The sequence below is a fragment of the Anabaena sp. CCY 9910 genome, assembly GCF_963920875.1.
Classification (GTDB): Bacteria; Cyanobacteriota; Cyanobacteriia; order Cyanobacteriales; family Nostocaceae; genus Trichormus; species Trichormus variabilis.
Window position 1 is genome coordinate 57,672 of sequence record NZ_CAWUDJ010000024.1, and the last position, 47,168, is coordinate 104,839.

Annotated in this window: 39 protein-coding genes and 1 riboswitch (1 of these 40 only partly in view); of the genes, 15 read left to right on the forward strand and 24 right to left on the reverse strand. The window is 38.8% G+C overall.

The genetic code is table 11. From position 1 onward, the window contains the following. The 6 genes from ACM5QX_RS17835 to ACM5QX_RS17860 all read right to left on the reverse strand — a co-directional run. Positions 1–95: the 5' end (the start) of an Npun_R2821/Npun_R2822 family protein gene (locus tag ACM5QX_RS17835; RefSeq protein WP_414754747.1), read on the reverse strand. The gene continues 901 nt to the left of window position 1, outside the view; only the first 95 of its 996 coding nucleotides appear in the window; its start codon is at positions 93–95; the stop codon falls past the left edge of the window. A gap of 41 nt (positions 96–136) precedes the next feature. Beyond that, positions 137–1,111 (reverse strand): glycosyltransferase family 10 domain-containing protein, encoded by a 975-nt coding sequence (locus ACM5QX_RS17840; protein ID WP_414754748.1) that lies wholly within the window; start codon positions 1,109–1,111, stop codon positions 137–139. 23 nt (positions 1,112–1,134) lie between these two features. Then, on the reverse strand, positions 1,135–2,337 hold the full coding sequence (locus ACM5QX_RS17845; protein ID WP_414754749.1) for a glycosyltransferase family 4 protein: 1,203 nt from the start codon (positions 2,335–2,337) through the stop codon (positions 1,135–1,137). A gap of 34 nt (positions 2,338–2,371) precedes the next feature. After that, entirely contained in the window at positions 2,372–4,612 is a 2,241-nt protein-coding gene (locus ACM5QX_RS17850; RefSeq protein ID WP_414754750.1) for an ATP-binding cassette domain-containing protein, read from the reverse strand. 96 nt (positions 4,613–4,708) lie between these two features. After that, complete coding sequence (locus ACM5QX_RS17855) at positions 4,709–5,905, reverse strand: glycosyltransferase family 4 protein (RefSeq protein WP_414754751.1); 1,197 nt, start codon at positions 5,903–5,905, stop codon at positions 4,709–4,711. 172 nt (positions 5,906–6,077) lie between these two features. Continuing rightward, complete coding sequence (locus ACM5QX_RS17860) at positions 6,078–6,308, reverse strand: hypothetical protein (RefSeq protein WP_414754752.1); 231 nt, start codon at positions 6,306–6,308, stop codon at positions 6,078–6,080. A 414-nt stretch (positions 6,309–6,722) separates the two neighbouring features. On the opposite strand from ACM5QX_RS17860, the gene gloB reads away from it, so the two are divergent. The 3 genes from gloB to ACM5QX_RS17875 all read left to right on the forward strand — a co-directional run bounded on the left by gloB (position 6,723) and on the right by ACM5QX_RS17875 (position 10,931). Then, positions 6,723–7,496: a hydroxyacylglutathione hydrolase gene (gene gloB / locus ACM5QX_RS17865; RefSeq protein WP_414754753.1), complete on the forward strand. Its 774-nt coding sequence runs from the start codon at positions 6,723–6,725 to the stop codon at positions 7,494–7,496. A gap of 218 nt (positions 7,497–7,714) precedes the next feature. Continuing rightward, positions 7,715–8,173: a 50S ribosomal protein L9 gene (rplI, locus tag ACM5QX_RS17870; protein WP_011317215.1), complete on the forward strand. Its 459-nt coding sequence runs from the start codon at positions 7,715–7,717 to the stop codon at positions 8,171–8,173. Positions 8,174–8,291: 118 nt separating this feature from the next. After that, positions 8,292–10,931: a replicative DNA helicase gene (locus ACM5QX_RS17875; protein ID WP_414754754.1), complete on the forward strand. Its 2,640-nt coding sequence runs from the start codon at positions 8,292–8,294 to the stop codon at positions 10,929–10,931. Between the two features lie 79 nt (positions 10,932–11,010). Here the strand turns inward: ACM5QX_RS17875 and ACM5QX_RS17880 are convergent, their stop codons facing one another. Together ACM5QX_RS17880 and ACM5QX_RS17885 are read right to left on the reverse strand one after the other, a co-directional pair. After that, complete coding sequence (locus tag ACM5QX_RS17880) at positions 11,011–11,508, reverse strand: FKBP-type peptidyl-prolyl cis-trans isomerase (RefSeq protein WP_011317217.1); 498 nt, start codon at positions 11,506–11,508, stop codon at positions 11,011–11,013. A gap of 108 nt (positions 11,509–11,616) precedes the next feature. Next, complete coding sequence (locus ACM5QX_RS17885; RefSeq protein ID WP_010994752.1) at positions 11,617–11,940, reverse strand: phasin family protein; 324 nt, start codon at positions 11,938–11,940, stop codon at positions 11,617–11,619. A gap of 130 nt (positions 11,941–12,070) precedes the next feature. Between ACM5QX_RS17885 and ACM5QX_RS17890 the strand changes: the two genes are divergently transcribed. Continuing rightward, complete coding sequence (locus tag ACM5QX_RS17890; protein ID WP_414754755.1) at positions 12,071–12,385, forward strand: TIGR03792 family protein; 315 nt, start codon at positions 12,071–12,073, stop codon at positions 12,383–12,385. 166 nt (positions 12,386–12,551) lie between these two features. After that, positions 12,552–13,595 (forward strand): 3-deoxy-7-phosphoheptulonate synthase, encoded by a 1,044-nt coding sequence (locus ACM5QX_RS17895; RefSeq protein WP_414754756.1) that lies wholly within the window; start codon positions 12,552–12,554, stop codon positions 13,593–13,595. A 184-nt stretch (positions 13,596–13,779) separates the two neighbouring features. On the opposite strand, the gene ACM5QX_RS17900 is transcribed toward ACM5QX_RS17895, so the two are convergent. Further along, the gene (locus tag ACM5QX_RS17900) at positions 13,780–15,690 is read right to left on the reverse strand and encodes an acetate--CoA ligase family protein (protein ID WP_414754758.1); all 1,911 of its coding nucleotides are present in this window, start codon (positions 15,688–15,690) and stop codon (positions 13,780–13,782) included. Positions 15,691–16,211: 521 nt separating this feature from the next. On the opposite strand from ACM5QX_RS17900, the gene ACM5QX_RS17905 reads away from it, so the two are divergent. Both ACM5QX_RS17905 and ACM5QX_RS17910 read left to right on the forward strand, forming a co-directional pair. After that, the gene (locus ACM5QX_RS17905) at positions 16,212–16,415 is read left to right on the forward strand and encodes a hypothetical protein (protein ID WP_041456586.1); all 204 of its coding nucleotides are present in this window, start codon (positions 16,212–16,214) and stop codon (positions 16,413–16,415) included. Positions 16,416–16,756: 341 nt separating this feature from the next. After that, on the forward strand, positions 16,757–17,620 hold the full coding sequence (locus ACM5QX_RS17910; RefSeq protein ID WP_414754760.1) for a cyanophycinase: 864 nt from the start codon (positions 16,757–16,759) through the stop codon (positions 17,618–17,620). 188 nt (positions 17,621–17,808) lie between these two features. On the opposite strand, the gene ACM5QX_RS17915 is transcribed toward ACM5QX_RS17910, so the two are convergent. Continuing rightward, positions 17,809–18,387 carry a thioredoxin family protein gene (locus ACM5QX_RS17915; RefSeq protein ID WP_414754761.1) on the reverse strand — a complete coding sequence of 193 codons (579 nt, stop codon included), beginning with the start codon at positions 18,385–18,387 and terminating at the stop codon, positions 17,809–17,811. A gap of 139 nt (positions 18,388–18,526) precedes the next feature. Between ACM5QX_RS17915 and ACM5QX_RS17920 the strand changes: the two genes are divergently transcribed. Next, a complete protein-coding gene (locus ACM5QX_RS17920; RefSeq protein ID WP_011317224.1) occupies positions 18,527–18,931 on the forward strand; it encodes an NIL domain-containing protein in 405 nt (134 codons plus the stop codon). Here ACM5QX_RS17920 and ACM5QX_RS17925 read toward each other — a convergent pair. Further along, positions 18,928–19,995 carry a DUF3616 domain-containing protein gene (locus ACM5QX_RS17925; RefSeq protein ID WP_414754762.1) on the reverse strand — a complete coding sequence of 356 codons (1,068 nt, stop codon included), beginning with the start codon at positions 19,993–19,995 and terminating at the stop codon, positions 18,928–18,930. The genes ACM5QX_RS17920 and ACM5QX_RS17925 overlap by 4 nt on opposite strands. A gap of 363 nt (positions 19,996–20,358) precedes the next feature. Here ACM5QX_RS17925 and ACM5QX_RS17930 point away from each other — a divergent pair, with 363 nt between their 5' ends. After that, a complete protein-coding gene (locus ACM5QX_RS17930; protein ID WP_011317226.1) occupies positions 20,359–21,327 on the forward strand; it encodes a CHAD domain-containing protein in 969 nt (322 codons plus the stop codon). A gap of 24 nt (positions 21,328–21,351) precedes the next feature. On the opposite strand, the gene ACM5QX_RS17935 is transcribed toward ACM5QX_RS17930, so the two are convergent. Beyond that, complete coding sequence (locus tag ACM5QX_RS17935) at positions 21,352–21,990, reverse strand: hypothetical protein (RefSeq protein ID WP_414754763.1); 639 nt, start codon at positions 21,988–21,990, stop codon at positions 21,352–21,354. A 592-nt stretch (positions 21,991–22,582) separates the two neighbouring features. Between ACM5QX_RS17935 and ACM5QX_RS17940 the strand changes: the two genes are divergently transcribed. Beyond that, positions 22,583–23,023 carry a hypothetical protein gene (locus tag ACM5QX_RS17940; RefSeq protein ID WP_010994741.1) on the forward strand — a complete coding sequence of 147 codons (441 nt, stop codon included), beginning with the start codon at positions 22,583–22,585 and terminating at the stop codon, positions 23,021–23,023. Between the two features lie 211 nt (positions 23,024–23,234). Here the strand turns inward: ACM5QX_RS17940 and ACM5QX_RS17945 are convergent, their stop codons facing one another. After that, entirely contained in the window at positions 23,235–24,428 is a 1,194-nt protein-coding gene (locus ACM5QX_RS17945; RefSeq protein ID WP_414754764.1) for a murein transglycosylase A, read from the reverse strand. A gap of 360 nt (positions 24,429–24,788) precedes the next feature. On the opposite strand from ACM5QX_RS17945, the gene ACM5QX_RS17950 reads away from it, so the two are divergent. Both ACM5QX_RS17950 and ACM5QX_RS17955 read left to right on the forward strand, forming a co-directional pair. Then, a complete protein-coding gene (locus ACM5QX_RS17950; protein WP_414754765.1) occupies positions 24,789–25,325 on the forward strand; it encodes a type IV pilin-like G/H family protein in 537 nt (178 codons plus the stop codon). Positions 25,326–25,488: 163 nt separating this feature from the next. Further along, complete coding sequence (locus ACM5QX_RS17955; protein ID WP_414754766.1) at positions 25,489–27,711, forward strand: O-linked N-acetylglucosamine transferase, SPINDLY family protein; 2,223 nt, start codon at positions 25,489–25,491, stop codon at positions 27,709–27,711. A gap of 124 nt (positions 27,712–27,835) precedes the next feature. On the opposite strand, the gene ACM5QX_RS17960 is transcribed toward ACM5QX_RS17955, so the two are convergent. From ACM5QX_RS17960 to ACM5QX_RS17980, 5 genes are all read right to left on the reverse strand, one after another. Next, the gene (locus tag ACM5QX_RS17960) at positions 27,836–31,867 is read right to left on the reverse strand and encodes a glycosyltransferase (protein ID WP_414754767.1); all 4,032 of its coding nucleotides are present in this window, start codon (positions 31,865–31,867) and stop codon (positions 27,836–27,838) included. A 79-nt stretch (positions 31,868–31,946) separates the two neighbouring features. After that, positions 31,947–32,648 (reverse strand): class I SAM-dependent methyltransferase, encoded by a 702-nt coding sequence (locus ACM5QX_RS17965; RefSeq protein WP_414754768.1) that lies wholly within the window; start codon positions 32,646–32,648, stop codon positions 31,947–31,949. Positions 32,649–32,675: 27 nt separating this feature from the next. Further along, positions 32,676–33,617, reverse strand: coding sequence for an ATP-grasp domain-containing protein (locus ACM5QX_RS17970; protein WP_414754769.1), 942 nt, complete (start codon positions 33,615–33,617; stop codon positions 32,676–32,678). A 41-nt stretch (positions 33,618–33,658) separates the two neighbouring features. Further along, positions 33,659–34,855, reverse strand: coding sequence for a DegT/DnrJ/EryC1/StrS family aminotransferase (locus tag ACM5QX_RS17975; protein WP_414754770.1), 1,197 nt, complete (start codon positions 34,853–34,855; stop codon positions 33,659–33,661). An 80-nt stretch (positions 34,856–34,935) separates the two neighbouring features. Continuing rightward, a complete protein-coding gene (locus ACM5QX_RS17980; protein WP_414754771.1) occupies positions 34,936–35,331 on the reverse strand; it encodes a tetratricopeptide repeat protein in 396 nt (131 codons plus the stop codon). 760 nt (positions 35,332–36,091) lie between these two features. On the opposite strand from ACM5QX_RS17980, the gene ACM5QX_RS17985 reads away from it, so the two are divergent. Then, positions 36,092–36,310, forward strand: a complete 219-nt coding sequence (locus ACM5QX_RS17985; RefSeq protein WP_010994726.1) for a DUF4327 family protein — start codon at positions 36,092–36,094, stop codon at positions 36,308–36,310. 120 nt (positions 36,311–36,430) lie between these two features. Here the strand turns inward: ACM5QX_RS17985 and ACM5QX_RS17990 are convergent, their stop codons facing one another. The 6 genes from ACM5QX_RS17990 to ACM5QX_RS18015 form a co-directional block, all read right to left on the reverse strand. Further along, entirely contained in the window at positions 36,431–36,832 is a 402-nt protein-coding gene (locus ACM5QX_RS17990) for a four helix bundle protein (protein WP_414754772.1), read from the reverse strand. Between the two features lie 129 nt (positions 36,833–36,961). Continuing rightward, the gene (locus tag ACM5QX_RS17995; protein ID WP_414754773.1) at positions 36,962–38,245 is read right to left on the reverse strand and encodes a protein kinase domain-containing protein; all 1,284 of its coding nucleotides are present in this window, start codon (positions 38,243–38,245) and stop codon (positions 36,962–36,964) included. A gap of 137 nt (positions 38,246–38,382) precedes the next feature. Next, on the reverse strand, positions 38,383–40,425 hold the full coding sequence (locus ACM5QX_RS18000) for a serine/threonine phosphatase (protein WP_414754774.1): 2,043 nt from the start codon (positions 40,423–40,425) through the stop codon (positions 38,383–38,385). A 306-nt stretch (positions 40,426–40,731) separates the two neighbouring features. Continuing rightward, positions 40,732–42,111, reverse strand: coding sequence for an ATP-binding protein (locus ACM5QX_RS18005; protein WP_414754775.1), 1,380 nt, complete (start codon positions 42,109–42,111; stop codon positions 40,732–40,734). A 140-nt stretch (positions 42,112–42,251) separates the two neighbouring features. Further along, complete coding sequence (locus ACM5QX_RS18010) at positions 42,252–42,866, reverse strand: rRNA large subunit pseudouridine synthase E (RefSeq protein ID WP_414754777.1); 615 nt, start codon at positions 42,864–42,866, stop codon at positions 42,252–42,254. Further along, positions 42,863–43,474: a Uma2 family endonuclease gene (locus ACM5QX_RS18015; RefSeq protein WP_414754778.1), complete on the reverse strand. Its 612-nt coding sequence runs from the start codon at positions 43,472–43,474 to the stop codon at positions 42,863–42,865. The genes ACM5QX_RS18010 and ACM5QX_RS18015 overlap by 4 nt, the downstream gene beginning before the upstream one ends. Before the next feature lie 190 nt (positions 43,475–43,664). After that, a riboswitch (TPP riboswitch) is annotated at positions 43,665–43,761 on the forward strand. Positions 43,762–43,768: 7 nt separating this feature from the next. On the opposite strand from ACM5QX_RS18015, the gene thiC reads away from it, so the two are divergent. Continuing rightward, a complete protein-coding gene (thiC, locus tag ACM5QX_RS18020) occupies positions 43,769–45,142 on the forward strand; it encodes a phosphomethylpyrimidine synthase (protein WP_414754779.1) in 1,374 nt (457 codons plus the stop codon). Between the two features lie 254 nt (positions 45,143–45,396). Then, positions 45,397–47,142, forward strand: a complete 1,746-nt coding sequence (locus ACM5QX_RS18025; protein ID WP_414754780.1) for a hypothetical protein — start codon at positions 45,397–45,399, stop codon at positions 47,140–47,142. The last annotated feature ends 26 nt before the right edge of the window (positions 47,143–47,168 follow it).

A 47,168-nucleotide genomic window follows, 5' to 3' on the forward strand; every position in this document is an offset into this window, starting at 1 on the left:
GGCATTTGTGCCCCGTAAATTGCTTCAATACTATTTAGTAGAGCAATTAACTGGTCGTAAACTCGATCATTTGCAAGGGTACAAATACCATCCATATATTAGTCACCATTGATTAATAAGATTTATCAAACACTGTCTAGGAAAATTGAGTAACGAATTCTGACAGCCAGTTGAGTAAGTTTAACTTGTGTAAGATAATTTGTCTGGCTTCGGCGATCGCATCCTTGGCAGCATACCAAGCATCAGGGGTAGCCGTCACTTCTTGAATGTAAGCAATACCTTTTTCATCCAAACTGGGTAAGCGTAAAAAACTGCCTGGTGGTAATAGCTTATCTGCGGCTGGCCCACCATAATAAATCGGCAAACACCACGCCAACAGAGCATCCCATAATTTTTCACTCACATACCAATCATTGTCAGCATAATTTTCAATTGATAAGTTGTAATAATATGGAGCCATTCCATACCACTTGTTACCCAATTCTCCTAATGATTTTGCCCATATAGGTAAATCACGTCCATATAAATTACACTTAACTTCGCTAGCTTGTAGTAATTCCAAAAATTTTAATCGGCGACGATGGTTAACAGTCCGACTAATACCAGAAGTTATCCAACTGCAAGGAAAGACTTTTTCGGGGACAGGCATTTCATTTAGTTCCCGAAATGAGTTGTTATGATACCAAATTGCCGGCATATAATCAGGCTTAGGAGCAAAATCATCAGGGCCAGAAATATAACCGCAATACTTTTGTGCTTCTTGATAATAGCGTTTATTTTTCTCTACAATCTCATCTAGGGGAGGTTCGCGTAATAGATAAATAATTTTTTCTTTGGGAACATTCCTGAGTAGAGATTCAACATTAATTTGTGGATTCTGTAGTTTGTGCTTTAGTTTATCTATCAAAGATGTTTGCTGATTATTTTTAGGAAAATCAAACTGATACATTAACAGAAAATCTGGCTTTCCTGACAGTGCTTGTATTTGAATATTCTGCCAAATACCAAATTGTTGGGGTGTTTGTTGCCACAGCCAATCTGCTCTTTTTGCCAGATTGCGGTAGCTGGTAATCATGCCAATTTTCTTTATATCCATAGAGCCAATATTCATTAATTTATAATTTAATTTTGAATTTAAGCTATGAGTGGGGGACGCAAAGATTCATCAACGTAACTGAGAATTTTTTCGGCTCTATTTTCCCAGGAAAATGGTTTAGCTAATGCAATATTATTTGTATAACCTTCTATTTTTCTTGGATAAATTTCTAATGCTTGTTTCAGTGCTTTAGCCAGTTGGTAAGGATTATCAGGTTCACACCACACAGCAGCTAAAGGCATATCTTTAAAAAGCATTAACGGAGGAATTTCTGTAATTACTATGGGAGTTCCAGAAGCCATGTATTGGAAGAATTTCACAGGATTAGTGAAATTAGCAGACTTGCCAGAGCAGTGGGGATGAACCAAAATATCAGCAGCTTGAAATAAGCTGACTAAGCGTTGGCGAGGCAATATCCAACCTAGAAACTTGACATTTTCTACTTGTTTATCTTGAGCCAATTGTTGATAAGCTGTCACTTGTTCTGTCTTACCGCCTGTAATAGCAAACTGAACTTGTGGTAATTCTTTGGCTGCATCAATTAAAACATCAATACCTTTAAAAGGGTATAAAGCGCCAGAATAAACCACTAGAGACTGATGTTCATCTTTGAGTAATTCTTTGCGCCATGCGGTGGCTTGTTCCGATTGTCTTAATAAGAATGATTGATCAAATCCGTTATGTACCCAAACAACTTTCTCTGGGGGAAATCCCTGTTCAATCAAACTTTGTCTAATAATTTCTGATTGGGTGACAGCAACTTGTAGAAATGGACTTTCAGCAATGGCTTTGGGAACCTTTTCCTTTTGAAAATAGTGGCGTTCGTAGATAGTGGGAATGCGGTTTTTTATTGCTGCTTGGACAAAGTTCCAGTCTCTAGTGTGAACGATTTTTGTATATTTTAGGAGATGAAATGGTAAATAATATCGCGTTACCACTGTACTAGATGCTGTAAATTTACCCCCTACACAATCAATCGGCCAGGGCATTGGTAAAGATGCCACTTTTAGCTTATCTTGCACATCGTAAAAATCTACAAAACTTTGATCTGGCTGTTTTGGTTGGAAAGGATTAAGTAAATCTAATGTATTCCCGGAACCTCGGCTAGGTTCTGGATATACTAAAACAGAGGAATATCCTAAATTAGCTGCGCCATTAGCACAAAGAACGTCATGAATTTCGTGAGCCGTATCTGGTTTCTGGGAGATTATTCTACTATAGAAAATATATTTATTTTTCATTGTTTACTTTAGGGCAAATAATTCTGTAAGCGTTTTAGAAAATGCCTGTTTCAACATTTTCCAAACAATCGAGTAAATTCATCGACACATTTAGAGACTCTTTTAACAATAAATACTCACTTTGTTCTAACTCTCCTGTGCTATCAGTTAATGACCGCAAAGAAACTAATATATTGTTAAACTGTATCCGAAATTCATTGATATTTTTCAGGTGTTCGAGCAGGGTATTATTATTCTGATTATCCTCTGATAGTGACGTAGATAAATAATGGACTTGCTGCTGTAGACTATCTTCAAAAATGTCTAGAGTATTGATGATTTTAAATGCTGACTTGTATGAGTCTGCAATCAGTTCTTGGTGTTCTTGGTTATTGTCTGTAACATCATCTAATAACAAGCGTAAGACACCAATCATGGAGTGGAGGCGTGTACGGATTTCATGGGAAATTCGCAATAAGCTTTGATTGGTTCTATTGGTGGTTTCAGAATTATTGCTAAACTGCATTCCATAAAGGCGTGAGTAGTAACCACCCTTTTGTAGTAGCTCTTCGTGGGTTCCCACCTCTACGACTTTTCCTTGCTCTAAGACGGCGATTTGGTCGGCTTTGCGGACTGTAGACAGGCGGTGAGCAATAACTAGAGTTGTCCTGTCGCGGCTGAGTTCTTCTAGCGCTCCTTGTACCAAACGTTCCGAAACGGTGTCTAAAGCGCTAGTTGCTTCGTCAAGAATGAGAATATCAGGGTTTTGTAAAAGAGCGCGAGCGATCGCCAATCTTTGTCTTTGTCCTCCCGATAACATGACACCGCGATCGCCAATCATCGTATCAAATTGTTGGGGCAGTTTACTAATAAATTCGTAGGCATTTGCCCGTTTAGCAGCTGCTACAACCTCTTCTTCTGTTGCTTCTTGTTTACCATAGGCAATATTATTTCGCACTGAATTATTAAATAGAAAGGTATCTTGGCTGACAACTCCCATACACTTACGTATAGAATTGATATCAAATTCACGCAGGTCTACATCATCTAAAGTAATACAACCACCAGTTGGGTCATAAAATCTGGGTAACAAGTCTGCCAATGTAGATTTCCCTGCGCCTGATCCTCCTACTAGTGCCAATGTTGTGCCACGGGGTAGTTTTAAAGTTACATCTTTAAGTACCTGCTTATCATGACCAGGGTAAGCGAAGGAAACAGATTTAAAATTGATCCCTGTTTGTAAGCCGTTGTAGGCAATTTTTCCATTGGTTAAAAATGGTTTATCATCTAATCTGAGTAGGTCATTTACTGAGTCCACACTAGCATTCATGCTAGCGAAGCTACTCCGGAGACTATTGAGTTGGGAAACTAGGGGTAGCAGACGTAATAATATTAGTAAATATGTTAAGAGAACAGCCGAAAGCGTACTAATTTGATCAGCAAAAAAAGTTTTACTTAACAGCACAATTATCAGCAAAGATGTAACTCCCAAAAACTCACTTAAGGGAGTGATAGCGTTGGAGTTCATCTGAGCTTTAAAATCTGCTAATTCGCGCTCACGGATTAGCCGTTTAATTCTATTAAATTCTTTTCTTTCATTCGCTGTGGTCTTGACAAGACGAATGCCATTGAGAGTTTCTAGCACAGCAATGGAGTAGGCTTTCGACATTTCACTTAATATCTTGCCAAACTTGCGAGAACGGCTAATTGCAAATTGATTAACTAAGGTTACGAGCGACAGCAAGATTGCCGCCATGATAGTTAATTGCCAAGATATTGATAGTAATAGACAGATAAAAACAGAAATTGTAATACTGAGAATAACTAATTTGATGATATTGCCTACATAACTAGCGGCACGGCCAATTTCACCTCCCAAACGATTGATTAAGTCACCAACTTTGGTTTTGGCATAATAATCTATGTCAATATTGAGTAGTAAATCTATACCTGCCTCTCGCATATCCGCAGTCAGCCTGCGTGTTAGAGAACTTGATGATAGTGTGCTGGTATAGGTGGCTAAATTTTTTAAGGCAATTGTCAAGATGATTGCTCCCGCCATTGCTGCAATCCGATAATTTTCTGGCACATTATCGAATGGGGTCATAATGGCTTTGAGCAACCCCGGAGCGCCTTTCAAGTCTACTGGTTGTCCTACTATTCGTAAAATTACTGGTACAATCAGTGCTGTACTAATCCCATTAAATAAAGCTCCAGAAAATCCTAATATTATCGTCAGTAGAATTAATCCTGGGTAGGGTTTCGCAAATTTTAGTAAGATGCGTCTGGTAAGCATTTAGTTTATGAGGGTAACACTAGAGTCATTTTTAACATAAAGTATCCAGGCATTCATTAATTTCTCCTTTTATTTGCCAGCAATATCTATTTATACTTACAAATTAGCAATAACCGACTGTAGAGTAGTTGCCATAGCAGATATACTGTACTTTTCTATACATCTTATTCTAGCTTGGCGACCGCGCTCGCTCGCTCCATCCAAATCTGCAAATATCAACTTAATTTGCGTTGCTATTTCCTCAGGACAAGCCGGTTCAACTAAATAAGCCGTTTCCCCAACGATTTCGGGAATATCCCCCACTCTTGTGGCTAGAATTGGCTTGGCCATCGCCATCCCATCAGTTAGTTTCAAGGGAAACTGTGCTAAAGCTGCTGGTGTATTCCTTTGGGGAACAACAATAATGTGAGCAGCAGCCACAATTTTGGGCATTTCCGTTGGTGGAGATTTTGGTAACTGGATAATCCAACGTCCCCACTTTTCCCTCAGTTGAGCATCATAGTCATCATAAGGGCTACCACCAACAATCACTAGTCTCAAATCAGGCTCATTGAGAATGTCTAACGCCATTAAGACATCTTCCACACCTTTATATGGTCTGGGTGCGCCAGGAAACATTAAAATTCTGTAGTCGGATAACCCATAACAAGCTCGGCTTTCTTCTGCGTTGTAGTGAATAGGATTAAATAAATCAGTATCTTTACCATTAGGTATATATACACCACCGAAGCGTTCTTGTAAAAATTTAGTATGAATAGTAACTACATTAGCTTTTGGTGCAATTCCTTCCACAAACTTTAAATACAAAGGATGATCAGGATTGCGTAATGCTCCATCCGGCTTAAAAATATCTCGATAAAGTTGTTTTAACGAAGGGCGATATTGCCAGTTTTCTCCACCGTGCCAACCTAATTCCCAATCATCTATATCTAAAATTACTGGCTGACGAGTACTGATTTTTTTCCATAAAGATAGACCTAATGTTGTAGGTTTAGGTCGCATCGCATAAATAATATCACCATCAATTCTCTTCAAGAGTTGATTGGCTGAAACTAAAAATTTTGGATAGTTATAACCTATGAATTGATTAATCTGAATTTCTGATTGAGGAAACACTGCTGCTTCGCCAAAGACAAATCCTAAAATTTCGACTTGATAGTTTAGCTTTTGTAGGGCTTGAGCTAAAAGAAAAGAACGTACAGAACCGCCTCCCCATCTTCCTGCTCCAGCACTGGATAAGTCGCTGACAACTATGGAAACTTTTAGCTTGGATTTGTTAGCCTGTAGATTCACGATGCAATTTTGTTGTGATAATTTAACTAAGTCCTGATACTAATGATAAATCTTGATCTGGGATTTATACTTTAATGTTTGAAATATATCTAGGGTAGGCAATATCCATCAAGATAATCATATAGGGAAACATTGCCTACCCTTATGAAGATACTACTAATAAATTTTTATACTACCAGTTAATTAGCTTTAACTGCCCTGTCTGAATATGGTCAAAAATCCGATTAATTTGGCGGCGTTCTTGTTCATCAATATCAAGATGATTAAAAACGGCAGATGTTAGCAAAGCATGGTCTTGGGGACTCATTTTACCGGAACGTAAGATTCTATCTACGATTTGCTTAACTGTAGTTTCTGTTTGACTATAAACACTGGTGTAAGTGTATCTGTAGTCAGTAGTCATATATTCTCCTATAGTGGTGAATTTATCTGGAAATGAGACTCTACTCCTCTGGCTAAAAAGTAGATACGTAGACAATATTGCAACTTCATCAAAACTTATAATTAAAGATAGAAGTTAATATCTGTATATTTATAGATTTTCGGCATTTTGGGAGCAAAAAAGAACACATTTAATCTAACTTTACATTTATACTCTCTCCCAGAGAATTATCACTGATAAATAATGAGTATATTTATAATTTCTGATTACACTTCCAGTGTAATTACGGTTGTATAATATCATGGTTTATAAAAAGTGAAACAGCAAAAATAAAATCCTGGTATTTTATATGGCTTGTCTCAAGCTTAAGTTAATGACCAGAATTAGCGATCGCTAATAGACTAAAAATATTGACTGGCTACGGAGATAAAAATTATGCAGGTGATTCGTTTGGCCGCACTTTCAGACAATTACATCTTCTTATTACACGACAGCCAAAAAAATATCGCCGCCGTTGTTGACCCAGCAGAAGCCGAGCCAGTACTTAAGCAACTTGCACAGCTAAACGCAGAATTAGTAGCAATTTTTAACACACACCACCACAATGATCATGTAGGTGGCAATCAGCAATTAATCCAAAACTTTCCCCAACTAAAAGTTTATGGTGGCGCTGAAGATAAAGGCAGAATCCCAGGACAACAGGTATTTTTACAACCAGGCGATCGCGTCCAATTTGCTGATAGAGTAGCTGAAGTTATCTTTGTACCAGGACATACCCGCGCTCACATCGCTTACTACTTCCCTCCTCAAACAGCCGATACACCAGGAGAATTATTCTGCGGTGATACTCTGTTTGCTGGTGGTTGCGGTCGTTTATTTGAAGGTACACCAGCGCAAATGGTGGAATCTTTAACTAAGCTGCGTTTCTTACCAGAAAATACCCGTGTCTGGTGCGCTCATGAATACACCTTAAAAAATTTACAATTTGCACTCAGTGTAGATGGTGAGAACACTGAATTACAAAAACGCCTTGACGAAGTTAAGACAAAGCGTAGTCAAGGAATAGCCACAGTCCCTTCCTTATTGGGAGTAGAAAAGCTGACCAATCCCTTTTTACGTTGGGAACAACCATCCTTACAGTCAGCAGTTAATAGTAATGACCCCGTGCAAACCTTTGCCCGCATTCGCGGATTGAAAGATAAGTTTTAGTGATTGGTAATTGGTTAAAAGTTGTTCTCTTCTGCTCCTCTGCTTCCTCAATCCCTAGTCCGGCTAAAAAATTTATAGCAAAGAGTTGCGATCGCCCCCGGCAGTTCGCTAGGATCTGTAAGCTTTAGGGTATAGAAATGCTGGGAATAAGGCTACACTAACGTGAGCGCTCCTGCTGCAACCCAAGTTAATGAGATTTTACAGGAAAAATAGAAAACATGGTGAAACGCGTACAATTAGTTTTAACTAAGGATGTCAGCAAGCTAGGCAGATCCGGCGACTTAGTAGACGTAGCTCCTGGTTATGCTCGGAATTATTTAATTCCTCAGAGTTTAGCAACTCATGCTACCCCTGGTATTCTCAAGCAAGTAGAACGCCGCCGCGAACAAGAACGGCAACGTCAATTAGAACTCAGACAACAAGCATTAGAGCAGAAAGAAGCTTTAGAAAAAGTTGGCAGCTTGAAAATTGCCAAGCAAGTTGGTGAAAATGAAGCGATTTTTGGTACAGTTACCAGCCAAGATGTTGCAGACGCTATCCAAGCAGCTACCAGTCAAGAAGTAGACCGCCGTGGTATTACCATTCCCGACATCGGCAAACTGGGTACTTACAAAGCTGAAATTAAGCTGTTCTCAGACGTTACAGCACAAATTGATATTGAAGTTGTAGCTAGCTAAAGGGGGCAGGGGAGCAGGGGAGCAGGGGAGCAGAAGAGACTTAAACTTACTACACCCCTACACCCCTACACCCTTACACCCTTACACCCCTACACCCCTACACCCTGAGACTCCCCCTATGTCTGAAGAATTGAGTTTTCAAGGCGACGGCAGTAATCGCCTTCCACCCCAAAACATCGAGGCAGAGGAAGCAATTTTAGGGGGCATTTTACTAGATCCAGAAGCGATTGGTCGAGTAAGCGAAGTTCTGATTACCGAAGCTTTTTATATTAGCGCCCACAGGGATATCTATCAAGCCGCGCTGCGTCTCCACGGTCAAGGTAAACCCACAGATTTGCTGTCAGTCACAAGTTGGCTCACTGATAATGACTTACTGACCCGCATAGGTGGTAGAAACAAATTAGCCACCTTGGTAGACCGCACAGTCTCAGCTGTGAATATCGATGCCTTAGCAGGGTTAGTGATGGAAAAATACCTGCGACGGCAATTAATTAAAGCTGGCAATGAAATTGTCCATCTCGGTTACGAGACAGAAAAAGAATTACCCATAGTACTAGACCAAGCAGAACAGAAAGTTTTTGGCGTTACTCAAGAACGACCCCAATCAGGTTTAGTTCACATTGCAGACACCCTAATTAACAACTTCCAAGAAATTGAGGAGCGCAATCAAGGCATTGCTTTACCGGGTATTCCCTGCGGCTTTTATGATTTAGATGCGATGACTAGTGGCTTTCAGCGTTCTGATTTAATCATCGTCGCTGGGAGACCGTCAATGGGAAAAACAGCATTTTGCTTGAACCTAGCTCATAATATCGCCGCTTCCATGAAGCTACCTGTTGCTGTTTTCAGTTTAGAAATGTCCAAAGAGCAACTAGTACAACGTCTACTGGCTAGTGAAGCCCAAATCGAAAGTGGCTATCTGCGGAGTGGTCGCCTCAGTCAAACACAATGGGAACCATTAAGCCGGGCGATTAGTATGCTGTCTGAAATGCCCATTTTTATTGATGACACGCCGAATATTACCGTCACCCAAATGCGCTCTCAAGCTAGAAGACTACAAGCCGAACAGGGTGTAGAACTAGGTTTGATAGTGATAGATTACCTGCAATTAATGGAAGGAGGCGGAGATAATCGCGTCCAAGAATTATCGAAAATTACCCGTTCTCTCAAAGGTTTAGCTAGAGAATTATCCGTACCTGTAATAGCTCTATCTCAGCTGAGTCGTGGCGTAGAAGCACGCACCAACAAGCGTCCTATGTTGTCTGACTTGAGAGAATCAGGTTGTCTGACTGGTGATAGTTTAGTAACTTTAGCTCCGGACGGTTTACAAATACCAATTAAGGAATTAGTAGGTAGGTCTGGTTTTGCTATTTGGGCTTTAAATCAATCAACATTAAAATTAGAAAAAGCAATAGTTAGCCATGCCTTTTCTACAGGTGTAAAGCCCGTATTTACATTAACAACTCGTAAGGGGTGCAAAATTCGTGCTACAGCTAATCACAAATTCCTGACAATTCATGGCTGGCGTAGATTAGATGAGTTAAGTATTAGACAACATCTATGTTTACCACGGCATATACCCAGTTTTGGTAAACAAACCATGACTTATGCTGAAGTGGCATTATTAGGGCATTTAATTGGCGATGGTTGTACATTGCCACGTCATGCCATACAGTACACTACCAGAGAGATAGATTTAGCTGAGAATGTTGTTTTCTTAGCAAAAGAAGTTTTTGGGGATGAAATTACTCCAAGAATTTCCCCTGAACGCAGCTGGTATCAAGTTTATTTGTCTGCAACACAACGCTTAACTCGTAATCTCAGAAATCCTGTAGCAAAATGGCTAGACTCTCTTGGTGTTTTTGGTTTAAGGTCTTACGAAAAATTTGTCCCTCAAGAATTGTTCTCACAACCAATAGAGTTAATATCTTGCTTTCTTAGACATCTGTGGAGTACAGATGGTTCAATTAAATTAGTCGGAGGGAAAAAACCAAGACCTATTGCATATTATGCAACTAGTAGTTACAGATTAGCTGTTGATGTACAAACTCTTTTGTTAAAGCTTGGTATTAATGCGACACTCAAGCTAGTTCCTCAAGTGGGCAAAGGGAGAAATCAGTATCATGTAAAAATAACTGGTAAGCCTGACCTTGATTTATTTATTAAAAAGGTTGGAGCAGTAGGAGAATACAAACTAAATTCACTACAACAAATTTTTAAACATCTAGAAAATTGCATTCACAATACTAATAGAGATATAATCCCCAAAGATGTTTGGAAAAAAGTTGTTGTACCTGCAATGCAATCTGTGCAATTAACAACAAGACAATTACATTCAAACATTGGCACATCTTATTGTGGCTTGGCGCTTTACAAAGCGAATTTGAGTCGAGAAAGAGCTTTGAAAGTTGCTGAAGTTGTTCAATCTAGTGAATTACTCACTCTTGCCAAGAGTGATGTTTATTGGGATGAAATAGTTTCAATTGAATATAGTGGCGAGGAAGAAGTGTTTGATTTAACAGTTCCTGAGCTACATAATTTTATTGCTAATAACATCGTTGTTCACAACTCCATTGAGCAGGACGCGGATTTAGTTATTATGTTATACCGTGATGATTACTATAACAGTGATACCCCCGATCGCGGCCTAGCGGAAGTAATTATAGCGAAACATCGCAACGGCCCAACAGGTACAGTAAAACTCCTATTTGACCCACAGTTTACCAAATTTAAAAACTTAGCCAGATCGGGCTATTAAATGATGATGAATACAGTCAACAGTCAACAGTCATGAGTTTTTACCTTTGACTGTGGACTATTGACTATGGACTATTCCCCTACTTCACTTCCAACAATTCCACATCAAATAGTAGGGTTGAGTAAGGTGGAATCACCCCACCAGCACCACGAGCGCCATAACCCAATTCTGAGGGGATGATTAATTGACGACGACCACCTACTTTCATGGTGCTAAGTCCTTCATCCCAACCCTTAATGACTTGTCCAACACCGATGGTAAAGCTGAAGGGACGATTGCGATCGCGTGAGCTATCAAACTTGGTACCATCTTCTAAAGTACCAGTATAGTGAACTACGACGGTTTGTCCACTTTTGGGAGTCGCGCCAGTTCCCTCTTCTATTTCCACATATTTGAGGCCAGAATCGGTAGTGACAGTCGGCTTAGAGGCATCAGACATAATATTGCTCTTGATTGGAGTATTGTTTTCAGTAACGCTAATGGTGGCTAGTGGAGTTTGCGGTAAATTAGCAGCAATAGCAGAGTCCTGTTTATTCCCTACTTGTGCCAACACCAAAACCACAACACAAACCAGCATCAAACCTATGCTGAGTAAAATTGCTTTCAAAATTAGCCCTCCCCACTGAGGTAGTTTGGCAATGAAAATTACCAACAGGACACAATTAGTTTAAATCAGAAGCACATCCTAACGCCAAAGCTTATTTTCTAAATCGCGCACTTGACGTTCTAAACGGTCAATTCTTCCCCGCAATTCATCCACTTCAGACTGACGCGCTACCCCTAAATCCTGCATCATATTTCGCATTTGTCGTTGCATTTGGGCATCCCATGTTCCCTGCTCGGTCTTTAACTGCTGTACAATGTCATCCATGACAGCTTTAGCTTGCTCTGGATTGAGCTTACCGTCCTTGACCAATTCATCACTAACCTCCTTGAGTTTTTCTGCCACCAAAGAAGTTGTACCAATACCAAGCATCATTATTTGTTGCAACCAGTTGTTGCTGTCCATACTCTTTCCCTATTCCTTATTTCAAACCAGCCGACCCTTGCTCCTGAGTGTATGCAATCAAGCTATGCTGGAAGCGTAGTTATTCTAGCCTACAGTTCTATTTTGGCAGATTGGCAAACACAAGGGATGAATGGGTGTGGTTATAGAATTTCTGAGGTTTAAAGTTGAAGCTAGCCTGCGAGAGAGTTATATCCACAAGGATGCAGAGATTTGGACAACAGCATTGGCCAAGCATCCAGGGTTTTTAGGTAAAGAAGTTTGGACAAATCCCCTAGAATCCACAGAAGTGATTTTTATCATTCATTGGGAAACTAAAGAACACTGGAAAACCATACCAGCAGCAGATTTAGAGGCTATTGAGCAAAGGTTTAAGCAGGCTGTGGGAGATATCTATGAGCTAGTGGAATTTAGGGAGTATCAAGTACGGAAATTTCTCCATAACTAGCAATAGCACCACAGCGCTAGAAATCAGCAACTAAGCAGACATAATATTATGTCTAGTATTTTTGACTTTACTAGCATAAATGATGAATTTGTGTTGTACATTTCATCTACAATATGTATACCCAATCTGCCTAAAATCCTACCCAGACAATTTAGAGCAATCCTCCATGCACAATAAATTAACTAACGCAAATATTGAAAATTATCACGTTCTATTAACTCCAAACGAAGTAAAAGAAAAATTACCGTTAACAGAAACTGCGGCAGAAATAGTTTTACAGTTTAGATGTGAAATAGAGAAAATATTAGATTTTCAAGATAGACGCAAGTTTATAGTAGTTGGGCCTTGTTCTATTCATGACCCTAATGCAGCATTGGAATACGCCCATAAGTTAAAAAAATTAGCTGAACGCGTCCAGGATAAATTACTGTTAATTATGCGGGTTTATTTTGAAAAGCCCCGCACAACTGTAGGCTGGAAAGGATTAATTAATGATCCAGAAATGGATGATTCTTTTCTGGTGGAAAATGGTTTATTGCTAGCCAGAGATTTACTCATCAAGTTAACAGAGTTAGGGCTACCCACCGCTACAGAGGCTCTAGACCCTATTGTACCGCAATATATTGGTGAATTGATCACATGGGCGGCGATCGGCGCACGCACAACGGAATCCCAAACTCACAGGGAAATGGCTAGCGGTCTGTCTATGCCTGTGGGTTTCAAAAATGGCACTGATGGTAATATTCAAGTAGCTTTAAATGCTTTACATTCTGCCAGAATGCCGCATAATTTTTTGGGCATTAATCCTGAGGGACAGGTAAGTGTGTTTGAAACGAAAGGTAATGCTTACGGTCATGTCATTTTGCGTGGGGGAAATCAACCTAATTTCGATGTTGAAAGTGTTAAACGAGTGGAAGAAAAATTAAAACAGGCTAAGTTGCCTCCGAGAATTGTCATTGATTGTAGTCATGGTAATACTAATAAGAATTACAGGTTACAATCTGATGTTTTAGAAAACGTCATACAGCAAATAGTTGATGGTAATACATCGATTGTAGGGATGATGCTGGAATCAAATTTATATGAAGGTAATCAACCCATTAACTGCAAACGGGAAGAATTGAAATATGGGGTTTCTGTAACTGACCCCTGTATCGGTTGGGAGCAAACAGAAAAAATTATCTTGGCTGCTTACGAAAAACTTAATTGAGGGACTTCCAGATAAAAACAATAGCCAAAATGTAGTGTGCGTCAGTATGAATAATTTCTGAGTATAGTTAGGTTCTATGGCACTGACGCACCCTACTAAACCATAAATTGCGGAGAATTTATTTTTTGTTGTTCCTTGTGGTAATTTTGTGGAGACGTTGCAATGCAACGTCTCTATGGTGTTTTTAGAGGATGGAGCCAATTTCTTTGAGATAAACCCGTGTGAATGGTTCATCTTCGCCTAATGTGTAGTCTTCTATTAGTCCTTTGCGCCGAATGGAAACATCTTTTTCTTTTTTAATAACAACAGTAGAACCATCGAACACATCCCGCGCTAACATCATTTCTGTTTCGCTGGGATTATCTAAAACTACCAAATTACTCCCTTGATAAAACATTCCGTCTTCTTCTAGGGTATCCTCTGGATATTCAGCAATTAATAAATCGAGTTTGGGATGACGTAGCAAACTTTGGATGTTGCTATTGTAATCGTCGCGTAGTACCTTTTGCGATCGGTTGACAAAAACGGCATCACGACAAACAGCGCCTATTGTCCATTCTGGATGTTGCAACAAAATGTGGTCAATTGTGGTTTGCAATTCCTGAACGGAGATTTTATTAAAGGTCATAATCGGGATTCTGGCATCTAAACCAGACTCAAAAAAGGTTTCTAAAATGTGAGAAGGTACGTCAACGCTTTCACCTACGGCTGGGTTAAGGTGCATCATTACACCTGGTGCGGCGTTGATTTCGATGATGGCAAAGTTACCAACTTTCCAAGACTCAGAAAGGTCTTCAGCTATGACATCAATTCCCAGACAAGTCAAACGGAAATATTGAGCAATATCTTGCGCCAAGATGATGTTGTCGTCATGGATAGTATGAGTAGCATTGATACTCATCCCTCCGGCTGAAAGATTAGCAACTTTCCGTAAGTGAACAGTTTCACCCTTGTCCAGTACTGTTTTTAATGACAAGCGCTGTTCTTCTAAGTAGTGTTCCATTGCGTCATCAACGATAATCTTACTCATCGGTGAAGTTGGAGTGTCTAAACGCGCTGCTTTGCGGTTTTCTTTCTGAATTAATTCCCAAATTGTTGAGTCACCGTCACCAACTACCGATGCGGGATGACGTTCTGTGGCGGCGACAAATCGACCGTTAACGCATAGCAAGCGAAAATCTTTGCCTTTGATGCTTTTTTCAACAATTATCCGTGCGGGTTCGTTTTCAGGAATCGCTTCCAATGCTCTATCATAAGCAACTTCAAGTTCGTCTACATCTTTGATATCTGCGGTGACACCAATTCCTTTGTGACCTACTACCGGCTTGACTGCTACTGGATAGCCGATGTCTTTGGCGACTTGTCGCGCTTCTTTTTGGGAATAGACGATTTCACCTTGTGGTACTGGAAAACCCAATGTGTGGAGAAAAGCTTTGCAGTCATCTTTCCGAGTGGTGAAGTCAGAATCAATATGGCTGTCGCAATTAAAGGTTGTGGCTACACCCCGGATATGTTTTTTTCCCCAGCCGTATTGCATTAATCCTTCGTCCCACAGATAAAAGGTGGGAATGCCTTTTTCGTAGGCTGTTCTCAATAAGGCGTAAACTGTGGGGCCTCCGTATACAGATTGGCGGAACCGATTTTGCAAGGTGACAAGCTGGTCATCCCAGAAAAAATCATCATCTTGGTTAATGGCTTCAAACCAGTCCCATACCAGGTAAACTACTGATCTGATTGTGCGTTCGTGCAGTGCTTGAACAGCAATTTTTGTATATTTACTGTACGGTTTCACACTCCAGCGATGGAAGTGTAAATTCATGTCTAGCTTGCCCACTTCTGACACAGTTTGGGCAAATAAGTGGGCATAAGATTCGTAGTTTTGCTCTCGTAGATGGGGATAGCGATCGCCTACTCTAGTAATATAATCTTCGATAGGTAAAGGCTTTCTATTTTCTACTACAGCAAAATCAAACACTAACGCCCCTGTATCTAAATAAGGATTTGAACCAACATAATACCGACAATTGAAGATATCAAATACATCCGTCTTTCTGGCATTAATGCGGACTAAATCGGTGCTTGTTTCCTGAACCATTGATGCTAAACCTCTGGCTAAACACCTAATAAATGTAACGTTTAATTTCCTGTAAGGAGTCTTAATAATTTAAGATTATCTTACATAATAATTTTGAAAGTTTTAAATCTACAGTTGCTCTGGCTGAATCTAACTTTAATTATAGGTTTCTGCACCTATCCCAAGACATAATTAAATTAATACCTAGCTCAGTATATAGTCGTTCCATAGGACGAGTATTTGATTTATAAAATACACCTACCTAGAAATATAGGTATGGTGGGCAATACCCGCCACAACTATCATACGGTGGGCATTGTCCACCCTACAGATACTTGGACATTTTTAATAATCAAATTTGACTCCTATATGTGATTTATAAATGGTAGAGGGAGGTAATAAGTAATTAATGGGTGATTAGCTATTGGTTGATTAAGCATGAAAAAATACCTATCAATTACAAAAAATATAACTTTTGAAGGGTGTAATATCCTCAGAAAGTTTGTAAAAAGGAAGGGATGGTTACGCGAGACAATCAAGATATGAATAGCACACAAGCTGATCTAAGGGATGAAGTTAGACAACTTGCAGAGGAAGCTTTTCACCTAAAACTGATTTCTGGACACGGAGACGGGCCAGATATAGAAGAGTATCAAATTGTCTACCAAGGTAAACCCAGACATTTGCCGTTGGAACAAGCAAGATTGTTTCTCACAAACTTACTCTACAGAAATCGTATTCACTAAAAGTCTTTAATTAAATATCAATTTGCACAAATTTTCACTCATCGTTGACAGAAATTTAACCCAATAAACCACTTTAGTAGCATCACTTTACTAAACTGATAGTGAGATATACTATCCCCAAAGTTCAGATAAAATGGGGATAGTATACCTGGCTTTTACTTACATTTAAATTCTCACATAATAAAAATATAATTTTCTGACAACCAGAATTTAGGTAATAGTTCATAAGAGATAATTAAGTTATTTTTTGAATTGCTTTAATCAGTCCTATGGGCGATTTTATACATATAAATGTCATGCTTTATTGATATTACATAAATAAATCTATGGTTGGAGATATTATGACTGCAAGTGAAAACAAAAGGCAGTTGGTAATTATTGGTGGTGCAGAAGATAAAGATGGTGACTCGCAAATACTGCGGGAGTTTGTGCGCCGTTCTGGTGGTACAAAAGCCAATATTGTCATCATGACGGCGGCGACAGAATTACCCAGGGATGTGGGAGAGAATTACATTAGAGTGTTTGAACGTCTAGGTGCGGAAAAAGTTCGGATAATTGATACAGAAACCCGTGAAGATGCGTCTTCATCAACTGCACTGGAAGCGATCGCCAAAGCAACTGGTATATTTTTTACTGGGGGAGATCAAGCTCGCATTACCAGCATCATCAAAAACACCGAAATTGATGCAGCAATTCACCAACGCTTTTCTGAAGGTATCGTTGTTGGTGGTACAAGTGCTGGTGCGGCAGTCATGCCAGATAAAATGATTGTGGAAGGTGACTCACAAACCAATCCTCGTTTAGAGATTGTCGAAATGGGGCCAGGTTTAGGTTTTCTCCCTGGGGTAGTTATTGACCAGCATTTTTCTGAGCGCGGACGCTTGGGACGCTTAATTACAGCCTTGATTAGAGAACCAGCCGTACTAGGGTTTGGGATTGATGAAAATACAGCTATGGTCGTGACTGACAGCCAAATTGAAATCATTGGCCAAGGTTCAGTCACAATTGTGGATGAGTCAGAGTCCACATACAACAATATGGATGAAATCCTCAGAGATGAAGCTTTAGCAATTTGTGGCGCAAAACTACACATTTTGCCACATGGCTACAAGTTTGATTTGAAAACTCGCAAGCCTATTTTAACTAATGGTGCGGCGGATGTTTCTGTACCAGTTGGTTCTGCAACTGTTTCTGAAGTTGTTTAACAGCTACACCTACTAAGGGGAATGAAATAGGGGTTATCGTTTCTTAATGAAGGTGTGCTTTATTCTGAACTGTAGAGACTTTGCATGCAAAGTCTCTACATCATTTATTTGGTGCAACTTCATCGAGAATTGGTATTAGGGAAAAATCTATTTAAAATCACAGCATCTCTTTCCCTTATCCCCATGACCTAGTTCACCACTTGACTACCATGACTGCGAGGATCGTCTTGATTACCGATAGGTGCAGCTGGTGGGGAGACTTGAGAAACTTGTCCGCTAGTTTGAGCATGGGGTAAAGGGGAACCAGTCACCAAGGCTTCTAAATTACTTGCCATAATTGTATGGGGTTGATCACCGATCGCCTGGGCTAGACTTTCCCCGGCTTTGTTTAAAAATACAAAGTGAGGAATACCGTCTACTCGATATTTCAGCATCTCCGGCAACCACTTGGTATTATCTACATTGAGCATGACAAAATTCACCTTGTCAGCATACTGTTGTTCAAATTCTGCAATATCTGGAGCCATTTTTTGACAGACAGTACACCAGTTAGCGTAAAATTCCACCATAGAAGGTTTGCCGTTGCTGATAGCCACGTCTAGAGGAGTAGAAGCTGCATATAATTTATCCAGCGATACAGCAGCCGTTTCCGTCCGTAACCCTAAGACTAAAGCAACGGTGAGAGCGATCGCCACCATTGCAACTAAAAAGTTTCTCAACCGCTCTCCCGCAGTAGTTTCCGGCTTAATAGGTGAGTCTGTAGTCATAACACAATTTATTAAATCTTATTAAGTAATCTCATTTTTAGTGTAACTGACTGTTGACTGTTGATTGTGGACTGATGACTGTTGACCAATAACCAACCCCTTACGCTAGAACAGAACAAGAAAAGACTCTGCTAAATCTGTGAAAAAACGAGTTACCCTCACCTTTCCCAAACGTGCTATACAAATGCCTGTGACTTATGTGCTGGCGAAAGAGTTCAATGTGGCTGCGAATATCATCCGCGCTCAAGTTGCGCCTAATCAAATTGGCAAACTGGTAGTGGAACTGTCGGGAGATATTGATCAGTTAGATGCAGCTATTGAATGGATGCGATCGCGCCATATTAATGTTTCTCTAACGCTAGGGGAAATTGTCGTTGATGAAGATATATGTGTCCACTGTGGTTTATGTACTGGGGTTTGTCCTACAGAAGCCCTGACCTTGCACCCAGAAACATATAAATTAACATTCACGCGATCGCGCTGCATTGTCTGTGAGCAGTGTATTCCTACTTGTCCTGTACAAGCAATATCTACGAATCTTTAACCTAGTGGGAACACATCAGCGATAACGCTAGCATCACCCACTAGTCTATTCTGGGCTGGAGAGTCATACACTACCAATATGGAAGGTACACCGGATACATCCTCAAATAATGTTATACCTTCCGCATGATCATTGCGATCGCCATAGGGAATTTCTTGGACTAATTCTGGTTTATTGAGAATATTTTCTTGTAGATTTACACCATTTTCCAATCGATAAACTTGTACAGGCCCATCTAAATCCATCGTTGGCCCAGCTAAAATTAACAAGTCTTTTCCAGCCAGACATAAGTCACGAATTCCTAAGCCATTCAACCACACAAAATGTTTTTTGTACGTCTTTCCACCTTTTCCAGGCTCCCATAGTCTCATTAAACCTGGCTGGGAATCTTGTAGCGCAATTTCCAAAATAATCGCCCAACCTCGCAACACAGGGCCACGTAAACCCAAGAAAACTTTGTTTTCGTACACGGCTAAGCCTTCAACATCAAAGCCATTATCTTTACCTGGTATTGCAGCTTTGACAAAGAAACCTAAATGCTGATCATCAGCCAAAGCTGACATCAAAACATTTCCTTGCTTGATTAACTCTAATTTTGCAGCAACTAACCGCTTACCTGCATCTTGCGGATGAGGGCAAGACTTAAATAATTGACCCTTGACAAGGGGAATTCGTCCTAATACGTAGCGATTCTCTTCCGACGTAACTTTGGCTAACCGAGAAATATTTTTCTCATCTGTATTATCTGATTTAATATTTTTACGCTTGTAGCTATGAGAACCTGTGAACCACAGGTAATTATCAGCATAAGCTAATCCTTCAATATCAATTTCTTCATCTTCTGGTGCTGGTAAATCAATAAATTCAGCCACTCGAAATTGTTTGTGATCACTAAATTTATCTCCATCAACCAAATATAAACGCTCAATAGTGGCAGTTTCATCCGACCCAAGCCATAAATGCTTTTCTTGAGTAAGTAATATAGCCGAAATATCTTCCCTGTGTTGCTGAAAAATATTATTAAATATCAGACTGACTTGTTGAAGCGGATAGAAGTTTACCATGTCGCCTAGCCTCCCAGGTTAAGGATAAGTTAATAAGTTATTTTCTGGACTGATTCCATACACAGCAAGAAACAAGTCCCCAAGATTTTTCCTATTTTTCTTTGAGTCCTGTTAATATGCAGTGTAATTTTATCTATCCGGCAATTCATGGATTTTATACACAAATTATGTAAAAACCCCTCTTTCTTAACTCTGAATCTTTAACATATATACCCTTGTATCCATAAGGAAGCATAATAATACTCACAAAGAAATAACTTTCTTAAAAAGACATATCAAAGGTTAGATATAAATTTTTCACAAATCCTATCATTTGCTATCATTCAATAATCTGTTTAAATAAGTAAATAATTACTATCAGCGATGACGTTAGCTACAGAACCAACGGTAAAAACTCTAGGAAACTACGCTTACGAAGCCATTCAAAAACACTTTAAGAAAACCTTGAAGTGGGAAAAAGCTGTTAAGAAAGATGAAGATCCAGAAGCATTACACCAAATGCGAGTAGGAATGAGACGTTTACGTACAGCTATTAGTAGATTTGACATAGCATTAAATTTATCGAAGCCCGCCAGTGATAAAAATATTGGTAAAATTGCCCGTCGGCTTGGTAATCTCCGAGACTTAGACGTATTAAAACAAACCTTAGAAACCCTTTATCAACCACATTTACCAGAAAAAGAGCAAAAAACTTTACAAAAAGCTTTTGATGCTTTAGCTAAACAACGAGTAAGTGTACTTGATAAAACCCAAGAAACATTGAAAGATGAGTCTTATAAGTCCTTAAAACATACATTAGAGGAATGGTTAGAAAAACCTAGCTATCAACCCTTAGCTTCTCTACCAATAAAGCAAGTATTACCAGATTTATTGTTACCTGAAGTAAGCAGTTTCTTGCTGCATCCTGGGTTATTAGTAGGAACCGATATTGTAGATTATGAAGTTAAAATTATTACTGATTGGCCAGCCGACAAGATAGAACAACAACTGACCACAAAAGGCGAAACTATTCATAGCTTAAGAAAACAAGCCAAACGCCTGCGCTATCAAATGGAATTATTTACTGAGTTATATGATGATTCTTATGCCACCTACATTACAAAGATCAAAAGTATCCAAGATATTTTAGGTAACATTCAAGACAGTGTAGTGATGGGTGACTGGCTGGTAGATGTATTCAAGTCAGATATCCACAATCAATTACCAACACTTGCTAATCTACTAGCAGAAAATCGCTACCAGTGGTGGCAACAGTGGCAACCTTTACAAGAGCAGTACCTAAAAGCCGAGAATAGGCATAACTTTCATTTAACAATACTCCACCCTGTTTAGTCGTTTAATAATCCATAGTTGACACTAGCGTGAAGACAAAGTGATAGGAGCTTCGAGGGATAAAACATAAACACTACTCTGGGGAATTTGGACAACACGGGTGTTTTCTGCGGAACGCAAACCTGAAAGCAAACCCATAGCACTACCTAACATTACCCCTCGGTCAAATTGTTCAGGATTTCCGTTGCTTAAGAAACCCAGGGCGCTGCCCCCAATCTTACCCCAAATAGATCCACTCTCCACTACTGCGTCATTAGCTCCTTTATGGGTAATTGTAGTGCCGGGTATTGTTTGACTGGATGCTTTGATCGCAACAATGCGTCCATTGATTACTAAAGACTGTGCCACAATTCTGGCACCGCCCTCGGTTGGTTTAAGAACTATAGTTACAGGCGTATTTTCCGCCACTATAGTATTACCTTGAACATCTTTAATGGCATTTGCCAAAGTTACAGTTAGAGGATAATCCTTTTTTTGCCCTACATCTACTGTAATGGGTGCAGGAAAAGAAACCACAATTGCCGTATCTTGTGGAATACTAACTTCTAGAGTAGCTGCCTCTGTCTGTGTTGGCTGGGTAGGAAGTTGTGCTGCAACAGGGAATGTTAGTGAACCTAAAAGAGAAATAGAGCAGGCTAGGCTCATTAATATTTGCGTTCTCATGGTCTTGTTTCCCTTGGATGTGAGTTGTTGGACTTGATTGCCTTCACTCAGTCAATAGGTGGACTATTTTGGCTTTATGCAGCCTGTTGTCTGCCATAAACCGCAAATTGAGTGGCTTGTCTGCAAAAATCCTTGGCAGCACAAATTCATTAACAGGTTGAAATTCTCTAAAGATGATAAAAATAATCTGTGAGCTTTCCTGAAAAATTTAACTGATGAAACATTTATTAATAATCCAGCTTTTAGTGAGCCAAATTGATGATGGTTCACTCTTCACCCATTTCTAGCATTTATCATCTAGAAAATGCAGTTAAATACTTACAAAATTTCTTGATAAAACTCATGATTTTTTGACTTTTGTCACCTACTCCGTTTTGAGCGATTTCAAAAAGAGTAATAATAGTTTCTGTGATCCTTCTCTGATGAGACCTGATCAAAGATTATTGGCTCAAATAGGGGGTCATACCCCTCTTTACAAAATCACCAATAAAGTGTTTTTGAAGTCGAGCATTAACTAGTAAAAATGCGTTAATTGCTAATGCGAATTTGTTGAGTGCTTGTTGTCTAAGCAGTTATACCAAAGGAGGTTCAGATGAGTCGTCTTCTTTATGAAAATTCAGTTTCATATCAAGGATATCTCATCATTCCATTTGTTTTTGGCAAAGCAGATAGGTATGAAATCTATTCCTATAAACTTTTGTCAGAAATTGGGCAAAAAAGTAAGCTGCATAAAGCAGAAAATCCAGCAAAAATATATGGCAATAGCATTAGTAATATCATTGAGATAGCTAAAGAGCATATTGACCAAAACGCCGATTTTGTAAGTCAAAAAGATAGCTTTCAATCTCGCTATATCTACCGCAACAATTTGATTATTGTCTTTCATGAGAATGATCGATACTTTTATGACCATTACCCACCAGATTTATTGAATAATATTGCTGCACCCAAATTATTCAAATCTGAGTATGAATGCCTCAGTTGGATTAAGCAGGGGTTAGATGGTAGATATATGCGGCAACAAGCAAGGTAAAGCTAGTAATTTGTAATAGGCTTACGCACGCAGGTTGTCTGTTGAGACCGGGTGTAAGGGTATAGGGGTGTAAGGGTGTAAGGGTGTAAGGGTACAGGGGTGTAAGGGCTTCAAACATTTATACCCTTCCCTATACCTTTATTCAAACCCTTAATCTTTCGTTTTCATGTGTGAGTTCTACGTAATTAAAAACTTAATTACGAATTACAAATTACTTTAGTAGTAGGTAATATATAGAGCCAGTAGTAACGGTAATACCAGCGCGATCGCCTGCTAAGTCACCATAGCCAAGGAAATAATCTACTCTGCCAGGGCCTTTAATGGCGCTACCTGTATCTTGATCCAGGACAAAACGGCTGACTCTGCGCTGAATTAATTGATTACGCTGTCCGGGATAAGGAAATGTTGCGTTCATTACAGCCAATGCTCCTGGTGGCATGAGAGATTTATCTGTGGCAATAGAACGTTCTGGTACGAGAGGTACGCTGATACTGCCTGTAGCTGGTTCACCTTTAGTTTCCTTAAAGAAAATAAAGCGTTCCCAACGTGGTAAATAATTACTCATAGATTGGGGACTTTTGCGGAAATAGCGAATAATTCCCGGCATATTTAATTCTTCTTTAGTTAGTTTGCCATCTTGAAACAGTAGCCGCCCGATACTTGTCCAAGGGTAATCTGTTCCGCGCACAAAACCGACACTCGTTTGAGTCCCATCAGTTAGGTTGAGTTTAGCAGAACCTTGGATATGGATCATGTATGCTTGAAAGCGATCGCGTAACCAAAACATCTCTAAACCCCGTAGTTGGCTTTTTTCTCCCAACAAACCATCTACCCCTTCTAATTCAACCCGTTTGGGGTGGGGTTTAGTCCATTGTTCAAAATCTGGTGGTACTCGATAAATTGGATACTTATATTGTGCAGTGCGTACACGACTGGCTTGATAAATTGGTGCGTAGTAGGCGGTAAACTTGACCGTACCCTGTCCATCATCACCAACTGATTTGTAAAAAGCGAACTCCCGCCGCACCGCCGCTTGTAATTGTGCTGGTGATTTAGCAGTAGCCACCAGCTGACGAAAACGCCGCAAACTCCGACGCACTCTGTCGCGGGTAATTTCTTTAATTGGGTAATTATCGTAAGCTGTAACTGCTTTTGGAGTTTCTAAGTAACGCAAACTGTTATCTATTGAGTTTAATAGACCTTGGCGATCGCTTTTTAAACCCCTATGTCCTGAAAAAAGTTGCTCATCCCAACCCAAGCAAGCATGATGAGGAGTGCAGTTAGTACCAATATCAACAAGTTTTAAAGGTGGTGCTATGGGTGGTACCTGACTCACAGCAAGTTGCAGTGGGTTAAAAAAGGTGATTCCTAAACTCAGGGAAAACAAAGCCAGCGTTTTTCTCATGTTCGTATCTCTATGTATTCAGACTTTAGGACATTAACCCACAGCTTAAGTTTCCGCTAGTAATATACTGTAGCGATCGCAGGGTACACGCCGTTGAATCAACACAAGAGTATTTCCGCCTGTGTTATGTCATTCGTCGTTACAGATTTAGAGCAGCCTTAAATTAAAGCATTAAGTATAAATCAGGGAACACGCCCTATTTCTCTATTCCTATCTTAGAATTGTTAGTGAATATACGTAAATCGTAATTCTGTAAGAAAGTTTTTTTACTGGAGTGATAGATCACAAATCACAACTGGGTAAGTTTGTTGTAGAACGGAGCGATCGCATTCTACTAACCCCAAACTTCAGGAGAAACCCATGCTCAAGCCAGAATTACAAGCTAAATTCCTCAGCCACCTCAGCAACCGTAAGAACAGAGAAGAAGAAGGTTTTACCTTAATTGAATTGCTAGTTGTAGTAATTATCATCGGTGTACTTGCAGCGATCGCGTTACCTTCGCTACTTGGTCAGGTAAACAAAGCCAAACAGTCAGAAGCGAGAAACTACGTAGGTACAGCTAACCGTTCTCAACAAGCTTTCTTCTTGGAATATCAAAGATTTGCCACTGACCTCTCTGAATTGCAAGTAGGTATTAAAACGCCATCTGAAAATTATGCGTATGACATCTATGTTAACGGTAGTGCGCCTTCAACTGCTCAGTTTAGAGGGAAAGCTGTTAAAGATGCCCTGAAGTCTTACTACGGATTAGTAGGGACACAAACAGGAAATAGCGCAACTTCAGAAGCACTCACAGTAGCAATAGCTTGTGAGACGAATGCTCCCTCTCGCGTAGTCGATGATATCGACACATTTGCGTCAGGTTGTGCTGGTGGTTTCGTTTCTTTATCTAGATAGAATCACACAACAGTTTCCCTGCTAAGACTTTCAAGCAGTATTACATAAAAGTTTTTTTCATTTGGGTAGTGTTTTTTACATTACCCAATTTTTGCAGTTTGCTCATCCTCAAATTGCTTTCCTCATAAATCCTTCCATGTCACCTAATATTTGAAGTTTAACTATGCTCTCTATAACTTCCCCAAACCAATGGTATAAACGTGCTGAAAAATCTTTTCTTGCAGGAAATTACCATCAGGCTGCTAGTCTCTACGAAGAAGCAATTGCCATAGAACCTGAGATTAAATCCTACTATTGGTATTTGGGGTTAATGTTGTTATTGCAGGGACAAGAGGTAGAAGCCCAAACAACTTGGTTAATGGCGATAATGGAAGGAGACGCAGAACAAGTTGAAGTATGGAATGCAGAATTAGTTGAGGTTTTACAAACAGAAGCCCAACGCCGGGAGAAATTGGCAGAATATTCAATTGCTGAGAAAATTCGCCAAAATATTAAAGAAGTCTGTCCTGAAAATATCCATAATTTATTAAATTTACTACAGCTAGCTATCAAGTTAGAAATTTATACAGGTCAAGATTTACAAGAGCTAGGGATAATTAAAATTCTCCAATCTGAGCCAAGGGTAGAAATCAACTTAGGACTTTTGATGGAAACACTCAAGAGTGTTTTAGATTATGCACCTGCTCATCCCTCAACCTTGGATTTTGCCGAAGCCTGTTTACCCTATTGCAGAGATAATACCCAAGCTTTACTAATTGTTCTATTACCAAGTGCCATAGAAATTGGTTATTCTCAAAGGCAATATGGTACAGCAGTGCAATTATGTGAGATTTATTTAAAGTTAAATCCTAACAACTCAGAAGTTATTGGTCATTTGGCTAGTTTTTATCAAAATTCAGGGCAATATGAAAAGGGTATAGAAACTGCTAAATTATTCTTTTCTCTAGTACAGGAAGTAGCTGATAAGGTTTTTGCCAATCGCCAAATTTTGCGGGGATTAATGACAGCAGGTGGACATTGGCAAGAATCTTGCTCTGTACATCATAGGCAAGAATCATTAGTAAGATTGCTCATAGAAGAAAACCCTAAACACCTTGACACAGCTAGAATATCCAGACTATTTAATGCTAATTTTTTTACTCCATATATTCACGACAATCCTAGAGAAAGTAGAAATATTCAAAATCAGTTAATGCAGGTCTGTCAAAAAAATATAGCCAATTATGAACAACAGTCAGTAAATCGATATTTTCAGGGTCATTTAGCAAGGAAACAACAAAGTAAAACCACCAAAAAACTGAATATAGGATACCTATCACATTGCTTGAGAAGTCATTCTGTAGGTTGGCTAGCAAGATGGCTATTTCAATATTATGACCAAGATAAATTTCAAGTTAATGGTTATTTTATTAATACTAATCCTTCATGTGATCCATTACACGAATGGTATCTTACCAAAGTTGATAAAGTTTACAAGTCAAATGAGTATTTACAGATCGCTGAGGAAATTTATCAAGATGAAATCGATATATTAATTGATTTAGATAGTATTACTTTGGATACTACTTGTTGTATTATAGCCCTCAAACCTGCACCAGTTCAAGTCACTTGGTTAGGTTGGGATGCTTCAGGAAGCTCATCAGTCGATTATTTTATTGCTGATCCTTACGTTTTACCAGATTCAGCACAAGAATACTATAAAGAACAAATTTGGCGTTTACCCCAAACTTATGTAGCAGTAGATGGTTTTGAGGTGAGTGTGCCTACAGTCCGTCGTGATCAGTTAGATATTCCTGATGATGCAGTTGTTTATCTATGTGGACAAAGAGGCTTTAAACGACATCCAGATATCAGCAGACTGCAATTGCAGATACTCAAAGAAGTTCCCAATAGCTACTTTTTAATTAAAGGAATCTCTGATGAAGAATCTATTAAAGTATTCTTTGATGGATTAGCAGAAGAAGAAGGCGTTGATATATCAAGACTGCGATTTCTCCCAATCGTGGCGACTGAATCAGTTCACCGTGCTAATTTAGGAATCGCAGATATTGTATTAGATACCTATCCCTACAATGGCGCTACAACCACCTTAGAAACATTGTGGATGTGTATCCCTATGGTAACAAAAGTAGGTGAACAATTTGCAGCACGTAACAGCTATACCATGATGATGAATGCTGGAATCACAGAAGGTATTGCTTGGACTGATGAGGAATATGTAGAGTGGGGTGTGCGTTTGGGTAAGGATGAAGTCTTAAGACAACAAATCGCTTGGAAGTTGAGACAATCAAGAAAAACTTCTCCTCTATGGAATGGTAAGCAGTTCACCCACGAGATGGAGAAAGCTTACACCCAAATGTGGGAAATATATATGAATTCGCAGTGAAGACTTTATTACTCATCTCAAGGCTAAAGCTTTTACTACCAACTAGTACAGTACTGTAGAGACGTTGCATGCAACGTCTCTACATCATTTATTTGGCGCAACTTCATAGAGAATTGATATTAAACTAGATAATTTTTGACTCAGGCACAAAAAACTCTTCCTCTCTCACTTGGCTAAAATCGGCGAGTTCGCAAGATATGAGTTTTTCTGCTTTCGCTTCTATTACTGCGTCTTGATTTTCATGTTCTAAAACAATTCGTGCATGAATACAAGGTAATAAAGCCTGCCACTGAATATCACTCAAACTTTCTACTAAAGAAATTTCCAATCCCTCAGTCACATCTAAATCCTCTTGCATCAGCAGATTCATTGCCACAGCCGATAACAACATTTCTACATCATCAACACTAATATTATCGATATTGATTAATAACGTAATTTTTTCACTGTCAGGATGAGTCGCAACAGTTTTAATTACCTGTTCCAGTTCTGAACTAATCAACTCTTCTGATTCTGACCAATCAGGAAAAATAATTAAGTTGATATCTTTTAAGCGTAAATTCTGACTGAGAGTATCTGCAATATAATCGCTAAAAAGTTCTTGAAATAGACTTCCAATTTTAGCTGCATAAGAGCGACTATCCAAAAAACTCGGATTATTTTGCATTCTTTCCTTGATTTGACTGCTTTTTTGTTGCCTTAATGAAGAATTATTACCTAATGCAACTGCTAATCCAATGTAAGATTCTTCACTATCAGCAACTAAATCAGGAATATTTAATGTTTGTATTATTGCTGCTCCCATTGCAGAACGGAAGCAATTTCCTTGTCTAGCGATGACTGGTAGATTAACCTGTAATGGTTCTATTAATGAAGTTGTCCCTGCAAATGGATAAGAATCTAAATAAACATCTGCAATTTTATAATATTCTTTCATGTCCTCACGGTCTGGAACTGGCTGAGGATCTAAAACTATTAAGTGTTCGGTCGCTAACCCATGCTTAGAAAATATTGAATTTAGGTGATTGATAAATTCTGTTTTCTGGTAATTTTTTGACCAATTTGGGCCAAATGGTAAAAGCAATAAAACAGAATTTGGGACTCTAGCTATGATTTTTGCCCATGATTCCAGCAATTCTGGAATCATTTTAAAATAATTAGCACCAGAGATGAAAACAACAGCATCTTCGGCAATTCCTAAGCTATTTCTTTCAACTGGAGTTCTTGACTTACCTTCTTCAGTACCATAACTAAAACAGTGAGCAGTTCCTTCTAACTTAATTAATTTCTCTTGATAATGCTCTTGTGCTGTTGGTGAAGGATCAGTTAATGTACCAGAAATATAGTAATCCATATTTCTTATTCCTGTTGTCACCACAGAACCACCACTAGTAACTTGTATTCTTGCTAATCTATGGATTGCTAACAGGCAGATTTGGTTAGTTACTACAGTTACGTTAGTAGCTATAAATAGTATATCCAAATCATCATTACGAATAATATCTACCTGTGCTGATAATTGCTGTGGTAGGACTTTAAATAAATTGGCAGAAAGTTGGCAATATTGCTCTAGCCTATGACCTCTTGCCGTAAGCGAATATAAAATTACTTCAAAATCTCGACTTATATACTCATAAACAGGGAGGTATGCAAATGTTTCTGCTGATGGTGTAAAATCTGCTGCTAGTATACCCAGTCTAATTTTTTTTCTATTTGTAGGTCTGTCCGCAAACTCATAATCAATTTCATGTCCATTGAGTTTCAGGCAATACTCTATTATTTCTGCTCGTTTAACATATATTTCTTTTAGATTATTTTCATTAAAATAAATATTTATAAAAAAAGCACTTTGAGTGAAATAGTCAAGAACATCATGAGACGAAAAAGTATCTAATTCCTTAAAGATATATTCATGTAATAAATGAATACATTTCTTCATGTATTCATAATATCTTTGTGAATTTCCTAAGATTTCAAAATAACCTCGCGACGATAGTAAAAATTCTAGATAGTCACATAGCAGCCATTTAGGTATTTGCGAGAAGTTAGATAGTAATTGATTAAAATCACCAGATAGCATAGCTACTAGTAAATGCTGAACAGCTTTTGAAGGCTGAGATTTTTGAGAAATGATTATCTCATTAAAGAAAGTTCTATTATCGAAATTTCTATCATTAATGTTACTACTGAGGAGCATTTGATGTGTTTTACCCAGCAAACCGCCATACATCTCAGCTAATTTTTCATCTGGAATACTCAGCCATTGTTCTGCTGTTTGTTTTCGCAACCGATTTAGTTCAGTATGATCATTGCTCAAAATAGCATATCTAACAGCAGCCATTTGTCTGGTTATATCAGGATAACGACTATCATCAGCAATATACTGAAAAAGTTTTTGATAATCTAATAAAATTGCATCTTTTAACGCTATATTCCGGCGAGTTTGTTGTTGGGGATGTATACGAAAGTGTGATAGAACTTGATCAATAAATCCGATTTTGTATTTGCTCATAATTCTGAGCCACATTTCTAAATCTACTAGTTGACAAAGTTCAGTATTAAATAAGCCTACTCTATCAAAAACTTCTCTTCTGATTAAAACTGTACTTGGCTCACCAATTTTATTAATAGGATTATCAAAAATATTAGGGTCTTGTAAGAGATCTTCTCCTGATTGAATTGTCTTTAAATTTGACCAATGTTTATGTATATTTTTGGCTTCATGATGTTCTAAATATCTTTGACTATAGTTAACTTCTTGAGAATTAGAAAATAGTTTACGGGGTGAAAATACTAAACCTATTTCCTCATCTTCTTCCGCCAACGCAACCATTTTGCTAATAGCATCAGGCTCTAAAATATCATCTTGGAACAGAAATTTAATATATTTGCCTTTAGCTTGATAAATGCAGAAATTCCAATTATTGGCTAACCCATATCTTTCATGAGTAAATAAATTAATGTTATTTTTTATATTCGATTGAAAATTATTAATTTTTCCTAGTGTTTTATCGCTTGAAGCATCATCCGAAATTATGATTTCTATATTGTTATATGTTTGTGCCTTAATGCTTTGTAGAGCCGTATGAATGAACATTTCGCCATTATATGTCGGAATACAAATACTAACTAATGGCTCACAGTTGGAAGTTTCCGAATTATTTTGTAATTGTTCTTGAATTTCTTTTACAATAATTCTATCTGTACTAGTAGGAAATATATCTATAACTTTTAAAACCTGATCATTCCTGTATGATATTTCTGTATCCGAACATACTATGTTAACCATATCATTGATAAAGCGATGAACTGTTTCTTTACCATATTGAATGAATAGTTCTTGTTGATATCTCGATTCCTGTAATGTACTTCGCGCATATTCTACTTCTTCTAAGCCATAAGCAATTCCTTTTAACTCATTTTCTCCATATTTTTCTAAAATTATTGATACCGTAGAACTTTTCAACCACGATGTCTTAGTGGCATTTGCAATAGGAACTACTACAGGGATACATCCACACAAAGCTGCCATAAAATTAATATAAGAATATGGATCATAAGAAATTAAATATTCTTTCTTATTAAAAATATCTATTAAGATTTCTTGAGATAAGTTGTCATTTAGAAATAAAGAGTCTTGTGGATGAATATATTTCAATGGTTTGTGAAAATTATTTCCTTTTCTAATGATGTGGCAATATCCGTCCCTTGATTTTCCGTGATTTTTTAATGCTGGGTTCAAGTATAGTGGGGAGAGTATATTATACTTTTTTAAGTCTTTTTCAGGATTATAAGTACCGTAGTGATAAACAAAGTCGTTGTTACTCCAAGTCGTATATATATCATGAGGACAGTGAACACCTAGTTTGCAAAGAATCCATCTAACCACATAATTTGCATTCAAAGGATTGCCAAATATAATTTCTGGATAGACAACAACTGTATTCTCATTGATATCAGTTTCTGTCGCATACTTTGCAAAAATACTATTGGGTAAATTTAAACCATTCATGTCAAATATTTTACAAACAAATCCGGCTTCATCAATAATGCAAGCAAGATTATAAAGAGCAATTATCCCACCTACATGAGCTTGAAAGGCCGGAGAAAATATAACAAAGTTCAGTTGATCCTGTTTAAATGCAATTTGATTCATTTTTTTACAATTAATTTAATTTATTTGTAGATTAACATTTTGAAACTCATGCTTAAAAAGACGGATATTTAGATGTTTATTACTTGATTTCTCCTATACACAGTAATCTTTCACTACTTTCTAGTAGCTCCATTTTGTGATAATCAAAACACTTTTTCAAGTTGTCTGCTGATCCTAAACCTAAATTAATTAAATAATCTTCATATAATTTTTTGCCTTTACCAACAGGAATTATCTTAATTTCAGAGCAGTAATTCTCCATTAAGGAAGTAATTTCTGGAATTGTGAAAAAACGTGCATTGTAAAGCGGATCTTCAACTTTTAGCATATTGAAATATTCTACAAAAGAAGGATTATGGGCATTATGTACAGCCACTATTATCCTTTTTTTTGTAATTCTAGATTGTTCACGTACTAATAAATCAATATCACTATTGGAGAAACAACTCCAAAAACCGTTGTGATAAGAAACATCAAAATACTTATCATCAAAAGGTAAATTAAAAGCATTAGCTTGAATTATAAGCTTTCTATATTCAGGAAATTGTTCTTTGGCTTTTTCAATGGATTTATCCGAAAAATCAACACCGTAACATTCAAGACCCCATTTGTTTAACTTTTCCATATCTCGAAAACTGCCTGCACCAATTTCTAGAATCCTTGTATCATTTGGTTCTAAAATTGCATATAAATAATGTGCAAATCTGGGATCATTCTGATATTTATCAAAAATATTACACCATGCTTGATCCCAGTACTCTTTATTACTTAATACTTCCATTTATTACTCTCTATTGTGATAGTTTAGTTAGTAGACAATATCTGCATATCTCTTAGACATTATCTGTTGTTTATATTGTATAAATCCATCAATTGCAATACCTTGAAAACACCTTAAATGATTTTCAACAAAATCATAGCCTGCAATTATTGAAAAAGCTATTCCAGCAGAAAATCTAGGATTAATATCCATGAGAAAATATTGGTTATCATATAAAATAAATTCAATATTAATACAGCCACGTATGCTTAAGGAATCTGTTATTATACTTACTATATTTTCTAAGTTTTCGTCTTTAAATATCTCAACAACTACACCAGCACCATTCATTGTTCTGAGCAACTCTCTGCGTGGAATAGAAACTTTATTATTAAAATCATCTCTAATAGTATCTACTGTTATATAATTGCCCTGAATTATTGGTTGAAAAATATAATCTTCTGTTTTACAAATAGAGTTCTGAAGATATTGTAAGTTAATAGACTTAATAATACCTTCAGAACTTCTACCTTTTCGAGGTTTGGCTATTATATTTTTGGATTCATTAATATCAACTTTATCTATAGTGTCAAAAGTTGGTATAACTAAAACTTCGTTGTTATCTTTGAAAAAATTAAAAAATATAAACTTGTCTCGTGCTATTTCTAAAGATGGCAAATCTGGAAAACATAAAATAATTCCATTATTTTTAAAATCTTGTATTTGAAGAGATAAAAAATCTATCTCAGGATCGGTTAAAGCAATCAAAAAATTAATTTCATGTAATAAACAAATTTGTAAAATAGTTTCCATATATTTCTCGTCACTAGCTAAAGGTACTTGATAAAAGAAATCAACTAGTTTTGAAGTGACTATCCATTCTTGGGGATAAATATCAAATCCTATAATTTTATTTGAATTTCTTTTTCTGAGTGATTTAATGACAGCTTCTGCTGACATAGAGCCAATTGCGGTTATTGCAATATTCATTTATATAAAACAATTTTTATTTATTTTAATGTACCATCCGTTTAATTACCAGTTAGCTCATATTCATTGATTTGGCTGGCAATTATAAGCCGAATAATTTGACATATTTTACTCACATCATCTTCTAAAATCGCTGTTCCCGTAGGCAATATCAAAACTCTCTGAGTTAACTTTTCCGTCTCTGGCAACAGTAAACCAGCATGAGGAAAATAAGACCTATATGGCTCCATGCGATGACAACCGGGATAGAAATACCGACGGGCAATCACATTCTCAGCATGGAGAATTTTAACCAATAAATCTCGGCTTACGCGAGTTTGATTTTCATCTATCTCCAGTACAACATACTGATAGTTATGCTGCTGTGCATCATCTACAGGAAATAACCTCACCCCAGGAATCTCAGATAAACCTTCCTGATAGCACTTATAATTGCGACGATTGACTTCTATGAACTCTTGCAGACTCTCTAACGAAGTCAGCCCCATAGCGGCTGAAATCTCAGACATCTTGCCATTAGTACCCAAGTAGATGACATTATCGAAACCAGAAAATCCAAAATTTTTCATCAGGCGAATTTTCTGGTTTAATTCATCATTATTAGTGACAATTGCTCCCCCTTCAAAAGTATTAATAAACTTAGTGGCATGAAAGCTAAACACCTCAGCACTACCAAAGTTACCGAGCATCTTTCCTCGATACGAGCAGCCAAAGGCGTGAGAGGCATCAAACATTAGCTTGAGATGGTGTTTATCTGCAATTTCGGTTAGTATTTCCACATCACAAGACTGTCCCCACACATGCACCCCAATAATTCCTGATGTACGTGGTGTAATCAGAGACTCTACGCGCCAAGGATTTAGCGTGTGGGTTTTGGGATCAACATCACAAAACACAGGGGTAATTTCCTGCCATTGCAACGCGTGGGCTGTAGCGATAAAGGTAAAAGAAGGAATAATAACCTCTCCCTTTAACTCCAGCGCACGAATAACTAATTCTAAAGCAATAGTTCCATTGCAAACTGCAATACAATGCTTAACCCCTAAATAGTCAGCTACTCTATGCTCAAATTCTTGAACAAAAGCTCCACTATTAGAGAACCAACGACGATCAAGCATATCGTTGATACGGGTTAACAATCGATCTCTATTGCCAACATTGGGCCGACCCACAAACAGCTTTTCTTGGAACTTGGGTTCACCACCAAAAAATGCAAATTCAGAAAGATTCTTAATCATTACAGTAATTTTTAATCCTGTTAATGAACACTATATGAATTTTATATTTCTAATTAGTTCAATATCTAAAAAATCAATTTCTACTTACTTGCAGATGTTCTATTCATATCTGCCAATACAGTCTTATAATCTTGTCTATCAGGATGCTGCTGCACTAACTTTTCCATCAACGCGATCGCTCCCTTTTTATCCTTTAAACGTAACCGGATAAGAGACAGCTTTTCCAAAACTATCTGATTATTTGGTTCTCGCTGTAAAACTAATTCATAACCCTTGGCTTCTTCTTGCAATGAAGACTCAGCAGATACAGTTTGAGTTACTGGCTGCGGATTTTGAATCGCTCGTTGAATAGCTGGAACAAGTGCAAAAATTGACGAACCAACGAAACCCATAAAAGAAATTATCGTTAAAATTCTTTTTTTCCTTGCAATTTGCTTTTGACGAGTAGTTATGTAGTCTTCACCTGAACTAGCCATGTTTGCATCCGGACTGTGGTAAATACTTAGTTACAGTAATCTCCTAAATAAGAGATTACCCATTACCTCACGGAAACTAACATTTCAACTAAAAATTTTTTATGCTGCAATTCGCCTTCAAGTAAAGATATGTTAACCGCCTATTAGTATTCTCAATCGAAAATGATTTGCTACCTTTTAGCTCATGCACATAAAGAAGAAATGATAATACTTAAGTATTGAGCCAAATGAAATGCGGTTGTTTAAGTATCATATATTGCTATTGTCTTACGTAAGGACAAACATATCTAAAAATATGTGCTTAATTTATAGATAAATATTAAGTTTTATTAGGTTTTACGATGTTCTGATTTCAGGCTCGATGCTTGCGTTATCCTGTATAGCGATCGCCACCTAACACCTAAAAATTTCTGGCATTGTGGATCGCTCGCTATATGGGCTTTTTGATAACTGCACAGATTCTAATGGGTACAGAAAAAACAGTTTGACCTTTTTGTAGTGTTTCTAGCGATCTTTAAGAAGGCTAATGTTTTCGCCTGACGTTCACCTAATGTCTGCTGGATGAAATCTAAGTACGGTGGTGTAATTACCGTACAAAACCGAATCATGGCACAACTTAATAGATTTTGTTATGGTATAGTAAGAAAGTTAAGACTAGCTTTGCCAATTACAACACTCTACGGATTGGTGACAATTGCAAAATGGAAAGCAGTTTTGATTAAGTATTTACCCAACAAAATTTTTAACTGAATCGAGAGTTATGACTCAGCAAGTACTTCACCCAATGGTGAAATTGCAGCGTAACGTGCAATCACTCGTTGAATCGAATATTATCAAGCCGACTGATAGCATTTGGAAGATTGCGCTGCTCTATGGTAATGACTGGCAGCACTGGAAACAGGAACTGCTAGATTTTGGATTTACGATGCAAGATCCAATTGGCGATTTACTCGCGGTTGAATCTTGGGATGAAGATTAGGGGTTAGGGACTGGGGATTGGGGATTGGGGATTAGGAAAATTTCTACTGATGTTTAGTTAGTGATTTCCAGCTGATCCTCAATCTTTTATGCTCCATCCTTAATACCCAATACTTAATCTTCAATCCCTGAACCTAGTTCCGAATTCTTCTTTGCCTTGTTGCTGGGAACGAATGAAGCGACAGTGACCGTTAAGACCTTTTTCGATTTGGTCTTTTATTTGGGTTACCCAGTTTAGTTGGTCTATGTTGCAATAACCTAAGCTTTCAGCAATAACGAAGGCGCTTTTAGTCTCAGCTAATGAGCCACGAGCAATATACATAAAGCGCAATCTATCTAGATAGTGATAGCGCCCGTAGCCTTCCGCGATGTTTAGCAAGATACTAGATGCTGCTCTACGTAACTGATCGCTCAAATTGTAATGCTCATGATCCGGCAGGCTATCTGCAAGTCTATAAGCAGCTTTCAGTAACCTAAGACTATCTTGATAGAAGTCTAAAGACTCAAAACCCCTATCACCCATGTCATCCCAATCAAAAGTCCTTCAATCAATTTTACGAAGGACTTTTACTAAATCCCCAATCCCCATTACCCCTTATCCCCAATCCCCAGTCCCCAATCCCCAATCCCCAATCCCCAATCCCCAATCCCCTCACTTACAAGCAGCCAAAGCCGCAGCTAATTCCTTGGCAGACTGAAAGCGATCGCGTGGCAAAGGTTCAGTGGTACGCTCAATTACATCCCTTAATTTAGGGGTGACAGTGGGAATTTTACTCACATCAAAGCGGAAACCGCGTCCTTTTTGGCGATAAAACTTAAATGGATTTTCCCCTGTGAGGAGAAAGATGATTGTGGGGCCGATTGCATATAAATCAGATTGGGTTAAAGGCTGTCCCCTTTCTTGTTCTGGGGCGCAATAACCCTCTGCACCGATGCGTGTGCCTGGAGTAGTACCAATTTCCTTAACTGCGCCAAAATCTAGCACCGCTATTTGATTATTCGCCGTCTTTACCATCAGGTTTGCCGGTTTAATGTCGCGGTGGATGAGTGGCTGTTCTTGGCTATGAAGATAATCTAGAATATCGCAAGTTTGGATCATCCAGGCGATCGCTTGACTAGGTATAACTGGGCCAGTGGCATAGATGCGTTTTTCTAAATCTTGCCCATGCACTAATTCCATTGCTAAGTACTTTTTGCCACCTTCCACAAAAAAATCATAATACTTGGGGATACCCAGATGGTTTAAGGATTTGAGAGTATAGGCTTCCCTCTCAAATAGTTCTTGGGCTTTAGCAATCCTCGCCATATCGGCATTCATTTGCTTCAACACCAACAGTTTTGGATGTCCAACAATCACCCCAGCCGCATCCCAAGCTAAATAGGTAGTCCCCATTCCTCCCTGTCCCAAAGTCCGTAACACTTGGTAATGGCGAATGGTTTGGATTACCGAAAGTGGTTGTCCACAGTGGATACAAAATAGGTTCTGGGGAGAATTACCTTCGTGGGTGCAAGTTAAACTACCAGGATTGTTATACAATTCTGGGGAACTTTTTTCTGCCGAACTACCCACCCCAGACAAAGGACTATCGCTTCCAGAAATTGATTGCCACTCCGGTGGTATTATCCCCTGAACTTGGAATTGCAGTATCGGCCCCCCTTGGGCAAGTTGCAGGAGGGCATTATTAGGTAGTGCATCTTGAATTACCAAAACACCATTCAAGAAAGTTCCATTTGTCCCCTTACTAAGCACCTGCCAGGAACCACCACCACCTGAACTAACTTGCCGAATTTCCAGATGATGGCGAGAAACCAAATTATCAGACAAAATCACATGATTATCCGCCGCGCGACCGATGCGAATCACGGAGGAATTTTCAAAGCACCACTGCTTGAGTGGTGTTTTTTGTTGCGGTTCTAGCAGTGTCAAAGTAACCACAATACGACCTGTGTAAGAGATGGGGAGTGGGGATTGGGGAAGGTGGGGTCCCCTCTGGGGATAAGGGGTAATGGGGATTGGGGAATTGGGTACTCAGACATTTAGAAAAGTTTCTCTTCCCTGCACCCTGCCTCTTCCTAATCCCCCGTCCCTTCCCCCAGATTTGGGCGCACTTTTGCCCGGACAAGTATAGCAGTAATGTTGTCATGACCATTGTATTGGTTGGCCAAATCAATTAATTCTGTTACTCCCTGCTCTAAATTAGTGCTAGAACTCAATAACGGCAGTAGGTGAGTTTGCCAGTTAGTTTCTAGTAAATCGTTATCAGATAAGCCATCAGAAGCCAGAACAAGTAGGCTATCTTCATTAATATCAAAGAACTCTACATCGGGATTAATGGCGGTTTCGTCACGGGGGCCTAAAGCTTGAGTAAGTTGGTAAGCATCTGGACGGGCATAAGCGATGCTTGCTTCTACTCCCCGGTCAATTTCTCTTTGACCAACTTCATGATCTACAGTCACTTGTTCCAATCCCCGCTTACGAGTCACACGGTAGAGGCGGCTATCACCCACATGGGCAACGGCTGCTTGACTACCTTGAACTAATAGCATGACCAAGGTAGTACCCATACGTCCTACCCCAGAACGGGCTTCTTGTTGGTTTCTTTCGTAGATTGCTTGATTAGCCAGATAAACTGACTCACGAATTATTTCTTCTGTTGGTAATTGGTTATTAGTCCAGTGTTGCTGAAAGTATTGGCGTAAGGTGATTACGGCTAACTCACTAGCCACCTCACCGCCAGCGTGTCCGCCCATACCATCACAAAGAATATACAAGCCACGAGCTTGTAAAATGCGGTTTCTCGGCAGTTCTAATTTTTCTGTTTTAGTTTCAATCCCAAAGTAGTCCTCATTGTGATGGCGTTGACGACCAACATCAGTGCGGCCAGCATCTTCTAAACTGCTTAACTGCACGGACAGCACTACCGTGGGCATATCATCACCCTTGCCAGAGGGATCTTCTGTATCATCTGCTTGTAAGACTGTGGGCGCATTCGTTTGTTCTGCTTCCATTGGCTCAAATATTGGGGGTGTAGTTGCTTCTAGTTCCGTGGCGACTTCTTGTAAACGCGATCGCAACTGAGCGATCGAGTAAATCCTACCCTGCTGCAAATCTCCTAAAATCTGTATGATGGAACCAAATTGAGTGCGTTGAGACTCTCTAAATAGTGCCTGCCAAACTTCCCCCAAAGCTTTAATACTTGAGGGCTGCACAAAGATCGGCAATGTTACATCCTCTTCTTGTGCTGTTACCGGATTAAAATCCAGTGGCAAGTAGTCAATCGCTAACTCGCTCTTAGGTGGTTTTACGTACAGTTTTCGTAAGCTAATTGTCTGGTCTTCATCTAAGCACAAATTCGCCAAATCCCACAAACTGTAGTGACACTTTAAGGGTTCTAGTAATACCCAAAGTTGGGTCATTTGATAAAACCAGTGTAAAATTTCTAGCGAACTAGTGGTTTCCTTTTGCCATAAATCAAGTAAAGGCTGGTAGTGAGTGCGGTCTTCAATAAGTAATATCTGGTTATCGCCGTCCTCCCAAGCATCATGAATCCGGGGAATTTCCGTGTGATTTTGGGATTGTAAAACCATATAAGCCCTAGCCAAACTGGGAATACCATTGGCTTCCACTGCTGGAGTCACCAATCCCTGTTGCTGATTAGCTAATATTGCTTCAATTGGTGACACTTGGTATGGTTGACAGTCCAAAACCCTAACGCTAACCTCATCGTGTGCGGCTGATAGTACTTGCAAAATCTGATAGCGTTGTTCTTTGTCCAAATATGAGCCAACAGAGAATAATGCTGGAGACAGCATGATCTTCTCTTCTCCGTCTTCCTCAAACCCTAATTCTGTTTGGTCTTCCTTGGGGGACGCTACATCAACAGAGTTGGCGCTCAGTAAAGTGCTGACACTTACGGCGGCAGCCCAATCACCAGTCTCGATAATCGCCCGCCATACTGTGCCGGTTTCTGCACCACAGTTATGACAATTCTCAGCATTCACTGGTACTTCAGTGCTGCATTGAGGACAAACCTTGTGGGACAAAGAAGCACCACATTTTTGACAAAACTTGTTAGCATTAGGGTTTTCAAATTCACACTGAGGGCAAATCAGCATAGTGGAAGTTCCTTAATTCCCGTTCCGAGGTGCTTCTAGCCACTAATATCCAAAGTGCCACAACTGGCCGCCCTTGCCTATAGTAGACATAATAAATTGTGGTTTCATCAGTGAATCTTGGTGGCAGTATTAATTGTGACGCATATTAGCCAAAGATTGCAGATATCTGCAAGTTTATTTTGGAGAGTAAGGAGTTCTGAGTCATCAGTGCTGCGGGTTGTAACGGGGCGTTAGTCGGTGCTGAGTCTTGATTAAGATATTTTTCCCTGCTCCCTCTGCCCACCTGTTTCTTGCCCCCTACTTCTTTCACTCAACTATTTTGGGTTGTTGAAGCACCAGTTGGATACTAAAACAGGTACGGTTTGACCCGCTTTCTACTTCGATTGTTCCTCCTAATTGTTTGATGAGTTTTTGTACTAGTGCCAACCCTAGTCCTGTACCTCCCTGCTTTCCAGGGTCATTGCTGGGAATACGATAAAATTTATCAAAAATGTGGGGTAATTCAGATTGAGGGATTTCTACATCAGAATTAATTACTTGCAAAACAATATTTTGAGATTTTATTTGGGCTGTAACTGTAATTTCTCCCTCTGGGGGGCTAAATTTACACGCATTGGTCAGCAGTTCTATCAAAATGCGTTCCAAGCTGCATGGATTGGAGGTTAATGTTGCCAGAGAAGGGCTGACGCTGATGTGTAATTTTTGTCTACAGATATCGAAATTGCGGTTTTTAAATTCCTCCACTACACGCCATAGCCATTGCGGTAGGTGAATTGTCTCTAGTACCCAAGGTTTAGCGTTGGTATCGAGGCGCTGTAATTCTAGGAAGTTATTAATAAGATTTATTTGGCGATCGCACTCATTTTCTAAAATATTAAAATAACAAGCCGCTTTTGAGCCTTCATTTGTTGGTTTTGTTGTTGCCGAGAACAAATTATGCTCCCGATGCAGCGTAATCCCCAGCATTTGAATCGCCATTTTCATATTAGTTAGCGGTGTTCGCAGTTCGTGGGAAACTGTGCTGAAAAATTCTTCTTGCAGATGGCTAAGGCTTTCTAGTTCCTTTAGCTGGGCTTGATTTGATGGCAACTCTGGTAAGTTTTTAACTAAATTATCCGCATCTTCTGGACTTGCTTCGACTGGTTCTAGAGAAGTGATGGCCTCACACAGCATCAGAATCGTCGATTTTTTAATAGCAGATTTTTCCTCATCCAGTATTAACCGCAGTTTAATTTTGACTGCTTTTATACCATGAACAGGGTTATGTAACAGAAAGTTGCCATAGCTAACAGCATCGTCAGGCGCAGTTTTGCAAAGACTTATGAAAGCATTAGACAGTCTTTGTTGGTCTAATTGAGCAAATAATTGAACAATGGGCTGTTGTAACAATTGTTCTGGTGTGTATCCTAGAAAATCCGCTCCGAAATCATTGACAGATAAAATTAACCCAGTCGCATCCAAACTGAAATATATAGTTGGTATATTGTCGTACATCATGCGATACCATCGCAATTCTTCTTGAGCGCGGCGGAGTTTTTCTGCTGTGTCGAACTCTTGATGAGAAGCTGATTCCGCCGCCAGTTCCAAGTACACAGGAGTTTTGGGCAAAATAGTTTGTGGTGTGTGAGTTTGATGCCAGAGCGATGGTGTTCCGCCCACCGTAGGTGATCGCTGATTCAGGCTCATAAGGTTTAAACTGACGCTCAAGGACTGAAGTTAATGAGAAACAACAAATTTTAAATTCTTTTTTTGCCAAATAAAGAGTCTTGTGCCTTTTGTTGAACTTCAAATGATTACTAGCTTATTCCTGCAACTGTTTACAAAGTTTAACGAGAGAATTTGCTTATCCCTCGACTCCGAGACGAATCATGCAGTAATTTAAGTTCCAAGGAAGTAAGGTCACGCCACTCACCTAAAGCCAGCCCATCCAAGCGTAAATGACCTATACTCACCCGCAATAACCGCAAAGTCGGAAACCCCACAGCCGCAGTCATGCGCCGGACTTGACGATTTTTACCTTCAGTCAAAGTCATTTCTAACCAAGCTGTAGGAACATTTTTGCGAAATCTAATCGGCGGTTGGCGATCGCCTACAGGGGGATATTCTGGTAATAAGCTCACTTTTGCTGGCCGTGTCCGATAATCTTGAATCTCCACCCCTGTTTGTAGCCTGTTGATAGCCTCTTGATCGGGAATACGCTCTACCTGTACCCAGTAAGTCCGCTCATGACCAAAACGCGGATCAGCAAGCCGATGCTGTAACCTGCCATTATTGGTTAATAAGAGTAACCCTTCACTATCCCAATCCAACCTCCCCACAGGATAAACATCAGGCACATCAATATAGTCTTTAAGAGTTATATGCTTGGGTGATTCCTGAGTAAACTGGCTCAGGACACCATAGGGCTTATGAAAAATAATATAGCGATCGTCATTATTCATGGGTCAGATTGAAAAATCTGTTCAGCAGTTAGAGCCAATTCGGGGAAAGTTATTGATTTGATGCAATCGCTGCCTCTAAATTGAGCAATTTGGTACTCATCATCGATTAATTGATAAACGGATATAGTAGGCACTTTAGGATTGCCAATGAACTTTCTAGCACCTATGGCAGCGTAATCTATAATCCAATATTCAGGAATACCTATAGCTTCATAATCAGCTAATTTTTTATAGTAATCATCTCGCCAATTAGTGCTAACAACTTCAATAACCAATGGAATAGATGCAGACTGAGATACAGTTGATTCCTTTTTCCATAAAGGCTCATTCACTAAATTTGGTCGATTGATTACTAATATGTCTGGTGAATAAGCTGATTCACTTTCAGGCGGTTTGATTAATACAGTTTTTGGAATGTAATAAGGTAATTTTAAACGCTTGATATCAGCAGATATTTCTAGTGCCAAAAAACCTACAACATCTTCATGGTCGCCCGTTGGTTGTGCCATTTCAACAATCATGCCATTATGTAATTCATATCTTCCACCTTCAGGCCGCCACGCTGCAAAATCTTCAAAGGTTACTAGTTTACGTAAAGCTTGAATCATAGTTTATACCCCTACCCTTGAAAGTGTACCTCTACACCCTTGTCCAAACCCTTGATCTTTCATTTTCATGCGTAAGTCCTATATTACTTACAGTTTAATACCGACGTTGCCGCCCACCAACCCTAAACACCTGACATCCTCAGGAATTGTTAACCCCATTGCCCCCAGTCATAAACAAGGTGGTAAACTACATCCATGCTAGGGGTGCTTGCACTAACAGGCTGAGATTACACCCTTAACACCTGAGACTGGGTAATACCAGCGAAGGGAAGCTGTTTATTGAGGGAATTTCATATGCGGACAGAATGGGTTGCTAAACGACGTGGGCAAGGTAATGTAACTCAAATGCACTATGCACGTCAGGGTGTCATTACCGAAGAAATGCAGTATGTCGCCCAACGGGAAAATCTGCCGGCTGACCTCATTCGTGAGGAAGTAGCGCGGGGAAGAATGATTATCCCAGCTAATATTAATCACACTAATTTAGAGCCAATGGCAATTGGCATCGCCTCTAAATGTAAAGTAAATGCTAATATCGGTGCTTCCCCCAACTCTTCCAATCTTCAAGAAGAAGTTGATAAGCTGAACTTGGCGGTTAAATATGGCGCTGATACCGTCATGGACTTATCTACAGGTGGCGGAAACTTAGATGAAATTCGTACCGCTATCATCAACGCTTCCCCCGTTCCCATCGGTACAGTACCAGTCTACCAAGCGTTGGAAAGCGTCCACGGCACAATTGAAAACCTGACCCCAGAAGATTTTCTACACATCATCGAAAAACACGCCCAGCAAGGGGTAGACTATCAAACCATCCACGCGGGAATTTTGATAGAACATTTACCCCTAGTCAGAAGCCGCATCACCGGTATTGTTTCCCGTGGTGGCGGTATTTTGGCGCGGTGGATGCTACATCACCACAAACAAAACCCACTTTATACCCACTTCCGCGACATCATTGAAATTTTCAAGAGATATGATGTTTCCTTCAGCTTAGGCGATTCCCTCCGCCCTGGCTGTACTCACGATGCGTCTGATGATGCTCAGTTAGCCGAACTCAAAACCCTGGGACAACTCACTCGCAAAGCTTGGGAACACGATGTACAGGTGATGGTAGAAGGCCCTGGACACGTCCCAATGGATCAAATTGAGTTCAACGTCAAAAAACAGATGGAAGAGTGTTCAGAAGCACCATTCTATGTGTTAGGACCATTGGTAACAGACATCGCCCCTGGTTATGATCACATCACTTCTGCTATTGGTGCGGCGATGGCTGGTTGGTATGGTACAGCTATGCTGTGTTACGTTACACCAAAAGAACACTTGGGATTACCCAACGCTGAAGATGTCCGCAATGGTTTAATTGCTTACAAGATAGCCGCCCATGCAGCCGATATTGCCAGACATCGCCCAGGTGCAAGAGACAGAGACGATGAACTCTCCAAAGCCCGTTATAACTTCGACTGGAACCGTCAGTTTGAATTATCACTAGACCCAGAAAGAGCGAAGGAATACCACGATGAAACTTTACCAGCAGATATTTACAAAACTGCCGAGTTCTGTTCGATGTGTGGGCCTAAGTTCTGTCCTATGCAAACCAAGGTTGATGCTGATGCGCTAACAGAACTTGAGAAGTTCTTGGCGAAGGAACCAGTAACTCAATCTTAAGCAGTGAAGGGTAGACTTACACATAGGGAGTAGAAATCAAAAAATTTCTACTCCCTACCTTTTTGTAATACTCATTATCACAGATATATACGTTTTCAAGGATAATTAATTATATACCACAAAAAAGATCGCGCATATCTTACGAAAATATTTTTGCCGATATTGCCAAAAACCGTAAAGATCCTTGCGAGGTTATTCGTGAGCTAATATCTAATGCTTATGATGCTAATGCTTCATTAATAAATATCTATCCTTTGTTGCAGTACGAAGGCTTTATATTCTTTGACAATGGCATTGGTTTAAGTGAAAGTGATTCAGAAAAAATAAACGAAATAACTCCCTATGAATCTTTTTTTTCCATTGGTATATCTACTAAAGATTTTGGTAATTCTATAGGTTATAAATGCCAAGGAGCAAAGCTTTGCTTTGATTCAAATAGGTTTGATATAATCACCCGATGTAAAAAAGAAGATTATTGGAGATGGAAGAGTATTGACAATCCTAAAAAGAATTTGACTCCCCATTATTCTCTAGAATCTCAAAAAATATCAGAAATCTGGAAGACTTTGGAAAAAATATTCGTACAACCAGATGAACGAACAAAACTTGTTATTAATCAATTGAATGAAGTTTTTTTTAAAACCCAATTTTTAACGGGAACTATGATTATCATTCAAGGTGTTAACGTAAAAGATTTTTCTTATTACTACGGTACAGATAAAGGGAATTTATCTTATATCAGAAATTATATAAGATTCAATACAAGACATGGAGATGTGAGGATATTGCGTCCTCACGATACTGGATTCTCCACCGCTACGAGTCGTATATTTGAGAAAGAGCAAGGATACACAGATGACTGTAAATTATCTCTTTGGACTGTGACAGGTTCACTACCGTTAGGGTATTTAGAAAATCTGACCGCAGGCTATCCATATCTAGATAAATCACCTGAAATATTTAAGAATCCGGCACAAATATCAAGATTACTGAGTTTTAAAGGCTATTCTCGTTATGCAAAAAATATTCATGTAGATGGTAGAAACTACTGCCTAATTCTAGCAATTGATGGGAATCGTAAGGTACTGGATGAACATAAGGAACTAGACAGACAAGGTTCAAACGGAAAACGTTCTGGGATTCGGTTAGTAGATCAAAGAGGGACATTAATATGTTCTCAAGGTGTTAAAATTTGCCAGTATGATCAAATATATGAAAATAGTGAGATGAATGATTATGAAGTTCTAGCAGGAGACAATGGAAAACGGCATTATATCTTTATAATAAATGGTAATTTTGAACTAGTAATGAATAGAAATTTTATTACTGAAGATGCAAGAATATTAATTAATAGCAAAAAATTTTTAGATCAAATTAAAATTTTTTTTGATGAAGCACGATACAAAGATCCTGTTTTTGATCAGCTGATTAAAAGATTAAAAAATGAATATACTTCACAGAAGAAAGAAATTGTTGTTGAGCAGCTTGAAAGCCGTAAAAATGGGCTTCAAAATAGAGGGCGTTTTATAATCAATGGGATAAAAGTTAACACTGAAGACAAAATTAAAACTATTAAAATTGAACAATTGGTTAATAAATGGTTTGTAGAACCAGATCCTGGAGAAGAACATTGGGTAGGAGCATTGTACACTTTGTTTGCTCATCTTGTTTCATCCGAATCGCCATATGCTAATTTTTGGATACGCCCACTAACATTCTCAGGTGTTGGAATTGATAGTATTGCAACTGGTAATGAGCAAAGACCTTTAGACCCAAAATGTCTCAAAACTGTAGAATATAAGTTTGATTTTCCTGAAGAATATTTTAATCATCAATTAATACTAACTGACCAAATTATATGCTGGCAATTTGATACTTCGCTTCAGGTGGATTCTGAAATTGAAGACTGCTCAGAATACTTTGGAAAAATTTGTTACTCTAATGAACTTGATAACTTAGGATACGAAATAAGGGCGTTGCTGAATAAGGGGATGAATTGATTTAGCTAGGTACAATTTGATACTTC

Excerpts from the sequence above, each read along its gene's own strand:
- ACM5QX_RS17840 (WP_414754748.1), bottom strand. The coding sequence starts at position 1,111 with ATGAATATTGGCTCTATGGATATAAAGAAAATTGGCATGATTACCAGC.
- ACM5QX_RS17845 (WP_414754749.1), bottom strand. The coding sequence starts at position 2,337 with ATGAAAAATAAATATATTTTCTATAGTAGAATAATCTCCCAGAAACCA.
- ACM5QX_RS17850 (WP_414754750.1), bottom strand. The coding sequence starts at position 4,612 with ATGCTTACCAGACGCATCTTACTAAAATTTGCGAAACCCTACCCAGGA.
- ACM5QX_RS17860 (WP_414754752.1), bottom strand. The coding sequence starts at position 6,308 with ATGACTACTGACTACAGATACACTTACACCAGTGTTTATAGTCAAACA.
- gloB (WP_414754753.1), top strand. The coding sequence starts at position 6,723 with ATGCAGGTGATTCGTTTGGCCGCACTTTCAGACAATTACATCTTCTTA.
- rplI (WP_011317215.1), top strand. The coding sequence starts at position 7,715 with ATGGTGAAACGCGTACAATTAGTTTTAACTAAGGATGTCAGCAAGCTA.
- ACM5QX_RS17875 (WP_414754754.1), top strand. The coding sequence starts at position 8,292 with ATGTCTGAAGAATTGAGTTTTCAAGGCGACGGCAGTAATCGCCTTCCA.
- ACM5QX_RS17880 (WP_011317217.1), bottom strand. The coding sequence starts at position 11,508 with ATGCTGGTTTGTGTTGTGGTTTTGGTGTTGGCACAAGTAGGGAATAAA.
- ACM5QX_RS17885 (WP_010994752.1), bottom strand. The coding sequence starts at position 11,940 with ATGGACAGCAACAACTGGTTGCAACAAATAATGATGCTTGGTATTGGT.
- ACM5QX_RS17890 (WP_414754755.1), top strand. The coding sequence starts at position 12,071 with ATGGGTGTGGTTATAGAATTTCTGAGGTTTAAAGTTGAAGCTAGCCTG.
- ACM5QX_RS17895 (WP_414754756.1), top strand. The coding sequence starts at position 12,552 with ATGCACAATAAATTAACTAACGCAAATATTGAAAATTATCACGTTCTA.
- ACM5QX_RS17900 (WP_414754758.1), bottom strand. The coding sequence starts at position 15,690 with ATGGTTCAGGAAACAAGCACCGATTTAGTCCGCATTAATGCCAGAAAG.
- ACM5QX_RS17905 (WP_041456586.1), top strand. The coding sequence starts at position 16,212 with ATGAATAGCACACAAGCTGATCTAAGGGATGAAGTTAGACAACTTGCA.
- ACM5QX_RS17910 (WP_414754760.1), top strand. The coding sequence starts at position 16,757 with ATGACTGCAAGTGAAAACAAAAGGCAGTTGGTAATTATTGGTGGTGCA.
- ACM5QX_RS17915 (WP_414754761.1), bottom strand. The coding sequence starts at position 18,387 with ATGACTACAGACTCACCTATTAAGCCGGAAACTACTGCGGGAGAGCGG.
- ACM5QX_RS17925 (WP_414754762.1), bottom strand. The coding sequence starts at position 19,995 with ATGGTAAACTTCTATCCGCTTCAACAAGTCAGTCTGATATTTAATAAT.
- ACM5QX_RS17930 (WP_011317226.1), top strand. The coding sequence starts at position 20,359 with ATGACGTTAGCTACAGAACCAACGGTAAAAACTCTAGGAAACTACGCT.
- ACM5QX_RS17935 (WP_414754763.1), bottom strand. The coding sequence starts at position 21,990 with ATGAGAACGCAAATATTAATGAGCCTAGCCTGCTCTATTTCTCTTTTA.
- ACM5QX_RS17940 (WP_010994741.1), top strand. The coding sequence starts at position 22,583 with ATGAGTCGTCTTCTTTATGAAAATTCAGTTTCATATCAAGGATATCTC.
- ACM5QX_RS17945 (WP_414754764.1), bottom strand. The coding sequence starts at position 24,428 with ATGAGAAAAACGCTGGCTTTGTTTTCCCTGAGTTTAGGAATCACCTTT.
- ACM5QX_RS17950 (WP_414754765.1), top strand. The coding sequence starts at position 24,789 with ATGCTCAAGCCAGAATTACAAGCTAAATTCCTCAGCCACCTCAGCAAC.
- ACM5QX_RS17955 (WP_414754766.1), top strand. The coding sequence starts at position 25,489 with ATGCTCTCTATAACTTCCCCAAACCAATGGTATAAACGTGCTGAAAAA.
- ACM5QX_RS17960 (WP_414754767.1), bottom strand. The coding sequence starts at position 31,867 with ATGAATCAAATTGCATTTAAACAGGATCAACTGAACTTTGTTATATTT.
- ACM5QX_RS17965 (WP_414754768.1), bottom strand. The coding sequence starts at position 32,648 with ATGGAAGTATTAAGTAATAAAGAGTACTGGGATCAAGCATGGTGTAAT.
- ACM5QX_RS17970 (WP_414754769.1), bottom strand. The coding sequence starts at position 33,617 with ATGAATATTGCAATAACCGCAATTGGCTCTATGTCAGCAGAAGCTGTC.
- ACM5QX_RS17975 (WP_414754770.1), bottom strand. The coding sequence starts at position 34,855 with ATGATTAAGAATCTTTCTGAATTTGCATTTTTTGGTGGTGAACCCAAG.
- ACM5QX_RS17980 (WP_414754771.1), bottom strand. The coding sequence starts at position 35,331 with ATGGCTAGTTCAGGTGAAGACTACATAACTACTCGTCAAAAGCAAATT.
- ACM5QX_RS17985 (WP_010994726.1), top strand. The coding sequence starts at position 36,092 with ATGACTCAGCAAGTACTTCACCCAATGGTGAAATTGCAGCGTAACGTG.
- ACM5QX_RS17990 (WP_414754772.1), bottom strand. The coding sequence starts at position 36,832 with ATGGGTGATAGGGGTTTTGAGTCTTTAGACTTCTATCAAGATAGTCTT.
- ACM5QX_RS18000 (WP_414754774.1), bottom strand. The coding sequence starts at position 40,425 with ATGCTGATTTGCCCTCAGTGTGAATTTGAAAACCCTAATGCTAACAAG.
- ACM5QX_RS18005 (WP_414754775.1), bottom strand. The coding sequence starts at position 42,111 with ATGAGCCTGAATCAGCGATCACCTACGGTGGGCGGAACACCATCGCTC.
- ACM5QX_RS18010 (WP_414754777.1), bottom strand. The coding sequence starts at position 42,866 with ATGAATAATGACGATCGCTATATTATTTTTCATAAGCCCTATGGTGTC.
- ACM5QX_RS18015 (WP_414754778.1), bottom strand. The coding sequence starts at position 43,474 with ATGATTCAAGCTTTACGTAAACTAGTAACCTTTGAAGATTTTGCAGCG.
- thiC (WP_414754779.1), top strand. The coding sequence starts at position 43,769 with ATGCGGACAGAATGGGTTGCTAAACGACGTGGGCAAGGTAATGTAACT.